This is a genomic window from Haematobacter sp. (assembly GCF_032102465.1).
GTDB lineage: Bacteria > Pseudomonadota > Alphaproteobacteria > Rhodobacterales > Rhodobacteraceae > Haematobacter.
In genome coordinates this window covers 206472-262957 of the sequence record NZ_DAMDHB010000001.1, presented here as the reverse complement: position 1 = coordinate 262957, position 56486 = coordinate 206472, and the positions used below count along the sequence as shown (strand labels likewise).

Below are 56486 nucleotides of genomic sequence, written 5' to 3'. Positions count from 1 at the left end.
TATTCCCCTGAAGCATGGGCATGTGCTGGCCGGTGTGCGGAACGCTGCGGCGGCGGGATACTTCCAGCAGGGAGAGGTCCATATGGCCTATCTCCCGATGGCCTGGGTCGGGGACTTCATCTTTTCCGTGGGCGCGGCCATGGCGCTCCGCTTCACCGTCCACGTGCCCGAGGGGCAGGAAACCGCGCTGCATGACCTGCGGGAGATCGCTCCCACGCTCTATTTCGCCGCGCCGCGTGCCTGGTCGGCCATGCTGACGCGCATTCAGGTCGGCGTGGCGGAGACGGCGGGCGTGAAGCGGCGGCTCTATGAGGCCTTCATGCCCTTCGCGGTGGAACTGGAGCGCAAGCGCCTTTCCGGCCATGTGCCGACGGCAACGGAACGGCTGCGCCGCGCGATGGGAGAGGTGCTGATCTACGGCCCGATCCGCGATCACCTCGGCCTCAGCCGGGTGAAGCGGGCCTATACCGCGGGCGAGGCGATCGGGGAGGACGTGTTTCTCTACTTCCGCGCGCTCGGCCTGAACCTGCGGCAATTCTACGGCCAGACGGAGAACTGCGCGCTGGCGGTCGCCCAGAAGCCGGAGGACATCTCGCTGACCACCGTGGGGCGCCCCTTTCCCGGCGTGGAGATGCGGATCGCCGAGGACGGGGAGATCCTGCTGCGGGGCGACAACATCTTCGACGGCTACTTCCAGAACGACAAATCCACCGCGGAGACGCTCCGCGACGGCTGGCTGCACACCGGTGACGCCGGGCAGGTGGAGGGGGATGGCCAGCTTGTCGTGCTTGGCCGCGTATCGGAGGTCATGCACACCGCCGGCGGCACGCGTTACATCCCCACCTATATCGAGAACCGGCTGAAATTCTCACCCTTCATCAAGGATGCCTGCGTGATCGGCGCAGGGCGGGACTTCCTCTCGGCGATCATCTGCATCGACTTCGCTGCGGTGGGGCAATGGGCGCAGGAAAACCGCGTGGCCTATACGTCCTATGCCGAACTGTCCCAGCGGCCGGAGGTCTATGGGCTGATCGGCGACGTCGTGGCGCAGGTCAATGCCGTCATGCCGGCGAACCTTAACGTCAGCCGGTTCGTCAATCTCCACAAGGAATTCGACCCGGACGACGGGGAGGTCACGCGCACCCGCAAGCTGCGCCGCAACCTGATCGACGACCGTTATGCCACGATCATCGACGCGATCTATGCCGGGCAGGACAGAGTCGATTACCGCGCGCAGATCACCTATGAGAATGGGCAGACCGGGGTGATCGAGCGCCGCCTGTCCATCCGCGACGTCAAGGGCGGGGAGGGGCGCTGATGGCCTATTTCGTTGAACTGGTGATCAATGGCGCGCTCACCGGGCTGATGTACAGCCTCGTCGCTCTCGGCTTCGTGCTGATCTACAAATCCGCGGGCGTGCCGAACCTGGCTCAGGGGGCTTTGGTGATGACGGCGGGTTACGCGGTCTGGCTCCTGCTCTCCTTCGGCCTGCCGATGTGGGTGGCGGTGATCGGCGCGGCGCTGGCCATGTTCGCGCTGGGTCTGGTGGTGGAGCGGCTGCTGCTGCGCCGGATGGTCGGTCAGCCGATCATCATGATCGTGATGCTGACCCTCGGACTGGACATCCTGCTGCGCGGGCTGGTGCCCGGCATTCTCGGCACCACGCCGAAGCCGCTCGACCTCGGCATCGGGTTTGCGCCGGTGATCGTGGGGGATGTGTTCATCAACCGCACCTATCTGATCGGCGGGGCCATCGGCGTGGTCATGGTCATCGCCGCGCTGCTGTTCTTCCGCACCCGGCTCGGCACCAAGCTCCGCGCCGTCTCGGACGACCATATCTCCTCCTGGGCGGTCGGCATCTCGGTGGAACGCGCCATCGGCATCTCCTGGGGTCTGGCGGGGGTGACGGCGGTCGTCGCGGGAACGCTCTGGGGGTCTGCGCAGGGGGTGGACTGGACACTCTCCACGCTGTTGTTCCCCGCGGTGGCGGTGGTCATCCTGGGGGGGCTCGACTCCATCATCGGGGTGCTGGTGGGCGGCATCCTCGTCGGGGTGCTGGGGGCCGTGATCCCCGGCTATCTCGACAGCGTCGTCGGCGGGGGTACGCGGGATGTCGTGACCTCGCTCATCATTCTTCTGACCATCATGATCCGCCCCTACGGCATCTTCGGGCGCGAGGACATCGAGAGGATCTGACATGTATTACCGTCTCTCCGGCGTCCATCACAACCGCTACGAAAGCGCCCGCGCGCTCTGGCCGGTGCCTGCCGACAGGACCATCGTCATCCTGCTGCTGCTGATGGCGCTGGCCGCGCCGCTGTATCTGTCCGACCTCTATCTCGGCTCCTACGTTCTGCCTTGGGTGATCTGGAGCGCGGCGGCGCTGTCGCTCACGCTGCTGATGGGGCTGGCGGGGCAACTGCACTTCGGCTTCGCGGCGGTGATGGCGATCGGGGCCTATGCGGCGATCCACATGGTTCGCGCCGGGGTTCCGTTCGAGATTGCCCTGCTTGCCGCCGGGATTGTCGCCGCCGTGATCGGCACGGTGTTCGGGGCGGCGGCGCTCCGGGTGAAGGGGCTTTACCTCGTCATGGCGACGCTCGCGATGCAGTATCTTGTGGACTGGGTGATCGTGAACGTTCCCGCGATTTCCGGCGGCGCCCATGCCACGCTCCGCACGCCGGAGGTCCGCTTCCTGTTCATGCCGATCGAGAGCCTCGCCTCCCGCTACTGGCTTGCGCTGGGCTGGGTGGTCCTGATGACGCTGTTCTTCCTGAACGTGAAACGGACGAGCTTCGGGCGCGCTCTGGTGGCGATCCGCGACAAGGATTTCGCGGCGGCTGTCATCGGGGTTGATCCCTTCCGCTACAAGCTGATGGCTTTCTTCACCTCTTCCTTCATGGGGGGAGTGACCGGGGCGATCCTGGCTTTCTGCTACTACCGCGCGGTGACGCCGGAGCAGTTCGGCTTCAACGTTTCAATCCAGCTCGTCGCCATGGTGCTTGTCGGAGGGCTCGGCTCCGTCATCGGGTCCTATCTGGGCGCGGGTTTCGTGCTGCTTGCGCCCATCGTGCTGACGAATGCGATCGCCGCTCTGGCAGGGGCGGGGTGGGTTCCGGTCAGCCAGAACTTCATCTCGCATCTGCCGCTCATGATCTATGGCGCCATGATCATCGGATTTCTGCTGTTCGAGCCGCTGGGGCTGGCAAAAATCTACGACAACATCCGCAAGTATTTCCTGGTCTGGCCATTCCGCCACGCCAGAAGCTGACGAGTTGACCGGAAGGAGGAGCCGGGAAAATGGGAGGAAACATGGGACTGAAATGGATGCGTGGCGGCGCGATGACCGCGGTGGTTCTGGCGGGACTGGCCTTTGGCGGCCCCGCGCGCGCCGATGACGTGAAGATCGGCCTGCTGCAGGATTTCACGGCCGTCTATACCTTCGTCACCGGGCAGTACAATCAGGGTCAGCGGGACTACCTGACGCTGGTGAACGCGGAAGGCGGCATCGACGGGACCAAGTTCGAGGCTATCGTGCGCGATCACGGCAACCAGCCGCAGCGTGGCATTGAAGCCTACAACCGCGCCCGCGATGAGGGTGCGATCCTGTTCGACTTCCTGTCGACGCCCGTTTCCGCGGCGATGATCGACAGCGTGAACAAGGACAAGGTAGTGCTCATCACGCCGGTTCACGGGCGCGGTGATGCTTCGGACGGGGAGGTCTTTCCTTATATCTTTCCGATGATGGCGACCTATTGGTCGCAGGCAGCGAACCTTGTCGAATACATGAAGTCGCACGGCGGTCTGGAAGGCAAGAAGATCGCCATCGTGCACATCGACAGCCCCTTCGGCCGCGAGCCGCTGCCGATCCTGAACGATCTGGCCGAAAAGGAGAAGTTCGAGGTCAAGGCATTCCCGTATGCCAGCCCCGGCAACGAACAGTCCGCCGCATGGTCGGAAGTCCGGCGTTACCGGCCGGATTACGTGATGATCTGGGGCGCGGGCGGCGGGCAGGCGGTCTCCGTCCGCACGGCGATCCAGAACGGCATCGATCCGAACAGCATCTATTCCGTCATCTGGCTGGCGGAGACGGATGCCGCGAACGTGGGCGCGGCCCAGATGAAGGGCGTCAAGCGCTTCGAGGCGACGGCTTCCGGCATGGACAGCCCCATCCTCGAGCGCATCCAGTCCAAGGTGATCGACGCCGGTCACGGGGCGGGCGACAAGGCCAATGTCGGCACCAGCTATTACAACCTCGGCGTGGCCACGATGGCTGTCGCGGTGGAGGGGGCGCGGCTCGCGCTGGCCGACGGCGGTGGTCCGCTGACGGGTGAGAAGCTGAAGGCCGGGTTCGAGAAGATCGTCGATTTCGATGCCGAAGGGCTGATGCCGCCGATCACCATCACGGCGACGGATCATCAGGGCGGCGGTGCCGGACGGGTGTCCGAATGGGACGGCTCCGCCTGGGTGCCGGTTTCCGACTGGCACCCGGCCTATCAGGATGTCGTGCGGGCGGAGATCGAGAGTTCGGCTGCGAAATACAAGGCGGGGAACTGACCCATGCCGGGGCTCGTCCTCGAGAATGTCGAGGTGATCTATGACAAGGTGTTCCTCGCCATCAAGGGCGTGTCCCTGGAAGTCGGGGAGGGCGAGGTTGTCGCCCTTCTCGGCTCCAACGGCGCGGGAAAATCGACCACGCTGAAGGCGATCTCCGGCCTGCTCGGGCCGGAGCGCGGGCTTGTCACACGCGGCACGATCCGCTTCGGGGAACATGACCTGCTGAAGATGGGACCGCCCGAACGGGTGGCCGACGGTTTGGTGCATGTGCTGGAAGGACGGCGGATATTCGGCCATCTCACACCGGATGAGAACCTGATCGCTGCCTATCGCGGCGGCAATTCCGCCCGCTACAACGAGCTTCGCGAACAGGTTTACGACTACTTCCCCCGCCTGAAGGAGCGTATCCGCTCCAAGGCCGGATATCTCTCGGGCGGGGAGCAGCAGATGCTCGCCATCGGACGCGCGCTGATGACGGAGCCGAAGCTCGTCATGCTGGACGAGCCCTCGCTCGGCCTGTCACCGATTCTGGTGCAGGAGATCTTCGCGATCATCCGCAAGATCAATGAGGAGCAGGGGCTCTCCGTGCTGCTGGTGGAACAGAACGCGGCCGCGACGCTGGATGTGGTGAGCCGAGCCTATCTCATAGAGAACGGTCAGGTGGTGATGTCGGGTGCGGCGGAGGTTCTGAAAAGCAACCCGGACGTGCAGGACTTCTACCTCGGGGGCGGCGGCAAGGTCGATTATCGCAATGTGAAGCACTACCGCCGGCGCAAACGCTGGCTGGCTTGAAGGAGAACGCCATGGGCGAACCCTACGACCAGGCGGAAACCCTGGATCCTCCCGCACGTGACAAGGTTCTGTTCACACGGCTGAATGCGGCGCTATCCCGCGTGCGCGGTGAGCAGCCCTATTGGGCGGATCGCCTAAAGGATAGTCCTGAGCGGGTGGAGGACTGGAACGGGTTATCGGCGCTGCCGGTGCTTCGGAAGTCCGACCTTTCCGCCCTGCAGAAGGCCGCCCCTCCCTTCGGCGGCCTCACCGCGACCGAGCGGGGGCAGCTTCGGCGGCTTTTCATCTCCCCCGGCCCGATCTTCGACCCGGAGGGCAAGGGGCCGGACTGGTGGGGCGCGGCGCGGGCGCTGCATGCGGCGGGGCTCCGGCAGGGGGACGTCGTGCTCAACACCTTCTCCTACCACCTGACGCCCGCGGCCTTCATGTTCGAAAGCGGCGCGGAGGCGATCGGCTGCGCGGTGATCCCGACAGGCCCCGGCAATACCGCGGATCAACTCATCGCCATCGAGCAATTCCAGCCGAGCGCCTATGTGGGCACGCCGGATTTCCTCAAGATCATTCTGGACAAGGGGGCGGAGCAGGGCGCGGATACCAGCTCGCTTCGGATGGCGCTCGTCTCCGGCGCGGCGCTTCCCGAGTCGCTTCGGCTGGAGCTTGCCGGGCGGGGCGTGCAGGTTCGTCAGTGTTACGGCACCGCGGATCTGGGCATCGTCGCCTATGAGGGCGATGGCCCCGGCATGGTGGTAAACGAAGGTGTGCTGCTGGAAATCGTGCGCCCCGGCACTGGGGAGCCCCTGCCAGACGGAGAGGTGGGCGAAGTCGTGGTCACCCGGCTTTCGGCCGATTACCCGCTCTTCCGATTTGCCACGGGCGATTTGTCCGCGATCCTGAGCGGCCCATCGGAGGATGGCAGGACCAACCGGAGGATCCGCGGTTGGCTGGGCCGCGCAGATCAGGCGACAAAGGTGAAGGGCATGTTCGTCCGGCCCGAGCAGGTAGCCGCCGTCGCCCGCTCCGTGGCGGGAACCGGCAAGGTGCGGCTCGTGGTCAAACGCGAAGGCGAACAGGACCGGATGGAGCTCTGGGCTGAACATGCCGCCGCCGCTGCCGCCGACCGACTGGGTGAGAAGCTCGCCGAAGTTACCAAGCTGAAGGGCGTGGTGCGCATCGTGCCGCCAGGAACGCTGCCGAACGACGGCAAGGTCATCGCGGACGAGCGATAGGTAACCCGAAGATCGCGGTGAGAGCCGGGGCGAAGGCAGCCATCGCCCCTTGCGCAGCGAGGGCAGGGGATGTTACACGATCCGCGCGCGGGTGTAGTTCAGAGGTAGAACGTCAGCTTCCCAAGCTGAATGTCGTGGGTTCGATTCCCATCGCCCGCTCCATTTCCTCAGAAATGTGCAGCAATATAGCGTGTTGTGTCTCGCCGAAAATCCGGGTCGAACTTCCATCGCCGCTACTGCAACCGAGCGACTCGCCGTCGATCGATGCCCTTTTCATGAAGTTCGGAAAGTTCGGCCTGAGTTGAGTATGGCCGCGCACGGTGATGAGCTATAGCCGGGAGCAGGTAGCCCGGTCGCTTTCCGATACCGGAGAAGGGGCGATTTTCCAGACCGCCTTATGGTATCAGCGGCGAAATATGCGGCCAAGCGGAGCCCGTCGAAAATTCTGAACCCCTGTGGTGGTAATTTTCCCCGTCACGACCGCCGCGCGTGCGGGTCTGTAGAACGGAGGCGGCATCGGTTGTCACCTCGGCAGACCATCGGCTTCTACCACCGGCGATCCTCGGCGCGAGTCCCCGCGGATGAACCGTCGGGTTTGTGGCTCGGTCATCATGGCTTGACGGGGGGTTACCGGATCCCCTCTCGCGGACTTCTCGGGGACACGTCCGATGCGAGGTCGGTTAACGATTGCTCCAGCGGCGAATGAAGGGCCTGTCTATCGCTGGCGGAACAGCATCGCAGGATTGCCCACGCCCAGCAGGTCGCCCGTCGCGACGTGCTCTCGGCAGGATACTGGCGCCGACTTCAGGATTTTCCATCTGCCACGACCGTCGCCGGGCTATTTCGCCCGCCGGATCTTCATTGCGGTGGCAATAGGATCCGCGGCAAGATCATCGGGATGCAGCTCTGCCACAGGGATCGGCGGCAGCCCGATCGAGATCCGGAGATGCTGGGGCCAGCTGTCTGCCAGATACGGACGCTGCGCCACGATCCGGATATGCGCCTCCGTTAGCGGGACACCCGGCGCGAGGCAGATATCGTCGCTGTGACTGTCATACTCAATTTTGCCCGTCTCCAACTCTCTCAGCAGGCGCTCATGGTCTTCGTGGGTCATCGGATCATCCTCAATCAATATAACGAAGATCATCGCGCTGCGGGGAAAGCAGGGTGGAGGACAACGCAATCAAATTTTCTTGGGCCCGAGCGTGTATGGAAGCATAAAACCCACTGAAAGTACGAAAAATTTTCCATTGTTATAACTATTTAAGGATAGCTTTCGGGAAGAGGCGGTTCGCCTTACCGTTCGCTTCCGGTATTCGCGGAGCATGGCCATGATGCTGCGGCGACTTCCGACAGTGATCTGGTTGACCCGCCCGTTCTCAACAGGGTCGAATTCAGCGATCAGGAGAGCGAAGCGTCGGCGGGCTGAATGGGCCGTTCAGGGCACGGTTTTCTCCGCAACGCCGGTCCGAGCCGCGCGACGCGGTTTTACCTGATCGCCCGGGTGGAGGCGGGACGCGTTGGACCTTCATGGGGCAAGTCATCCCGAGAAATTATTGAATACAAAGGAGCCACCGCAGCTGACGTCAGACACTTGCACCTTGATTTTCCTTAAAAATTTCTGATCTCGCTATCGCAACGTCCGCAGCGAACGCCCAATCCCGAGACGGGAATTTTTTGCTTTCTGGAAATGGTCGGGAAAGTGAGCGCTCCGCTTCTCCACCCTTTTGCTGAATTGTTTCATGCGCGCCCTCTGCGCAGAATTCCAGCGTGTTCGGTTTGTGGCTGGCCGCCCGCCGAAGCAAGGGAGGGTATTCCATGACTTATGAAAATGTAGAGATTCATCCGGCAGTGGACGGGGGCGTTCATCCGGGGAAAGCGGATTTTGCAGGGGGAACGCTGAAATGCCATTGCGCCAGCAACCCTGTCGAAGTGAAGGTTTCGCACCAGACCGCGCATAACCACGTCTGTGGCTGCACCAAATGCTGGAAGCCGGAAGGCGCGACCTTTGCTCAGATCGCGGTGGTCCCGAGGGATCATGTGCAGGTAACGCAGAATGGCGACAAGCTGAAGATCGTCAACGAACAGGCGGCGATCCAGCGTCACGCCTGCAAGGATTGCGGCGTGCACATGTATGGCCGGATCGAGTCGACCGACCACCCCTTCCATGGTCTGGACTTTGTTCATACCGAGCTGTCCGCCGAGGATGGCTGGGCTGCGCCCGAATTCGCCGCCTTCGTTTCTTCGGTGATCGAGTCCGGTGTCTCCCCTGACCGTATGGAGGGTATCCGGGGCCGGCTGCGCGAGCTGAAGCTGGAGCCCTACGATTGCCTCTCGCCGCCGCTTATGGATGCGATCGCCACCTTCGTGGCCAAGAAGAACGGCGTTCTGGCCGCGGCCTGATCCGCCGGGTCTGGGGTGCCGGTGCGAACGTTTGCGCCGGCGCCACCCGTGCGGGGCCTGAACGCCCGGCATAGCGAGATGGAGATTTCGATGCGCACCCGTGCTGCCGTCGCCCTGGAAGCCGGTAAACCGCTTGAGGTGATGGAAGTGAACCTCGAAGGCCCGAAAGCGGGTGAGGTTCTGGTGGAGATGAAGGCGACCGGCATCTGCCATACCGATGAGTTCACCTTGTCAGGGGCCGATCCCGAAGGCCTCTTTCCGGTCATTCTCGGTCATGAGGGGGCCGGGGTCGTGCTGGAGGTCGGGCCGGGGGTCACGACGCTGAAACCCGGCGATCACGTCATCCCGCTCTATACGCCGGAATGTCGGCAATGCCCCTCCTGTCTTAGCCGCAAGACGAACCTCTGCACGGCGATCCGCTCCACTCAAGGGCAGGGCGTGATGCCGGATGGAACGACCCGGTTCACCATGCTGGATGGCACGCCGATCCTGCACTACATGGGCTGTTCGACCTTCGCCAACCACACGGTCCTGCCGGAGATCGCACTGGCCAAAGTTCGGGATGACGCGCCGTTTGAAAAGATCTGCTACATCGGCTGTGGCGTCACCACGGGAGTGGGAGCGGTAATCAACACGGCGAAAGTGGAGATCGGCTCCAAGGCGGTGGTTTTCGGACTGGGCGGGATCGGCCTGAACGTCATTCAGGGCCTGAAGCTTGCCGGGGCCGACATGATCATCGGCGTGGATCTCAACGATGACAAGAAAAGCTGGGGCGAACGCTTCGGCATGACCCATTTCGTCAACCCGCGGAACATCGAAGGCTCTGTCGTCCAGCATATCGTGGACATGACCAAGACACCTTTCGATCAGATCGGGGGCGCGGACTATTCCTTCGACTGCACCGGCAACGTGAAGGTGATGCGCGACGCGCTGGAGTGCACGCATCGTGGGTGGGGTGTCTCGGTTGTGATCGGCGTGGCCCCAGCCGGGGCGGAGATTCAGACCCGGCCGTTTCAGCTGGTCACCGGCAGAGTGTGGAAAGGCTCCGCCTTCGGAGGCGCGAGGGGGCGCACCGATGTCCCGAGGATCGTGGACTGGTATATGGAAGGCAAGATTCAGATCGATCCGATGATCACCCATTACCTGACCCTCGACGAGATCAACACCGGGTTTGATCTGATGCGCGAAGGCAAGTCGATACGCTCGGTAGTGATCTACTGAGGCCGTTCCACGGGCGGCGGGAGCGAGGGAACCTGCCTGTTGAGAATACAAAAATCGCTCCGTCTGCGGATTGAACCACTCCTATTCCGCTGTCGGCTCGGTTATGGAGAAGCGGATGTGCTCCGGCAGGATTACCAGTCAGAACACAGGCGCGAACTCGCCAAACTCTGGCTAATGGAGGAGAAGCCATGTTTCGTCTGACCAAGTCCGTTCCCGCATCGCTTGCTGCGATCGTTCTGGCGGTGAGCGCACTGCCTGCGCTTGCGGAGGGTGACCCTGCGAAGGGCGAGAAATCCTTCCGCAAATGCGCGATCTGCCATGCGGTTGAGGCGGGAGCGCCGAACAAGGCAGGTCCGAACCTGCACGACGTCGTCGGGCGCAAGACCGCCTCGCTGGAAGGGTTTACCTATTCCGACGCGATGAAGAAGCTGGGTGACGACGGTCACATCTGGACGCCGGAGGAGATCGACCACTTCATCACCGATCCGAAGGCAATGGTGCCGGGAACCAAGATGGCGTTCGCGGGCGTGAAAAAGCCCGAGGAGCGTGCGGATATCATCGCCTATCTGCAGAGCCTCAACGCCGACTGATCCGCTGACCGGCGACCGAGCCTCTTGACGCGCCCCATCCGGCATGGCTTCCCCTTGCGGGAGGGCCGCCGGATGGTGGCGGTACAGGACGGGAGAGGACGCATGAAGGTTTTCATCAGCGCGGACATGGAAGGCACTGCCGGGATCACCGCTTGGGACGAACTGGAACGCGCTCACCCCGATTATGCTCAGTTTCAGGGCTATATGACGGCGGAGGTCGCCGCCGCCTGCGAAGGCGCGCGTGCCGCGGGCGCGACCGAGATCGTGGTGAAGGATGCGCACGAAAGCGCGCGTAACCTGATCCTTGACCGGCTGCCGGAGGGTGTCCGGGTCATCAGGGGCTGGAGCGGCCACCCTGACTCCATGATGTTCGGTATCGACAGCAGTTTCGATGCCGCCATCTACACCGGGTATCATGCAAAGGCGGGAAGCGATACGAACCCGCTGGCGCATACGATGAACGGGCGGATCGGTCGGCTGCTCATCAACGGTGAGGTTGCCTCCGAATTCACGATGAACAGTCTTTGTGCCGCGCGTTACGGTGTGCCATCGGCCTTTCTGGCGGGGGATGCTGGCATCTGCGCCGATGCAGCGGGTCTCGTGCCCGGCATCGCGACGCTGACGACCGGGCAGGGCTATGGCAACGCGACGGTCTCCCTCGCCCCGATCGAGGCCGTGCGCCGCATTCGTGCAGGCGTGGAAAAAGTGCTCCGCGGTGATTTTCGCGCCGCCCTGCCTGCGCTCGCTTCGGACTATGAGATGGTCATCGAATTCTCCACCCCCGGCGACGCCTATCGCGGAAGCTGGTATCCGGGTGTCGAGCAGACGGGGCCGCGCAGTATCCGCTTCATCGCCAGGGACTTCTTCGAGATTCAGCGCGCCTTCCGGTTTGTCGGCAGTGCGTGATTGATCGGGTTTGTCGCAAAACTGTTACAATCCTTGCAACCGCCATGGAATGCTGCAACTCTGAGGTTCTAACACGGACCTCTGCAGGCCCGGTGACCGGGGGGCTTGCGCCATGGTGCCAACGTCTGATCCAACTGTTCAACTCATCGACCTGATCGGTGCGGCCGCACTTTTGCTGCTGGGACTTCGGCTTATCAAGCTCGGTGTGCTCCGTGCTTTCGGGGCGACGTTGCGGCAGTGGATCGCGCGCGGCACCCGCAACCGGGTGGCAGCCGCATTCTGGGGGTTCCTTGCCACGCTGGGCTTGCAGTCCAGCACGGCGACGGCGGCGATGACGGGGTCTTTCGTCGCGCGCGACATTCTGGACCCGCGGATGGCGCAAGCGGTGATGCTGGGGGCGAATCTCGGCACCGCTGTCGTCGCGCTGATTCTCTCTCGCGATATTCACTGGCTGGGGAGCGCTTTGATCGCCGTGGGCGTGGTGCTCTCCACACCTTCGCGCACCGGCAGGGTGCAGGCCATCGGCAGGAGCCTGCTCGGTCTCGGCCTGATGCTGCTGGCGCTCCGGCTGCTGGGCGGGGTGACGGAGCCGCTCCGCCATTCCCCGACGCTCGCCGTGGTGATGGCCTCGCTCGACAATGCCCCGATCTTCGCCGTGCTGCTGGCTGCCGGACTTGCGGTCCTGGGTTCTTCCAGCCTTGCCGTGGTGTTCCTCATCATGGCGCTGGCGGGTGCCGGGACAATTTCACCGGCGCTGGTCGTGTGTCTGGTGGCGGGGGCCAATCTGGGGGGCGCGATCCCTGCCTATCTGGCTGTCGCAGGGGAAGGTGTGGCAGCGCGGCGGTTGGCATTATCCAATCTGCTGGTTCGCGCGGCGGGGGCGGTGGTCGCCACACTTTTCGCGGGTAGCATTGCCGCGGTGCTGGAACCCTATCTGTCGCAGGGTATGTTGGCGGTAGGGCTGCATGTGCTTTTCAACCTTACGTTGCTGATTGTGTTCCTGCCGCTCATCGCCCCGCTGGGGCGGCTGATGGAACGGCTTCTCCCGCAGGGACCGGGGACAGAAGGCGCGCCCAGTTATCTCGACGACAGTCTTCTTGCCACACCGGGGCTGGCGCTTGCCGTTGCCGCGCGCGAGGCGCTCCGGCTCGGCGATCTGGTCGGTCAGATGCTCGACCGTTCCGAGCAATCCCTCCGCTCGGGGGATGAGATGGCGGTGCAGGAGGTCGCGCGTCTGGAGCGGGAGGTGGACCGTCTGCATGAGGCGATCAAGCTCTACGTCTCCCGGCTCGGCCAACAGGAGATGGACGCGGTGGACAGCCATCGGGCGAGCGAGATCATCTCCTATGCCATCAACCTCGAGCATGTGGGCGACATTGTCGAAAGCGGGCTGGCGGAGATCGCCGCAAAGCGCATCCGAAAGCGCCTGACCCTCTCGCCCGAGGGGCTGGATGAACTTTCGCGCTTCTTCGCCCATACGCGAGAAAATCTGCGGCTTGCACAGGCGATCTTCCTGTCACGCGACACCGACCTTGCGCGCCAGCTCATCAATGGCAAGGTGATGGCGCGCAAGATCGAGGCGGGCTCCGCGGAACGCCATCTCGCGCGGCTTCGGGCCGGGCGGGTCGAAACGATCGAAACGAGCACGATCCACCTCGACCTGCTGCGCGATCTGAAGCGGGTGAATGCTCACCTTGCCTCCGTCGCCTATCCGATTCTAGAGGAAATCGGTGCTTTGGGTGAGAGCCGCCTGACGCCGGCCAGCAAGTCGGTCACGCCCGTTAACCAACTATAACTTATATAATTTTATAAGATTGGTGATCCATTATACTGGCTTGGTGTAGAGTCGGTTAAAGGGTTTCATCATGTCGAAGATTTGCGGGTTCACGGCGCTGGCGATGCTGGTGTCGGGCCCTGTCGTGGCGGCGCCGTTGAACTTTCAGGACATCCTGCAACAGTTCAATCTGGTCGTGCTCGGTAACGCGACAAACAGCAGTGAGGTCGAGGGCCGGACTTATGTCGGCGGCAACCTCAGCGGAACATCGAACTACTGGATCGGCGGTTCCCATGACCCGCAGGCCCCGTCAGACTATGCGGCGCTGACCGTAGGCGGAACGCTGACCGGCACCGTGCAGGTGAACAATGGCGGCGCGGTCGTGGTCGGCGGCAATGCCACGGGGATCAATCTGAACGGAGGCGGGACTGCGCGTATCGGAGGTGTGGCGACGCAGGTCCAGGGCGGCGCCGTTACATCGGGTGCCTCGGGAAGTGCCGGCTTCTCCGACCTGTTTCCGGTCTCCATCGAGCAGACGGTGAGCGAAGCCTCCCTGTCTTTCGGAAATCTTGGCGGCGACGCCGTTACCATTACCGGAAACACGGCATATTTCGGCAGCGGGATGGCTGGCCTGACCATCTATGAGATGACGCTGGCTCAGGTTTCCGCGTTGGGACAGGTGGATTTCTCCCGGCTGGGTGTGGGCGAGAGTATCCTGATAAACGTGACCGGCGCTGGAACAGGAAGTTTTCTTGCCAACCCGCTGGGCGGAACCGGGGCGGCGGAGCATGTGCTGTGGAATTTCGCGGGCGCGACGGACCTAACCCTTCAGGGTATCGTGGGATCGGTGCTGGCGCCGCTGACCCATGTCATCGTCACCAACCCGGTGGAGGGAACGCTGATCGCGGGCAGCGCAACGCTCAACAGCGAAGTTCACCTCAGGCCGGCTCGGGGAAGCTATCTCCCCCCGGATCCACCTGCGCCCGTGCCCCTGCCGGCCGCTCTGCCGCTGCTGCTTGCGGGCCTCGGCGCAATGGGTCTGGCGGCGAAGCGGCGTCACTGATGATTGTGAGGGTGGCTGCCTTGCGGCCACCCCGCTCAGGCGGAGCGACGGCCCCGGCGGCTGACCCGCCCGGCGCGGGAGGGCAGTTCGGCCATGATCTCCGCCCGTTCCTCGGCGCTCATGCGTGTCCACATGCCGATCTCCATGGTGGTGCGGAAGCATCCGGTGCAGATCCGCTCCTTCGGGTCGATCTGGCAGACCTTGACGCAGGGCGTTTCGATCCCCCGTTCAATCCGCATCCTTCCGCTCCTCCTTCATGTAGCGCATCCGGTCCAGCGCGCCTTGAAGGATATAGGCAGCCGCGACGTTGTCGATAAGCTCTCCGCGGCGCTTACGTGACGTGTCGGCCTCCAGAAGCGCCCGCTCCGCTGCGACGGTGGAGAGGCGCTCGTCCCAGAAACCGATGGGCAGGTCCGTCAGACGGGAAAGGTTGCGGGCGAAGGCGCGGGTTGACTGGGCGCGCGGGCCTTCGCTGCCGTCCATGTTCTTCGGCAGGCCAAGCAGGAAACCGCCCAGCGAGCGGCCCTTGGCAATGTCGAGAAGCCGTGCCGCGTCCGCGCTGAACTTGGACCGGCGGACGGTTTCCAGCGGCGTGGCGACGCCCATCAGGATGTCGGACACCGCGACCCCCACGGTCTTCTCTCCAAGGTCCAGCCCGGCGATGCCGCGAACGGGGGGGAGGGCAGCGGCAAAATCCGCGATGTCGTCATAGACCATGGCGCCTCACAATCCGGTTACGCCCGCCTTTTCCGCCGCATCGCGGATGGGGGCAAGGGCGGAGTCGCGCCCGGCAAACACTTCCTGCGCTTCGGCCCAGACGGCGGCGGCTTTCTGTCCCTCCCCCAGCACACCGAGCGAGGAGATCAGCCGTGCCCAATCCTCGGGCGGCCCGCCTTCGCGGGAGAGGCGGTCGGAGAGGCGGTCCACCATGCCGCGCACCATGGCGTCGCGATCCTGTGGGGTCATGTCGTCCGCCGCGGATACGTCCGCCGCGGAGGGGCCGGCAATGGGCGGCGCCGCTTCCGGGGGCAGGGTGTAGTCCACCCCGGCGAGCAGCGCGAGGCGCGGCAGGTCCTGCCGGATCGCCGGTATCCAGGGACTGCCGGGAGGGCTGGTTTCCAGCAGATCGCTCCACAGGCGGAAGGCGAGGTCCGGGCGGCCGGTCTGCGCCAGCATCAGGCCGCTGTAGAAACGCGCCGCCGGGTTCTGCGGGTCGCGGCGCAAGGTTTCCGTGAGCGCGGCTTCCGCTTCCGATGACACCCCGCCGCCAGCGGCGAGGATCAGATAATCGGCAAGATCGGCATAGTCGGAGGCCGCCGCGTCACTCCCCTTGAGGGTGACGACCCGCGACTGGGCTGCGGCAGCGGAGGAGAACCGGCCAAGCGCCGCTTCGTTTCTGGCCAGAAGCTGCTGCCCCCGGAGGTCGTCGGGGTTGGCATGAACCGCGGCGCGGAGTTTCTCCATGAGATCAAGGAAGGCCGCGTCCTGCGCCCCGTCGAGCGTGAGGGGCGGGGCGGCGGCCTCCATCTGGGCCTGTGTCGGACGGTTGGCCTTCAGCTCCGCCGCCGCAGCATACCGCGAGGCAAGCGGCATGTCCGGATAATCCGGTGCGCCGAGCTTCAGATAAAGCCCGAAGCCAGCCGCAAGGAGGAGGATCACCGCAAGCCCGGCGACCAGCGGTGCGCCGCGCCCGGCGGGCTGCTCCGTCTCGCGGTCGGCCTCCAGCAGCCGCCGGGAGATCTCCGTGCGCAGGCGCCCCGCTTCCGCTGCGGGCAGGGTGCCGCGTTCGAGATCACGCTCCACCTCCCGCAGCTGGTCGCGATAGACGCGGACATTGGCGTGCTCCGTGTCTTCCTCCCGGCGGGAGCGGAGGGAGAGCAGCAGAACGACCGCTATGGCGAGCGTAAGGGTCGCCGCGGCGATCCAGAAAGGCATGGCTCCTCCGATCTCATGACCTGTTCCATTTAGGACCTCCTGACGGGGGGAGAAAGTCACAATAAGTCGCAGAGCCTGAAAGGCATGTCGTCGCCGAAGGGCTGATGTCGGAAATTTCCCGATTGTGCCGCTTTGCGGCGTGGCCGATAGTCCCGGACGGTGCACAAGCGCCCAAGGGGAAACCCCACCACAGGGAACCGACCGCTCGATGAAACGCTACTCCGTCTTCGCCCTCGCCAGGGAAGCGATGCGACACCAGAAAGGGTGGGAGCGCGCCTGGCGCTCGCCCCAGCCGAAACCGAGATATGACGTGGTGATCGTGGGCGCGGGGGGGCATGGTCTTGCCACCGCCTACTATCTGGGCCGGAATTTCGGCGTGCGGAATGTCGCGGTGATCGAGAAGGGCTGGCTCGGAGGCGGCAACTCCGGGCGGAACACCACGATCATCCGGTCCAACTACCTTCAGGATCCGTCCTCCGCCATCTTCGAGAAGGCGCGCAAGCTCTATGAGACGCTGAGCCAGGACCTGAACTACAACGTGATGTTCTCTCCCCGCGGCGTGATGATGCTGGCGCAGACCCCGCATGAGATGCGGGGTTACCTGCGGACCGTGCAGGCCAACCGTCTGCAGGGCGTGGAGACGGAATGGATCGGGCCGGAGCGGGTGAAATCGCTGGTGCCCATCATGAATATCGACGGGCCGCGCTATCCGGTTCTCGGCGCGCTCTGGCAGCCGCGGGGCGGAACCGCGCGGCATGACGCGGTGAACTGGGGCTATGCGCGCGCCTGCTCCGCCATGGGCATGGACATCATCCAGCAGTGCGAGGTGACGGCCATCCGCTCCGCCAACGGGCAGGTGACGGGGGTAGAGACGACGAAGGGCCGGATCGACTGTGGCAAGCTCGGCATCGTCGTGGCCGGGCATTCCGGTGTGCTGGCGGAGATGGCGGGCTTCCGCCTCCCCATCGAGTCGCTGGCCCTGCAGGCGCTGGTGTCGGAACCGATCAAGCCGGTGCTCGACACGGTCGTGATGGCCAATACGGTGCATGGCTACATCAGCCAGTCAGACAAGGGCGAACTTGTCATCGGCGGCGGCACGGACGGTTTCGTGAACTATGCGCAGCGCGGCTCCTTCCAGCACGTGGAGGAGACGGTCCGCGCGCTGATCGAGACCTTCCCGATCATCTCGCGCCTCAGGATGATGCGGCAATGGGCAGGGATCGTGGACATGACGGGCGACCGCTCGCCGATCCTGTCGGCCACGCCGCTCGGCAACTGCTTCGTCAACTGCGGCTGGGGCACGGGCGGGTTCAAGGCGATCCCCGGCTCAGGCTGGGCGATGGCGGAACTCATTCACAAGGGCGCGCCGGGGCCGCTGGCCGCCGAATTCGGGCTCGGCCGCTTCCGCGAGGGGCGGTTCATCGACGAAAGCGTCGCCGCTGGCGTCGCGCATTGAAAGACCGGCAATGCTGATCCTGACCTGCCCCTACTGCGGTCTCCGCGCGGAGGAGACCGAGCTTCACCCCGGCGGAGAGGCGCATCTGATGCGTCAGGGCCCCGGTTCCGACGATCCTGTCTTTGAGGACTACCTCTTCAACAGGCGGAACCCGAAGGGCGTGCATTTCGAGCGCTGGCGCCATGCCTACGGCTGCGGCAAGTGGTTCAACGCCGCGAGGGACACCGTGACGATGGAGGTGTTCGGCACCTATCCGGCGCAGGTGCCGACCCCTCCCGCCGATCTCATCGCGCATATCAGGGAGCGCCGCCCGGACTGGACTTCCCCCTTTGCGGAGGTGGAGGCATGAGCGCGCGTCTTGCTGCCGGCGGGCGGTTGATCGACCGGACGCGGCCCATGACCTTCACCTTCAACGGACGCGCGCTTACGGGGTATGCGGGCGATACGCTGGCCTCTGCGCTGCTTGCGAACGGGCAGGTGCTGGTGGGGCGGAGCTTCAAGTACCACCGGCCCCGCGGCTTTGTCGCCTCAGGCCCGGAGGAGCCGAACGGGCTGTTCGGCATCGGGCGCGGCGCGCGGTTCGAGCCGAACCAGCGCGGCACCACGGCGGAGCTTTTCGACGGGATGACCGCCGTCAGCCAGAACCACTGGCCAAGCCTCGCCTTCGACATCGGGGCGATCAACGGACGGCTGTCGAAGTTCTTTCCGGCGGGCTTCTACTACAAGACCTTCATGCATCCCCGCCGCGCGTGGGAGAAGCTGTTCGAGCCGGTGATCCGTCACAGCGCGGGCCTTGGCAAACCGCCCGCGGAGCCGGATGCGGATCGCTACGAACACGTTCACCGTCACGTGGATGTGGTGATCGCGGGCGGCGGCATCGCCGGGCTTCAGGCCGCGCTGGTCGCGGGGGAGGCGGGCGCGGACGTGCTTCTGCTGGAGCAGAGCGCCACCTGGGGCGGTCGCGCTCCGGTGGACGGAGAGGAGATCGAGGGCCGCCCCGCAGCCGAGTGGATCGCTGCGACGCTGGCCCGGCTCTCCGCCCTGCCGAATGTGAGCCTGCGCCTTCGCACGATGGCGGCGGGGCTTTACGATCACGGCTACCTGGTCGCGATGGAGCGGCTGGCGGAGCATACGCCGGGCGACGGTCGGCCGCGGCAGCGGCTCTGGCGCATCCGGGCGGGTCAGGTCGTCATGGCGACAGGGGCGATCGAACGGCCCGTTGCCTTTGCCGGGAACGACCTGCCGGGGGTGATGCTCGCCTCTGCCGGGCGGGATTTCCTGGTGAACTGGGGCGTGGCGGTGGGCCAGCGGGTGATCCTCGCGACGGCGAATGACGACGCCTATCGGAGTGCCATCGCACTTGCCGAAGCGGGGGTGACGGTGGTGGCGGTGGTCGATGCCCGCCCCGCCGCCATCGGACCGCTGCCGGACAGGGCGCGGGCGCTCGGCATTCCGGTGGAGACGGGTCGTGGCATCGTGCGCGCCCTGGGCGGCAAGCGAGTGACGGCTGTGACGCTGGGGGTGATCGACGGCACCGGGGTGGAAGGGGAGCACATTCCCTGCGATGCCGTGCTGATGTCTGGCGGTTGGTCGCCAGTCGTGCATCTGTGGAGCCAGGCGGGCGGCAAGCTCTTCTGGGATGGCCAGCTTGCCATGTTCCGTCCCGATGCCCTGCGTGCGCCCACGGGCGACCGGGGCCAGATCGTCGCCGTTGCCGCGGGCGCCGCGAACGGCGCGCTCTCGGCTCAGACGACGCTGGCCGACGCGACGGCGGCCGGGCGGCGTGCCGCCATCGCCATGGGCCGCGAGGTGGGGGAGCCAGATCTGCCGGTCGCCACATCGCCGGAGGAGAAGCCGCTCCGCCCGCTCTGGCATATGCCGGAGGCGGCAGGCCCGGCCTTGCGGGAGAAGATGTTCCTCGACTTCCAGCATGACGTGAAGGTCTCCGACGTGGAGCTTGCCGCGCGCGAAGGCTATGAAAGCGTGGAGCACACCAAGCGCTATACGACGCTCGGCATGGCGACGGATCAGGGAAAGCTGTCGAACATCAACGGCCTTGCCATTCTGGCGGAGGCGCTGGCCGCGCCCATTCCTGCCGTCGGAACCACGACCTTCCGCCCGCCCTATACGCCGATCTCCTTCGGGGCCATCGCGGGGGAGGCGCGGGGCGAGCTGTTTCAGCCGCTGCGGCGGACCCCCATGGATGACTGGCATGCGGAGCACGGCGCGCATTGGGAGCCGGTTGGCCAATGGAGGCGGCCCTATACCTATCCGCGCAAGGGAGAGGATCACGCCGCCTCCGTCGCGCGGGAAATCCGGTCCACGCGGGAGCGGGTCGGGGTGCTCGATGCCTCCACCCTCGGCAAGATCGTGGTGAGCGGGCCTGACGCCGGGCGCTTCCTCGACATGATCTATACCGGGCTGATGTCGTCGCTTGCGGTCGGCAAATGCCGTTACGGGCTGATCTGCAATGAAAACGGCTTTCTGATCGACGACGGCGTGGTGGCGCGGCTGTCGGAGGACAGCTTCCTCGTCCACACCACGACAGGCGGGGCCGATCGCATCCACGCGCATATGGAGGAATGGCTCCAGACCGAATGGTGGGACTGGCAGGTGTTCACCGCCAACGTGACCGAGCAATACGGCCAGATCGCCGTGGTCGGGCCGAAGGCGCGAGCGGTGCTGGAAGCCCTCGGCGGTATCGACGTCTCGCGAGAGGCGCTGCCCTTCATGGGCTGGGTGGAGGGGGAGCTGGCGGGCCATCCGGTGCGGATCTACCGCATCTCCTTCTCGGGTGAACTCTCCTTTGAAATCGCCGTGCCTGCCAGCCGGGCGCGGGCGCTGTGGGATGCGGTTCTGGCGGCGGGCGCGGAGCACGGGATCACCCCCTATGGCACCGAGGCGCTGCATGTGATGCGGGCGGAAAAGGGCTTCATCATGATCGGCGATGAGACGGACGGCACGGTCATCCCGCAGGATCTGGGGCTCGGCTGGGCGATCTCGCGCAAGAAAGCCGATTACATCGGCAAGCGGGCGCAGCAGCGGAGCTTCATGGACAACCCGGACCGGTGGCAGCTTGTCGGTCTGGAAACGGTCGATGGTTCGGTGCTGCCGGATGGCGCGCTGGCCCCGCTCGGGGCGGAGAATGCGAACCGGCAGCGCCGGGTGCAGGGCAGGGTAACGTCCACCTATTTCTCGCCGACGCTGGACCGTGGAATCGCGCTCGGCCTGGTTCATCGTGGCGTGGACAGGATGGGTGAATTCATCGCGTTTCAGGGGCCGACAGAGGACGCGCCCCTCGTGCGGGTGCGCATCGTGAACCCGGTATTCCTCGACGTCGAAGGAGCGCGGCAGAATGTCTGATCTGGGGATCCTGGCCTCCGAAGGTTATGTGAGCGTCGTGGAAGCGCCGACGCCCGGCATGGTGACCCTCCGTTGCCGGGACGGTGCCGCACTGACGGCGGCGCTGAAAGGGGTGGGCCTGACCTTTCCCGATCACCGCGGACGAAGCGTGACGGAGCGGGGCGAAGTGCTCTGGATGTCACCCGACGAGCTTCTGTTGCTCCTGCCGCCGGAAGACGTCGCGCGCATGATCGCAACGCTGGGGGAGACGCTCGACGGAGTGCCGGCTCTCATCGTGGATGTCTCGGACGCCCGTGTCATGTTCCGGCTGACCGGTGCGGGGGCCGGGGAGGTTCTGTCCAAGATCAGCCCCGCCCTCCTGCCGGCGCGGGGAGAGGTGAGGCGCAGCCGTATCGGACAGATCGCCGCGGCCTTCTGGCGCTCCGGCGACGCGGAGATGACGGTGATCTGTTTCCGGTCCGTCGCCGGATATGCGCGCGACCTGCTCTCCCATGCCGCGCGACGAGAAAGTCAGATCGACCCTGTCTGACACATATCGGGGGAGCATCTCCCCCGCAGCCCCTGTCCGGCGTGCAATTCCACCCCCGGTTGCCGCCAGCCCATCGCCCGAAGGAAAAGACCATGCCGCCCCGCAAGATCATCATCGATACCGACCCCGGGCAGGACGATGCCGTCGCCATCCTGCTCGCCCTCGCCAGCCCCGAGGATATGGAGGTTCTTGGGATTACCGTCGTAGCGGGGAACGTGCCTTTGCCGCTGACCCAGCGGAATGCCCGTATCATCTGCGAACTTGCCGGACGGCGCGACATGAAGGTCTTTGCGGGTGAGGCGGCGCCGCTGTCCCGGCCTCTTGTCACCGCCGAGCATGTTCACGGCAAGACCGGGCTGGATGGCCCGCAACTGCCCGAACCCACCATGTCCCTGGCGGGGGAGGATGCGGTGGGCTTCATCATCGACACGCTCCGCTCCGAACCTGCGGGAACGGTGACGCTCTGCCCGCTGGGCCCGCTCACCAATATCGCCACCGCTTTTCGCCGTGCGCCGGATATCGTGGGGCGGGTGCAGGAAATCGTTCTGATGGGAGGGGCGTATTTCGAGGTCGGCAACATCACCCCGGCGGCTGAATTCAACATCTACGTTGACCCGGAGGCGGCGGACGAAGTGTTCAGGTCCGGTGCGGAGATCGTCGTGCTTCCGCTTGATGTCACTCATAAAGCCATGACGAACAAGCGTCGCGTCGATGCATTCCGGGCGCTGGGGACGGAAGTGGGCCGCATGGTCGCGGCATGGACGGATTTCTTCGAGCGGTTCGACAAGGAGAAATACGGCGGAGAAGGCGCACCGTTGCACGACCCCTGCGTCATCGCCTGGCTGATCCGGCCCGAGCTGTTCTCAGGCCGTTTCATCAACGTGATGATCGAGACGAAGGGCGAGTTCACCACCGGCATGACCGTCGCCGACTGGTGGGGGGTCAGCGGGCGGGAACCCAATGCCCTGTTCCTCGGCGATGTGGACGCCGAGGGATTCTTTGGACTGCTGACGGAGCGGCTTGCCCGCTACTGAGGGCTCAGGCCGTGGCGGGTTTCAGCCCGCCGCGCGCGGCCTTTACCCCGCGACGCCCATAACGCGAAATGCCAAGGTCGGAGGCATCGATTTCCGTGGGGCGGCGGGAGACGATATCGGACAGCACCTTGGCCGAGCCCATGGACATGGTCCAGCCGAGCGTGCCGTGCCCGGTGTTCAGGAACAGGTTCTGCACCGGCGTCCGGCCTATCACGGGCGTGCCGTCGGGCGTCATCGGTCGCAGGCCCGCCCAGAAGGTTGCGGCAGCCATGTCGCCCGCGCCTCCGAACAGCTCTCCCACCGATTTCTCGAGCGTCGCGCGGCGGCGGTCGTTCAGCGAGGTGTCAAAACCCGCGATTTCTGCCAGCCCGCCCACACGGATGCGATCCCCCAGCCGGGTGATCGCGACCTTGTATGTCTCGTCCATCACGGTCGATTCCGGCGCTTTGGCCGCATCCATGATCGGGATGGTGAGCGAATATCCCTTCAGCGGATAGACCGGCAGCTTCATCCCGAGCGATTTCACCAGCGCCGGGGAGAAGCTGCCCATCGCCACGACATAGGCATCCGCCACCATGGGCCCTTCGGAGGTCTGGATCGCGACGATCCGATCGCCTTCCTTATCCAGCCCCTTGATGGTCACACCCTGTCTGAAGGTCACGCCGAGCGCCTTGGCCATCTCTGCCAGCCGGTTGGTGAACTTGAAACAGTCGCCCGTTTCATCCCCCGGCAGGCGCAGACCGCCCGCGATCAGATGCCTGGAGCCGGCGAGCCCGGGTTCGTGCGACAGGCACTCCTCCGCGCTCAGCAGTTCGAACGGAACCCCGTCCTCCCGCAGCACCTCGATATCCTTCTGAAGCCCGTCGAGTTGCTTCTGGCTCCGCAGGAGCTGCAAGGTGCCCTGCGTCCGTTCGTCATAGGAGATGCCGGTTTCCTGCCGCAATGCCGCAAGCCTGTCGCGGCTGTATTCGGCGACGCGAACCATGCGGCCCTTGTTGAGGGCATAGGCTTCGGAGGTGCAGTTGGAGAGCATCTGGCCAAGCCAGCCCGCCGCCTTCAGCGAGGCGAGCGGGTTCAACACCAGGGGCGCATGCCGCTGGAAGGCCCATTTCAGTGCCTTGAGTGGAATTCCCGGCGCAGCCCAGGGGGTCGAATAGCCCGGAGAAACCTCACCGGCATTCGCAAAGCTCGTCTCCAGCGCGGGGCCGGCGGCCCTGTCGATCACCGTCACCTCATGCCCGGCGCGGGCGAGTTCCCAGGCCGATGTCACGCCAATCACGCCTGATCCGAGAACAATGACTTTCATGGTTGCGAACCCCTGTTGTGCTTGAAAGACAATATGGGGCATCAGCCATGAAATTTCCCGGCAAAGACTCCCGTTTATGGTAGCATTTGTCGAAGTAAACACGATGAAATTCTCATATAATCGAACAATATTCGATCATCATGATTTATTGCGCAACTATTCCCCATCCCGTTTCCACCGGCCCGCCTTGCGGCTTGCGCTTGACCCGGTCCGCTGTTCGACTAAACCCGCTGGCATGGTGCCCTTTGATAAGCTCGACCGGATCGACCGCCGTTTCCAGTTTCTGGAGGCGAAGCTGAACGGTGGCGCCAGCCCGGCGGAGATTGCATCCCTCGCTCGCGAATATGCGGAGCTGAAGCCCGTCGTCGCCCGGATCGCCGATTATCGCCAGCTTTTGCGCGATCTGGAGGAGGCGGAGACCCTGCTGGCGGACCCGGAAATGCGGGCGCTTGCAGAGGATGAGATTCCCGCTCTCCGCGCCGCACGGCCCGCGCTGGAGGAAGCGTTGCGCATCGCGCTACTCCCAAAGGACGCTGCCGATGCGCGTCCCGCAATGCTGGAGATACGTCCCGGAACGGGCGGGGAGGAGGCTGCGTTGTTCGCGGGTGATCTCCTGCGCATGTATCAACGCCATGCCGATCGGCAGGGCTGGCGGTTCGAGGTGCTCGATCTGCAGGAAACCGAGCTTGGCGGGGTAAAGGAAGTCGTGGCCTCCGTGCAGGGAGAAGGCGTATTCGCCCGGCTGAAATATGAAAGCGGTGTCCATCGGGTGCAGCGGGTGCCCGAGACCGAGTCCGGTGGCCGTATCCACACCTCCGCTGCCACGGTCGCGGTGCTGCCGGAAGCGGAGGAAGTGGATATCGATATTCCCGCGGCCGACATCCGCATAGATACGATGCGGGCATCCGGCGCCGGTGGGCAGCATGTGAACACAACCGATTCGGCTGTGCGGATCACCCACTTGCCGACGGGGATCGTGGTGACCTCCTCCGAGAAATCGCAGCATCAGAACCGGGCGATTGCGATGCAGGTGCTCCGCGCTCGGCTCTACGACCTTGAACGGCACCGCGCGGAGGAAGCCCGCGCCGCCGACCGCAAGGCCCAGGTCGGCTCCGGCGACCGGAGTGAGCGGATCCGCACCTACAACTTCCCCCAGGGGCGCATGACGGATCACCGCATCAACCTCACCCTCTATCGTCTGGATCAGATCATGGATGGCGATCTGACGGAGATCATCGACGCGCTGGTTGCCGCGGACCAGGCAGCCAAACTTGCCGAGATGGAAGGGTGAGAGCGGCGGACCTGTTGCCGGCGGCGGCGCGCCGCCTTGCCGACGCCGGTGTGGCCGATCCGGCACGTGAAGCGCGGCGGCTGCTGACCTTTGCGTTGGGCGTGGCGCCGGATAGGCTCATGCTTCACCTTCACGATCCCGTAGAAGATGCTGTTATTACTAAGTTCAACGCGGCGATAAATGAGCGTTGCAGACGTCGCCCGCTCTCCCAGATCGTCGGAGAGCGACTGTTCTGGGGGCGGAGTTTTCACGTAAACCGTGACGTGCTGGACCCGCGACCCGAAACGGAAACGCTGGTGGAGCTTGCGTTGGCCGAGCCGTTCGGTGCGGTGCTGGACCTTGGAACCGGATCGGGGGCGATCCTGCTGACCCTGCTGGCGGAGCGGCCGGAGGCGAGGGGGCTGGGCGTGGACGTGAGTCCTGCGGCGCTCGCGGTGGCGCGGGACAACGCCTCGCGGCTGGGTGTTCTTGCAGATTTCATAGTGTCCGACTGGTTTTCCGATGTCAGCGATCAGTTTGATCTCATCGTGTCCAACCCGCCCTATATCGCGGCAGCCGAAATGGCGTTACTTGACCCTGAGGTGCGTGACTGGGAGCCGCATCTGGCGCTTACGCCCGGAGGAGACGGGCTTGACGCCTATCGCCTGATCGCCCGTGAGGCGTCTGCGCATCTGAAGCCGGGGGCGCGCGTCATGGTTGAAATCGGCCCGACGCAGGGTAAGGATGTGGCCAAGCTTTTTCGTGATGAGGGGTTTCAATCGGTAAATATCGCCCCAGATATGGACGGAAGGGACCGTGTCGTGACGGCGCGGTGACCCGGTAAGGTGCAAATGCGCCAATTCTCGGGTAGCAGGCAGCAGAAAGTTGCACTGAAGCCCAGAATTCACTTGTTTTGTCGAAGTCCCCGTGTTTATTCGGCCCTGCGCAGAGGAAACCCGTTTCGAGGTTGACCGGCGCGAATTAGCCAAGAGCACGGACCGGGATCTTGCGGCGCGGCGCTGCCGCGGTTCTGACGGACCCCAGATCAACGCTGGAAACACAGTACACATGAGATCATCCAAGTCACGTTCGCGTTCGAAGTCGAACCGCCCGCGCACGATGGGAAATATCGTGAACCGGGTCTTCGACAGCTCCGGGCCTGAGGGAAAGGTGCGGGGCACGCCCCAGCAGATTATCGAGAAATACCTTATCCTTGCGCGCGATGCCCAACTGTCGAACGACAGGGTTGCAGCGGAAGCCTTTCTCCAGCATGCCGAGCACTACACCCGCATGTTGGGAGAAGCGCAGCGCGAGCTTCAGCGGGAAGCCGATGCCCGCCGCGAATATCAGGAAAGCAACGGCCACCATAACCAGCAGGGCAACAGCCAGCAGGGCAATGGTGGCAACCGCGACGGTCAGCGTGACTACCGCGATCAGGGGCAGCAGCCCCGCCGTCACCGCGAGGATGAGGGTCGCTCACAGGAGCAGCCCGCTTTCTACACCCCCTCGCAACGGCCTGCGACGGATTCCTCCGCCGACGTGATCGAACTGGATGGCGAAGGGGACAGCGGTCTCGTCGTGACGCCGGAGATGCAGGCACCCGCTGCCCCGCGGCCGGAGCCGACCGCCGAGCAGGAGGCGCCCGCAGCGACGGCACCGCGCGCCGACGTCAACCCGGCGGAAGCTGCGCAGGAGGCGCCCGCAGCGGAGCCTGCGCCTGAGGCTGTCGAAGCACGTCCGCGCCGCACACGCACGCCCAAGGCCGTGCAGCCGTCGGAAGACGGGGGGGAGGCCAAGCCGCGCCCGCGCCGCCGCTCTCCCACGCGTAAGAAGTCGGAAAACAGCGAGGCGCCTGCAGCCGAATGACGGCGCAGGTTCTTTGTGGATCAAACAAAAAGCCGGGCAGTGACGCCCGGCTTTTTGCTTGAAGCCTCAGCCGAAAGTCCGGGAAAGGGCGCAGAACTGCTCCAGAGAGAGCTGCTCCGCCCGTTCGGTGGGTTTGATGCCCACGGAGAGTAGACGATCCTCGATATCCGGTGCGAGGCCCTTGAGGCTGGAGCGCAGCATCTTTCGCCGCTGGTTGAAGGCGGCAGCGACAACGCGTGACAAGATGGCGGGATCAGCCGGGTAGGCGGGTTCGGCCCGCGCGACGAGATGCACGACCGAGGAATGCACCTTGGGCGGGGGGGTGAAGGCGTCGGGCGGCAAGGTCATGACGATCCGTGCCTCCGTCCGCCATTGGGCGAGCAGGGCCAGGCGCCCGTAGGCAGGACTGCCGGGCTTGGCCACGATCCGCTCGGCCACCTCTTTCTGGAACATCAGCGTCAGGCTCTGCCAGAACGGCGGCCATTGCGGCGGCGTGAGCCAGCGGACCAGCAGCTCCGTGCCCACGTTATAGGGCAGGTTGGCGACGATGCGGATGGGCGGGGTCAGGCGTCCCGTCAGGTCCACCGTGAGCGCATCCCCCTCCACGAGGTCCAGCCGGCCGGGGTAGTGCGCCGCGATTTCCTCCAGCGCGGGAATACAGCGGGGATCCTTTTCGATGGCGAGCACGTGCCGCGCCCCTTCCGCCAGCAAACCGCGCGTCAGCCCGCCGGGGCCGGGGCCGACTTCCAGCACATCCGCTCCGGTCAGATCGCCAGCAGAGCGCGCGATTTTCGCCGTCAGATTGAGGTCGAGCAGGAAGTTCTGGCCGAGCTGCTTGCGCGCCGACAGGCCGTATTCCGCGATCACCTCGCGGAGCGGCGGCAGGCCGTCGATCGCGCTCACGTCCGGCGGGTCCGGGAAAGTTCCGCGGCCATTTCCAGCGCCGCGATGAGGCTGGCGGGGTCAGCCACCCCCTTGCCCGCGATGTCGAAGGCGGTGCCGTGGTCGGGCGAGGTGCGGATGAACGGCAGGCCCAGCGTCACATTCACGCCATGGGCGAAGTCGATCGTCTTGATCGGGATCAGCGCTTGATCGTGATACATGCAGATCGCGGCGTCATATTTCGCCCGCGCCGCGGGGTGGAACATCGTATCCCCGGCAAGCGGTCCGGCGAGCGAGTAGCCCTCGCTGCGGAAGCTCTCGATCACCGGCAGGATCGTCTCGATCTCCTCCCGCCCCATGGCGCCACCCTCACCGGCATGGGGGTTCAGCCCGGCGATGGCGATGCGGGGGGCGCCGATGCCGAAGTCCTGGCGGAGTGCGTTGTGCGTGATCTGGATCGTCTCCGTCAGCAGGCGCCGCGTGAGTTGCTGCGGAACCTCGGCCAGAGGGATGTGGATCGTCGCGGGCACCACGCGCAGATCGGGGCAGGCGAGCATCATCACCACACGGCTCACGCCCGCAAGATGCGCGAGATATTCGGTATGTCCCGGAAAGGCGAAACCCGCCCCGTCCTGCAATGCCTTCTTGCTGATCGGCGCAGTGCAGACCGCCCCCGCCTCACCCGCCTGAACGAGCTGCACGGCGCGGGAAATGACGTCGATCACACTGCGGGCGTTGCGCGGGTCGGGATTGCCGGGAATGGCCGGGCCGTCGAACGGGTGCGGCAGGACGGGAAGCCCATGCATCGCGGCGCGCTCGGCCTCCCGCGGGTGGCCGATCTCGCGCACGGGCGTCCCCTTCGGCAGATGCGAGGGGTCGCCGATCAGGAAGAAGGGCAGGCGGCTGCCGATCTCCTCCCAGGCGCGGGCGGCGATTTCCGGGCCGATGCCCGCAGGCTCGCCGCAGGTCAGAGCGATGGGGAGGATGTCAAAGCTGCTCATTGGCCACGGATGATCGCATTGGCGCGAAGTTCCGCAAGGTAGTTGTCCGCGAGCTTGCCGGCCCGCTGGTTCAGCAGTTGCGTGCGGACCTGATCGCGGTTGGGCGGCTCCGCCTGTGTCAGCGTGCGGCTGCACAGCATCAGCACCCGCAGCGAGTCGCCCTGGACGAGGCTGGTGGAGGTCTCGTTCTGGTCGAGGCGCGCGAGTTCCATCGCGACGTCGGCTGGCAGCTGGCCGGGGCTGGCGCTGTGGCGCTGCACGGCGGCCGGAGCGCCCCTGAGTGCTGCGTAAAGATCGTCGCAGCTATCGACGCGGGCGCGGAGCTTTGCCGCCTCCTCCACTGTTTCCGGCGCATGACCATTCGCCAGAAGTACTTCCGCATAGTCGAGCGTGGTGGCGGCAGGCGCTGGACGGGGGGTGTCCCGTCGTTCCCTCAGGAAGAAGATGGCGATGGCGTTCGGCACCTGCACTTCGCGCGACATCTGCCCGGGCCGCATGCCGTCCAGGACTTCACGGATCTGCGGGGGCATGTTCGCCTCCCGGATCCACTCGAGCCGGCCGCCCTGCTCGCGCGATTGCGAGGCGGAGAAGCGGCTCGCCGCTTCAGCGAAATCGTTGCTGTTATGCACGTTCTCGCGGATCAGGTCCGCGATCTGGCGGCTTTGTTCCGCATAGGGCGCAACGGTGGGAAGGATGATCTCCGACAGAAGGATTTCCCGCTCCGGCCGGATGGATTCGACCTGCAGGGCGCGATCGATATCGGCCTCGGTGACGGTGACACGCCCCCCGAACCGCGTCCGCACCACTTCCCGCCAGATCAGTCCGGCGCGCACGAACTCCCGGAAGGTTTCCTCCGACACCCCCACGCCCGCGAGGCGCTGGGTGAGTTGCTCGACGGTCAGTTGCCCGCGTTCGGCAAATTCCCGCATGCCCGTTCGAAGCTGATCGTCGGTGACGCTGACTTTCTGGATCCTGCCCGCGATGAGGTAGAGCCGATCATCGATCAGCGCCTCCATCGCCTGCCTCTCCGTCAGACCACCCGCGCCGAGCTGCTGCATGAACAGCATCCGTTGCCGGAGTTCGAATTCGGTGATTGCGGCGCCATTCACATAGGCACGCGCGGTGAACAGCCCCTGCGCCACGGCGGGAGCGGGGGACATGGCACCGAAGGTCAGGGCCAAAGCGGTAGCAAGCGGGATGAGGCGCATCGGTCGTCCGTTCTGCTCTTCCTCGCCGCGCGGGCGCGGCCGGTTCTCGCGCCGTTCAGCCGGCGCAGGTTCTTGTCACGGGCGGGCGTCGTCCGCCATTGCCGAAGCCCAGAAGCTCCACCGACAGATCGACCCGGGTGCTGGTCTCATCGCCGAGCGAACTTGTCAGGCGGTGGGAGACTTCCAGATCCACCTGAACGCATTCGTTGCGATAAACCACTCCGAGCGCTGCGCGTGCCGCCCTGTGCTCCGAGAAGTCATAACGCCATTCCGAGGTCCCGGTCCAGCGGTCGTTGAAATCATACTCCGCGTCCCATGCCCAGACGGAGCGCGAAGTTTCGCGCATCTCCCGCTGATCCGCATCCAGCCAGACAAAGCTCGTCGCCAGATTCATCGGCCCCCGGTCATAGCCCAGACGGAACTCATTCTTGGAAAAGTCCAGCAATCCTTCGAACAGAGACCGGTTGACGAGGCTGATCCCGTTGCCCCAGTCGAGCCGGACGGAGGTCAGCCAATCCGATCCTTGCCCGTCGAGGCCGCTCGCCGGGCTGAATTGTTCCTCATCCCCGCTCCAGCGGAACACACGACCCGCGGTGATGCCGAGCGTCCAGCCCGCCGGATCGATACGGGTCCATGTCGCGCCCAGATTTGCCCGCCAGCCTTCCTCATAGGCGTCCTCTCCGGGGAATCGGTCGAGGGAGAACAGGTTGGCTTCGTCGAACTCGACGAGCAGGCTGTCCTCGTTCAGCGGGCTGCGACGGCCTTCGGGGCTCCAGACGACCTGAGCCATGGGTGTCAGCACCTCACTGCCGCCGCCGGCGGTGCTGCGAACGAAGGGCCAGCTCAGCTTGGTGCCGAAGGTGGGTACGACGCGGGTGAACTCCGGGTCGCTTTCGGGTGTGTTGCTGAACCAGAAGGCATCGGCCCGCAGATCGCCCGTCGCCGTGACAACGAGACCGGGAGCCGTGACCCAGTCGCGCTGCCAGTTGCCGTAAAGGCTGAAACGCCGCATGTCGCGACCATCCGCCACCCCGTCGCCGTTCAGATCATAAAGCGAATCCGAGCGATTGTGATAGGTCATCACCTGTGCCCCGAATGTCGCGATGCCGCCCGCCTCCGGCACGGGCATCCGCCGCTCCCATGTTCCGTCGAGCATGAGATTGGGCAGAACGGAGTTATCCTCGGCCTCGCTGAGAGACCGGTAATGCAGGGCCTCAAGGCTGATGAGTTCATCCCGCCGTGCGCGGTAAACCTGAACGGTGGATTCGAGCCGGTCCTTGTCATCCAACTCGTAATCATTGAGGAAATTGGGGTCACTGATCGAATAGACGTCGAATTTCATCGTGAACTGGGCGGGAAACGCGAGCTGGCCTTCTCCCCGCAGGTAGTGGCGGAGCGAGGGGCCGTTATCGAGATCGTCGGTGGCGATTGCACCCGTCCATTCCATCCAGCCGCCATTCAACGCCTGACGATAGGTGTTTTCGACCATGACAGCCCCGCCCGTCGTCACCAGCGGGGCGATTCTCAGGTCGGCATGGTCACCCAGCGGCAGGAAGTAGGGCACCTGCATGCCATAACCAAGATCGCTCTGATGAAAGAACTTCAGCGGCAACAGGCCGGGCGCGCGGTCAACGCTCGGGTCCGGCATCCGCAGGCTTGGCAGATACATCACCGGAACGCCCATGACGCGGAAGGTGGCATCCTTGAAATACATCAGCCGGGTTTCCTGATCGTGCAGCACTTCCGCCGACCGGATCTCCCACAGCGGCACCTGCCGCCCGCCCGGACAGACCTGGCAGGAGGAGGCCACGACGCGCGTCATCTTGGTATAGCGCCCGCCGGTTCGCGCGATCTCGTTGGCGGCGATCTGCATCTGCTGATCGAGCACGATCCGCGCGCTTTTCAGCACACCGCGGGTGAGGTCGGAGGACAACTCCGCGCTGGAGGCGAGGGCGATCTGGTCGGGCCCCTCAACCAGCGTCATCGGGCCTTCGATCGTCACCTCGTCCTGGTTGCGGTCGTAGAGGATACGCCGGGCTTTCAGCGTGACCCCCTGCCAGAGCACCTCCACATTGCCCTGCGCCAGCAGCCTGTCATCGGACAGGATGCGGACATCGTCGGCAACGAGCGTCGCAAGTCCGTCTTCCGCGCTTGCGGGAGAAGCAAGCGCCGTGGTCAGAGCAAGCGCCAGAAGGCGGGTGAGGGCGGGACGCGACTTCATCCGTCCTCCATGTGAAGCAGAAGCCCTGCCGAAAAGAGCAGCCCTGCGACGGGCGGGCCCCAGGCCGCGAGCAGGACGGGAATCTGGCCGTTGTTGCCGAGTATCTGCGCGAAATTCCGCAGGAAGAACAGAGCGAAACCTATCAGAACGGCGATCAGCACCTTTACGCCCGTCCTGCCGGCGCGGGCGGGCTGCATCGTGAAACCGGCCGCGATCTGGATCATCGCGACGATGAGGAACGGTGTCGCCAGCTCCATATGGAAAAGCACCTGGTGACTGCGAGAGGAGAAGCCCGCCCGCTCCAGCCTTCGGATCTGTTCCGGCAGTTGCCAGAAGGAGATCATGCCGGGGGCTTCGAAGCTGTTGCGGATTTCCTGCTGGGTCAGGTTGGTGTTGAGAGTCAGCGTCTCATGCCGCTCCGCATCCCGTTCGGGATTGGGGGCCTCCATCGGCCAGTCCTTCACCCCGGTAAGCTCCCAGGCCCCGCGGCCCAGCACCGCATGCGCGGCCTCCACGCGCCGGACGGGGGTGCCTTCGGTATCCAGACCGATGAAGATGGCGTTGAACAGCTCCGTCCCGTCCGGGGTGGCGCGGTCGGCCCGGATCACCCACTGCCCCGCCCGATCCCCCTGACGGAGCCAGATCGCCTCTCCGCTGACGGAGACGATGTTCTCGTCCCCGCCTTCAGGGGAGGCATCGGCCTTGCGGCTGGTGGCCGAAGCAATGGGGTTGAGCACCGCCACCGCCAGCATCCCGACGATAAGCCCGCCGATCAGCGCAGGCGACAGTGCCTCGAAAACCCAGACCCCAACGGCGCGGATCACCACGAGCTCGCTCGTCCTTGCAAGCGAAAGGAACAGCGCGATCGAGGCCAGCAACACCACCAGCGGGAGAATTTCATAAACGCCCTGTGGGCTGTGCAGGAACGCGATCCAGGCGGCGTCCGCCAGCCCGCCACTGGCCCCGCGCCGGACCTGCTCCACCAGATCAATGAGGAACATGATGCCGAAGAACACCAGAAATGTCCCCGCAACGGTCAGCAGGAATTTCCGCCCAAAATAGAGCCAGAGCGTCATGCCGCCGCCTCGCTGCGTTTGGGGTGAGGCCTGACACGCCGGGAGCGTCCCGCCCAGGCCAGCATCGCCACCGAAATCAGCGCGCCGATGACAGGGGCGGCATAATAGGCGGGCCAGTAGGACGCCTTCCTGAGCGCGAGATTGGTAAAGGCGTTATCCAGAAACTGCACCAGCACCAGCATGAGAATCGCGCCGAGCACCTGCCGCCACAGGCCAAACCTGCTGAAGGCGCCGAGAAGCAGCGTGGCGAAGCCGATCATCGCCGCCACAGGTGCCAGAAACGGCGCGGAGAGACGGCTCTGGAGTTCGCGGAACGGCGCTGCGGGATCGGGGTTGCGCAGATTGGCGATGACCTCGTCCGGGGGATTGATGAGCATCGACGTCGGCAGGCTGCGGACATCGGTATAGATGCGCCTGTCGTCCCGCATCAGCGCGCCGATGTCATAGGTGAAGTCGTCGAATCGCATCACGGAGAGCCGTTGGGTGCGACCCTCGCGCGACTGCGCCATACCGTCGAGCATGATGAGCAGCGGCCCCTGCGGTCCGCGGGCGAACAGGGCGCGCTTGGCAGTGTAGAACGTCAGCTCGTCAGGTTGCCTGTTGTCCGACAGGAATACATCCCGCAGCTCTCCGGTGGAGGAGATGTCGCGGATGTAGAAGGTGATCCCGTCGGAAGGATGCAGGAACTGCCCCTCCGTCAGGAACCGGGCCGAGACGCTCTCCGAGATCTCGGTGCTGCGCTCGGAGAAGCGCTCCCGGCTCGCGGGCACGAGGTAATGCGCGAGGACCGACAGGATCGCCGCAACGATCAGTCCGAAGATCAGCACCGGCCGCGCAAGGCGAAAGGGAGAAAAACCCGTCGCCTGCATGACGACCAGCTCGCTCTCCGAGGCGAGGCGGTTGGTCACGAAGACCGTGGCCGCAAAGGCGGAGAGCGGCAGGACGATTCGAATGACGTTCGGAAGGCTCAGCGCGGAGAGTTCGAAGAACACCAGTGCCGTCTGACCCGATCCTATGATCTGATCGAACAGCGAAACCGCCCGGTTCACCCAATAGACGGCGACGAGAATGAGAGAGAAGAAGCCGAACACCGCCAGAAGCTGCGACAGCATGTATCTGTCGAATCTGGGCACGCCGGGAGGATCCTTCTCTGCTCGCCGCTCTGCTCGGCGGGTGTGGGGCGACGCTAGCTGAAAACGGGGGGACGGAAAACTGCTATCTGGCCATTCCGGGGCGCGGGCACTAGCCTCGCGCGGACCGTTGCCGTCCTGCGTCGCTTTTTGCGCGCCGGAGCGGCCAGTTTCAGACCGGAGACCGCCATGACCTCACCCGTTGCCATCCATTTTCGCGAGATGTCCTCCGAGGGGCTCGCCGCTTTTGAGGGACGCATCGCCGTTCTGATCGATCCCTCGGGCAAGCCGGATGCCACGGTCAGGCCGCTGAACCGGCTTGTGAAGGGAGCGATCGAGCGTTTCGCCTCCTCCGAGGCGTTCGAGAAGATGAAACCGGGCGACGCCGTTGATCTGGCCTGGCCCGCGGGCATCGGGGCGGAGGCGGTTCAGGTGGTGAAGCTGCCGCGGAAGCCGGAAGCGGCCATCGCCCGGAAGGCCGGCGCGGCCATCGGGCGGGCTGTCGGGCCGAAAGGGGCGATCGTGCTTGTCGGCGGCAATGGCGGCGCGGCGGAGCTTTCCTTCGGGCTCGCGCTCCGCGCCTATGATTTCGGCCTCTACAAGTCCGAACCGCCCGCGGAGCGGGGCACCGTCACGCTGATGGTCGCCGACCCGGAGAAGGTCGCCGCCGCCGCGCAGCCCATGGCCGCGTTGGCGGAGGGGGTGTTTTTCACCCGCGATCTCGTCAATGAACCCGCCAACGTCCTGACCACCACCGATTTCGCCGCGCGTCTGGCTGCGATGCAGGAACTCGGGCTGGATGTGGAGATACTGGAGGAGGCCGATCTTGCCGATCTGGGCATGCGCGCGCTGCTGGGCGTGGGGCAGGGGTCGGAAAGCCCCTCGAAGGTCGTCGTCATGCACTGGCGGGGCGGAGAGGTGGGCACGCCGCCGCTCGCGCTTGTCGGCAAGGGGGTGGTCTTCGACACGGGTGGTATCTCCCTGAAGCCGGGCGCCGGCATGGAGGAGATGACCATGGACATGGGGGGCGCGGGCGTCGTGGCGGGCGTCATGCGGACACTCGCGCTGAGGAAGGCGCGGGCGAATGTCGTGGGTGTCGTAGGCCTGGTGGAGAACATGCCCGACGGCAAGGCACAGCGCCCCGGCGATGTGGTAAAGTCCAAGCGCGGCGTGACGATCGAGGTGAACAACACGGATGCCGAGGGTCGCCTCGTGCTGGCCGACGTGCTCTGGTATGCGCAGGAGCGGTTCCAGCCCTCCGGCATCGTCGATCTCGCCACCCTGACGGGCGCGGTGATCGTGGCCCTCGGGCATGAGATGACCGGCGTCTTTTCCAACGACGATGCCTTCTGCGATGCCTTCCTCGCGGCGGCGAAGGCGGAGGGCGAGGGTGCGTGGCGGCTGCCTCTGGGCGATGGTTACGACCGGCTCATCCGGTCCAACATCGCCGACATCAAGAACTCTGCCGGACGGGAGGCGGGATCGGTCACCGCAGCACAGTTTCTCCAGCGGTTCATCGCCGACGGCACACCGTGGATCCATCTGGACATCGCGGGCACGGCGCATGTGAAGCGCGACACCACCGTCGGACCGAAGGGCGCGACCGGCTGGGGGGTGATGAGCCTCGACCGGCTGATCCGCGACCGCTACGAGTCGTAGGACGGGTGGCTGCGCTTTTCTATCACCTGACACGCTCCCCGGCAGAAGCGCTTCTGCCGGTTCTCATCGACCGGTCGCTGAAGGCAGGCTGGCGCGTCGCCGTGCGGGGAACGCGGCCGGACAGGCTCGCGTGGCTTGATGAGAGGTTGTGGCTGGAGCCGGAGGACGGCTTCCTGCCGCATGGTCTCCTCGGGGGGGAATGGGACGCGGCGCAACCGGTTCTGCTCACGCCCGGGCCGGTGACGAACGGTGCGCGCTGCCTGATGTGCATCGACGGCGCAGAGGCGGAACTCGAGGAGGCAGCGACGCTCGACCGGGTGTGCATCCTCTTCGACGGAACCGATCCCGGAGCGGTGGAGGGCGCGCGCGGCCAATGGCGCCGTCTGACCGGCGCGGGCGTCAGCGCGCAATACTGGAGCGAGGAAAGCGGCCGCTGGGAGAAGAAGGCGGAAAGCTGACCCTCCTCGGGCAGGGCGCCGCTCCGGCCGCACTGCTCTCCGCGACGGACTTCGCTTTCGTTCCGGCCTACGTAAGGCAGAGTTTTCGCCGCCCTGCAGGTTTACTGCGGGCGGCGAAACCGGGCGCGATCACGCGCCCGCGACGATCCGTTGCGACTCGCGGCGGGTGGAAAGTTCCGCTGACACGAGGAAGGCGAGTTCCAGGGCCTGATTGGCGTTCAGGCGCGGATCGCAGGCCGTGTGGTAGCGGGAGGACAGGTCCTCGTCCGTCACGGCCCGCACCCCGCCGGTGCATTCAGTGACGTCCGCGCCGGTCATCTCGAAATGGACGCCACCCGGGATCGTGCCTTCGGCGTTGTGGACGTCGAAGAATTCCCGCACCTCGCGGAGCACCGATTCGAAGGGGCGCGTCTTGTAGCCGGAAGCCGATTTGATCGTGTTGCCGTGCATGGGATCGCAGGTCCAGACCACCTGCGCGCCCTCTTCCTGCACCGCGCGGATGAGCCGGGGCAGATTGTCGCCCACGGTGCCTGCGCCGAACCGGGCAATCAGCGTCAGCCGACCGGCCTCGTTCGTGGGGTTGAGCTTGGCCAGCAGGCGTTTCAGGTCATCGCTGGAGAGCGACGGCCCGCATTTCAGCCCTATTGGGTTCTGCACACCGCGGCAGAATTCCACATGCGCGCCATCGACCTGCCGGGTACGGTCGCCGATCCAGATCATGTGACCCGATCCGGCGACCGGCAGGCCGGTGGTCGAGTCGATCCGGCAGAGCGCCTCCTCATATTCCAACAGGAGCGCTTCATGGCTGGTGTAGAAATCCACCTTTGCCAGCTCATGCGCGGTGTCGGCGTTCACGCCCGCCGCATTCATGAAGTCGAGCGCGTCGGAAATGCGGTTGGAGATCTCCCGGTACCGCTCCGCCGCGTCATGATCGGTGAAGCGGGAGGTGAAGGCATGAACACGGTGGATATCCGCGTAACCGCCGGTGGAGAAGGCACGCAGCAGGTTCAGCGACGCGGCAGCCTGGGTATAGGCTTGCAGCATCCGCCGGGGATCGGGCGTCCGCGCCTCCGGGGTGAAGTCGAAACCGTTGATGATGTCGCCCTTGTAGGACGGCAGTTCGACGCCGTTCACGATCTCGTTCGGGGCGGAGCGGGGCTTCGCGAACTGTCCGGCCATGCGCCCGACCTTGATGACCGGCACCTTGGCCCCCCAGGTCAGCACGACGGCCATCTGGAGCAGCACCTTGAACGTGTCGCGGATCGCATCGGCGGAGAAGCCGGAGAAGCTCTCCGCGCAGTCGCCGCCCTGAAGCAGAAAGGCCTTGCCCTGCGCCACTTCTCCCAGCGCGCGTTTGAGCTTGCGGGCCTCCCCGGCAAATACGAGCGGCGGATAGTTCCCAAGCTGCGACTCCACCTCCGCGAGAATCGCGGGTTCGGGATAGTCGGGCATCTGCACCCGGGGGCGCGCACGCCAGTCCGACTTGCTCCAGCCTTTGCTCATGATGGCCTCCGCACAAAGTGGCTTGCCGTTATATGGGCGTTGGTCTCATCATGCAAACCCCAATCCCATCCGATCGTTCTTAAGACGTGACCTCTTGCGTGGGCAGGAGAGACCTGCTTTTCTTGTCGCGAAAACGCCATGAAGGGTCGCAATCCATGCGCGACGTGAGACCCGACGGGCCCATCGTCTCTGGCCGCTCCCCCGAAGGCCGCCCCCATGAAGACCGCCCAACCCGTGAAGTTGGCAGAAGTGTCGTGAATGGCCGCGCGGGAGAGGTCCAGCCGCGTCGGTTCGTCTTCCTTCTGCTTGATCGCTTCACGCTCATCGCGTTTGCAAGCGCCGTGGAGCCGTTGCGCATCGCCAACATGATGTCGGGGCAGACGCTCTATTCATGGCAGCTTGCGGGGGAGAACGGCGTGCAGGCGGTCTGTTCCAACGGCTGCGCCTTCCGGGTGGACATGGGGCTCGACGTGCTCGACCGGGAGGAGACGCTGATCATCTGCGGCGGGCTGGAGATAGAGGCGGCCTCCTCCAAGCGGGTACTGGCCTGGCTCCGGCGGGAGGCGCGGCGCGGCGGGCGGATGGCGGGGATCTGCACCGGTGCCTGGACATTGGCGCGGGCGGGCTTGCTGGACGGGCGGCGCGCGACGATCCATTGGGAAAATCAGGACAGCTTCATCGAGGAGTTCGAGAACGTCCGGCTGTCGAAGGCCGTCTTCGTCACCGACGGCAACCGGCTGACGAGCGCGGGCGGCACCTCCGCCATCGACATGATGCTGAAGATCATCGCCGACGATCATGGAGAGGATCTGGCCAACGCGGTCGCGGACCAGATGGTCTATTCCTCCATCCGCACGGGGCAGGACACGCAGCGCCTCTCCATCCCCACCCGGATCGGCGTCCGCCACCCGAAGCTCAGCCAGGTCATCCAGATGATGGAACGCAATATCGAGGAGCCGATCAGTCCAACCCGGCTGGCTGAAGATGTCGCGATGTCCACCCGTCAGCTCGAACGGCTGTTCCGGCGCTATCTCAACCGCAGTCCCAAGCGCTACTACATGGAGCTTCGGCTGCAGAAAGCGCGGAACCTGCTGATGCAGACCGACATGAGCGTGATCAACGTGGCCCTGGCCTGCGGCTTTGCCAGCCCGTCGCATTTCTCCAAATGCTACCGGGCCCATTACGCGACCACCCCCTACCGGGAGCGGGGCAGTCACGCGATGCGGTTGTCGTTCTGACGGTGCAGGCGCCTCAGGCCGCGTCCTCTTCCAGCGCCTGCCGGATCCAGAGCGCGGCGTAGCGGCCCTTCTGCGACAGCAGCTCTGCATGCGTGCCCGCTTCCTGCACGGTGCCGTTATCCAGCACGAGTATCAGGTTCGCATCCACGATGGTGGAAAGGCGGTGCGCCACGGTAATCACCGTCCGCCCCCGGCCAAGTTCAGCCAGCGAATCGCGGATCCCCGCCTCAGTCTGCGTGTCGAGTGCGGAAGTGGCTTCGTCCAGCAGCAGGATCGGCGGGTTCTTCAGCAACGTCCGCGCGATGCCGACGCGCTGCTTCTCCCCGCCGGAGAGTTTCAGCCCGCGTTCGCCCACCTGCGTGTCATACCCTTCGGGCAGGCTCTCGATGAAATCGTGGATGCGGGCGGCCCGCGCGGCGCCGATCACATCCTCTTGCGTCGCGCCCTCGCGCCCATAGGCGATGTTGTAGAAGATCGAGTCGTTGAACAGGACCGTGTCCTGCGGCACCACCCCGATGGCGGCATGCAGACTCGACTGCGTGACATCGCGGAGATCCTGTCCGTCGATGCGGATTGCACCGCTTTGCACATCGTAGAAGCGGAAGAGCAGTCGACCGACGGTTGACTTCCCGGCACCGGACGGGCCGACGATGGCCACCGTCTCTCCCGGAGCGGCGCGGAAGGTCAGGCCCTTCAGGATCGGGCGGGCGGGGTCGTAGCCGAAGTGCACATCGTCGAAAACCACCTCGCCGCCGCTGATGCGAAGCGGGTAGGCATCGGGCGCATCCACGACTTCGGTCGGTTGCTCCAGCAGGTCGAACATCGCCGCCATGTCCACCAGCGCCTGACGTATCTCCCGATAGACGGTCCCGAGAAAGCCCAGCGGCAGGGTGATCTGGAGCATGTAGGCGTTGACCATCACGAAATCGCCCACGGTCAGCGTCCCCGCCTGCACACCGCGCGCGGCCATGACCATGACGATCACCAGACCGGAGGTGATGATGAGCGTCTGACCGGCATTCAGGAACGCCAGCGAATAGGAGGTCTTCAGCGCGGCACGCTGATAGCCCGTCATGGCCACGTCATAGCGCGCGGCCTCACGCCCTTCGGCATTGAAATACTTGACGGTTTCGTAGTTCAGCAGGCTGTCCAGCGCCTTCTGGTTCGCCTCCTGATCCCGGTCGTTCATCTCCTTGCGCATACGGACGCGCCATTCGGTGACGATCGTTGTGAACAGGATGTAGAGGGCGATGACCACCCCCACGACCAGAGTATAGGTCGGGTCGAACACCAGGGCGAGAATGATGCCCACCAGCACCAGTTCAAGGATCAGCGGCCCGATGGAGAACAGCATGAAGCGCAGCAGGAAGTCGATGCTCTTCACCCCCCGCTCCATCACGCGGGACAGTGCACCGGTGCGCCGGGTGATGTGGTAGCGCATGGACAGCCGGTGGATATGTTCGAACGTCTCCATGGCGAGGCCGTGCAGCGCGCGCATCCCGACCTTGGCGAAGATCGCGTCGCGCAACTCCTCGAAACCGTCCGACATGAGCCGCGCGACACCATAGGCGACCGTCAGGCCCACTGCGCCCAGCCCAAGCATGCCGAGCGGTCCCGTCACCTCGTGCGACAGGCTGTCCACTGCCGCCTTGTAGAAGAACGGCACCACGACCGAGATGAGCTTGGCCAGCACGAGGATGGCCATCGCGATGACGACGCGCCGCCAGACCCACGGCGTATTCTCCGGCCACAGATAGGGCGCCACACGCCGGATCGTGCGCCACGCGCTGCGGCTTTCGCTCATCGTTTCTGGTGTATGGGACATGGGGGGTTTCCGTCTGGAAGGGTGGCGACACTAGCGGACCGGGCGCCGGAAGGCCAGAGGCACCGGGCCTGCCACACGTGGGGTCACCCCTGCTCCTCTGGGATAGCGCCACTTTCCCCAAGGTTCGCGCCCATGGGCCGGAGGCCGAGGCTCGCCCCGGCGACCCAACTGGCTCTGCACGGGATCTGGCGCGCATGACCTGCCAAAGCCCCCGGCCTTGCGAGCCGCGAGGCGACACCCTAGGAACAGCGGCGAAAAGCCACCTTCACGGAGCGATGTCATGGCCCGGCCCGAAAAATCCGTCTGCGTCTTCTGCGGCGCCCGTCCCGGAACGCGCGCGCCTTATGCGACGACCGCGGCCGAGATGGGCCGCATGCTGGCCGAGCAGAACTGGCGGCTCGTCTATGGCGCGGGCGACGTTGGCCTGATGGGGGAAGTGGCGCGCGCGGCGCAGATGGCGGGGGCGGAAACCTTCGGCGTGATCCCGGAGCATCTGGTGAAGTGGGAGGTCGGCAAGCGCGACCTGTCCACCTATATCGTCACGTCGAACATGCATGAGCGCAAGACGGTGATGTACCAGAACTCGGATGCCGTCGTCGTCCTGCCGGGCGGTATCGGCACGCTTGACGAGTTCTTTGAGGTGCTGACATGGCGCTACCTCAAGCTTCACGACAAGCCGATCTTCATCCTCAATGTCGAGGGTTTCTGGGATCCGCTGGCCCGGCTCATCGACCAGTTGATCGGCGAGGGTTTTGCGGGCGCGGAAATCCGCGACTTCTACACGGTAGTGCCGGATGTGCCGAGGCTCGCCGCCAGTTTGCGCGCCGCGCTCGCCTGACGGCGGAGGGCGACGATATAGATCAGTACGGCCAGCCAGATCATCGGGAAGGCCAATGCGTGCGCGTGGGTAAACGGCTCCCCGAACGCCAGTGTCGCGATGAAGAACTGGATGGTCGGGTTGATATACTGCACGACGCCCAGCGTTGACATCGGGATGCGCCGGGAGGCGTAGGTGAACAGCATCAGCGGAATCGCGGTAAGCGGCCCTGTCCCGATCAGCAGAAGCGTCGTGCGCCAATCCGAGCCGAAATGCTCCGCTCCCGGAACCTCCGTATGCGGCAGGATCAGCCAGACCAGCGCCAGCGGGGCCAGAAACATCACCTCCGCCGTCACGGAGACCGTTGCATCGGCGGTGATCTTCTTCTTGGCGAGACCGTAAAGCCCGAAGCTCACCGCGATCGCGAGAGAGAACCACGGCGCCACCCCAAGGCCGATGGTCAGCGTCAGAACCCCCGTCGCCGCCAGTGCGACGGCGATCCATTGAAGCCATGACAGGCGTTCATGGAACACCACCAGCCCGATCAGGACTGCGACCATCGGAAAGATGTAGTAGCCAAGGCTCGATTCGAGCGCGTGGCCGATCTGGATCGACAGGATATAGACGAACCAGTTCACGCCCATCATCAGGGCGCCGAAAAGGATGAGCCCACCTTCCCGCGAGGTCATCGCGCGCCGAAGGGCGGGGAGCCGACCCTGCACCGCAAGGATTGCGCCGAAGAACACGACCGACCAGAGCGTCCGGTGAGAGAGGATCTCCAGCGCCGGGACATGGGACAGCAGCTTGTAGTAAAGCCCGAGCACCCCCCAGATCACGCTGCTGGAAATGACGGCGATAAGGCCGCGCTGACTGTCCGGCATGGCTCCGGTTCCTCACAGTGGAAAGCCCCCGCGCCTTGGAGCGCGGGGGCCGGGTTGCTTGTCCGACGTCCCGATACGTTCCAACGCTACCGGCTGAAAGTCGGGTCGATGTCGGGATCGATGCTGACCTCAGAGACGGGAGGCCACGTTTTCCCAGTTCACCAGCTTGTCGAGGAAGTTGGTGAGGTAGGCAGGCCGCTTGTTGCGGAAGTCGATGTAGTAGGAATGTTCCCACACGTCGCAGCCCAGCAGAGCCGTCTGGCCGAAGCAGAGCGGGTTCACCCCGTTCTCGGTCTTGGTGATCTTCAGGCCGCCATCGGCATCCTTGACCAGCCAGGACCAGCCGGAACCGAACTGTCCGGCCCCCGCGGCGGCGAATTCTTCCTTGAACTTGGCGACGGAGCCGAAGGCTTCCGTCAGCGCCTTTTCAAGCTCGCCCGGAATCTTCTTGTCCTCGCCCGGACCCATGACTTCCCAGAACAGGATGTGGTTCCAGTGCTGCGAGGCATTGTTGAAGATCCCCGACTGCGCGACGGCACCGGCCTGATAGGTGCCCTTCACGATGTCTTCGAGCGGTTTGGACTCCCACTCGGTCCCCGCAATCAGCTTGTTGCCGTTATCGACATAGGCCTTGTGGTGGATGTCGTGGTGGAACTCGAGCGTCTCCTTGGACATGCCGAGGGATGCGAGCGCATCATGGGCATAGGGAAGATCGGGAAGTGTGAAAGCCATCGAAGACTCCTCTCGCGCTTTGGTGATCGGCAGCAGGAATAAGGCGCGTGCCGCCGGCAAGGTCAAGGAAGAACAGCTTTCCTCCCGCCCGGGTTCCGCATGGCCTCACGAGCGGCGGGTGTAAAGGCCGTCCGCCCCATCAGGGCGTGCGCAGGGAATCGGCCGCCCGAATGTCACGCGTATGACCTTGCTTTCCTCCGCCGGGACAAGGCGCATGGTGCCGAGGCTCAGGAGCGGAGTGCCATTCGCCGCAGGTTTCCGGTTCCCGGCGACGCTCTGAATTGCGCCGAGGATGAGCGGGCGACCGGCGGCGTCCGGGGCAAGCGGGAGGAGCACCATGCGCCGCTCGCACCCGCCTTCGGTGAGGGAGAGTTCGGCGCGTGCCCGGTCGCTCGTCACGGCTTCGAGGCAGGCGGCGATATGCCCGCGCGTGCCCGGTTCAAAGATCGCGCCGAAAGGGAGGCGTTCGGGCTCCTCTCCGGTGAGGGCGGACAGGCTCCTTCCCGCGTAGCGGAAACGCCAGCCCCAGGCGGCATCGCGGGTCAGCAGGAAACAGGCGTGGAGCGCGCCGGCAATGGCCGTCCCCGCAAGGGCGGACCGGGGCGGCAATCCATGAACAGGAAGTTCCCGGCAAGCCTTTTCCCAAGCCATGCGGATAAGATGGACGGGATCGCTCTCGACCCCGTCCATGCGGATGTTACTCATGACACTCGTACTCCAAACCACGGCGCGTTGACGGGTTGGTTGTTGCCAAGCGCAGTCAGCGTCCTTACCGAAACTTTAATACCGCTGTTTGCCGCAGGGCGGCAGCGAAAAGTGAACAAAAGGTTAACCCATGCCGCCTGAGATACCGACGCAAGTTCCGCTCTCCGATGATCCGGGAGGGCGCAGCATCGCGCGTCGCGGCATCCTGCTCATCCTGTCCTCGCCCTCCGGCGCGGGCAAATCGACCCTGTCGAAGCGATTGACAACCTGGGATCCGACCATCGGATTTTCCGTCTCCGCAACTACGCGCCCCCCGCGACCGGGAGAGGTCGAGGGGCGGGAATACTTCTTCCGCACGCGGGATGAATTCGAAGCGATGGTGGCCGCGGGCGAGATGCTTGAGCATGCGGAAGTCTTCGGGAACCTCTATGGTTCCCCCCGAGGGCCGGTGGAGGCCGCGCTTTCGCAAGGCAGGGACATGCTGTTCGACGTTGACTGGCAGGGAGGACAGCAGATTCGCAACTCCGGCTTGGGAGAGGATGTCGTCTCCGTCTTCATCCTTCCGCCGTCCATCAAGGAGCTTGAGCAGCGGCTCCGCGGGCGCGGTCAGGATCCTGACGAGGTCATCGCCGGGCGCATGGCACGCAGTCTGGATGAGATCAGCCGCTGGTCGGAATATGACTATGTGCTCATCAACCGTGACATCGACGCGGCTGAGGAGGAACTGCGCGCCATCGTCACGGCGGAGCGGCTGGAACGGAAGCGGCGGAGGGGTCTGGTGGGATTCGTGCGCGGTCTGAATGAGGAATTCACCCACCGCAACAAGGGCTGAAGAGGGAGAGGGACATGATCTATGCGCTGGATGGCGTGGCGCCGCAGGTGCCGCCAAGCGGAGACTACTGGATCGCGCCGACGGCGGTGCTCATCGGCGATGTGCTGATCGAGGACGGGGGCTCCGTCTGGTTCGGTGCTGTCCTGCGGGGCGACAACGAGCGCATCACGGTGGGCGAAGGCTCCAATGTGCAGGAGAACGTGGTTTGCCATACCGACATCGGCTTTCCACTGAGCATCGGGCGAAACTGCACCATCGGTCACAAGGCCATGCTGCACGGCTGCACCATTGGCGATTCCACGCTCATCGGCATGGGTGCGACAATCCTGAACGGGGCGCGCATCGGGCGGCACTGCCTTATCGGCGCAGGTGCCCTCATCCCGGAGGGCAAGGAGATCCCGGACGGCAGTCTTGTGATGGGGGCTCCTGGGCGCATCATCCGCCCGTTGGACGAGGAAGCCCGCGCCCGGCTGGACAGGAGCGCGGAAAGCTATCAGGCAAACATGCGCCGCTTTCGCGCGGGCCTGTCGCCGGTCTGACAAGACGGGTTGTCCTGCTTCGGCAGAGCGGATCGGCGGGCAGGGGTTCTGACAGTGTTGGTTGGCCGGCCTTCGACCGTGGCTGCAGGCGAAACCCGCGTCCTGCTCAGCGGCAGGTGGCCATGCCTGGGAGCGCTCCGGTCAGGGAGAGGCAAACCTTACTCGCTGATCCCCCGCCGTTCGGCCACCGCCGCCGTTATCGCCGTTGCGACGGCTATGCTGCCTGAGAGCAGCCGCAACCCCTCATGCTCCGCTTCCGTCAGCATGAGGGATACACGGGCGAGCGCGGCAACGGGGCTGTCCGGCCCGTCCGTCAGCGCAATGATGGGCAGACCGCGTTCCCGGAGGCTGCGCGTCTGGTGTACCGCATCGCGCGAATAGGGCCAGAAGCTCACCACCAGCGCCGCGTCTCCGGGCCGTGCAAGGTCCAGCATCTCATCCTCGATCCCCTGTGCGGTCCCGATGAGCTGCGAGCGGATTTTCATCCGGCCGAAGGTGTAGGCCATGCTGCTGGCGATGGGGAAGGCGCGGCGGCGGGCGATCAGAAAGATGGTCTCCGCCCGGGCCAGCAGGTCCACCGCCGTCTCGAACCGCTCCTCGGTGATGGACTGGCGGGCCGATTCCACAGAGCGGGCCGCCGCATCGAGGAAACCGCCCAGCGTACCCGTGGCGACGGGCGCCTGCGGCTTCTGCAGATAGGGGCGGCGGAAGACGGCCTGCATGTCGCTGAACCCCTCATAACCAAGTGTCTGGGCAAATCGCACCAGAGTGGAGGGCTGCACCCCCGCCGCCCGCGCGATCTCTGCCGTCGTGCCCAGCGCCATTTCCTCCGGCTTTGTAAGGGCAAAGGCTGCCACCTCTCCGAGACGACGAGGGAGGCGTGATTCTCTCGCGCGAAGATGTTCCCGGAGCGTGTCGATATCGCCGGGGGGAGCAAAGGCTGAGGCGGGCTGGGTATCTGTCTTCTTGGGCATGAACTTTAAATGTGAGCGGTATCAGGATGGATTTTGGAATATATATTCCATTTCAGGGTGCCTCACCAGCGCCGATTTCCCGATTTTTAATGCATTGTAGTCCATATATGCACAAATATCGGGCATATATACGCTCCGCCGCTTTCTCTATTGACAGGTTTGGAACGAATTGTCATGTTTACTGCAGAACAAACGTTCCACGCACCAGCCAGGGGAGGGATGGTTCGGGGCGTTGTTCGCCGGCTACGCGCGGTTGGGGAGGTCGCCGTGGCCGGTCTGCTTCCCCGGCACCGTTTGAGGTGTGGGCCAATGGCCCCCTCCGGTGCCGGGGTTCACTCCCTTGCGGGTGTCCCCCTCGCGCAGATGACTGATGGATACGCCCGGCATAGCAGAGCCGTGGCGCTTTCTGGTGTCATCGAACCATCCCCTCCTGACAGATGCCGCTTGCCGGACGGGTTTTCACAAACCTGCCATGTCTTTTCCGTAAGCCCGCGTGTACCGAATCCCAGGAGGTCCTCCGAATGACACTGAAGGCAATTCTCGCAGCGACGATCGCCCTCGTCCCGTTGAGCGTCGAGGCCAAGACCCAGATCAGCTGGTGGCATGCGATGACGGGCGCGAACTCGGAAGTGGTCAACAAGATCGCCAGCGATTTCAATGCCTCACAGTCCGATTACGAACTCCAGCCGGTATTCAAGGGCACCTATCCCGAGACGCTGAACGCCGGCATTGCCGCCTTCCGGGCTGGTCAGTCCCCTGACATCATTCAGGTGTTCGACGTCGGAACGGGCGTCATGATGGCCGCAGAAGGCGCGATCAAGCCGGTGGCGGATGTTCTGACGGATGCGGGCGCGGCATTCGACAAATCGCAATACCTGCCGGGGATCGTGGCCTATTATTCCAAGCCCGACGGGACGATGCTGTCCTTCCCCTACAACTCCTCCTCACCCATCCTCTACTACAACAAGGACGTGTTTGAGAAAGCCGGGCTGGATCCGAACGCGCCGCCGAAGACATGGAACGAAGTCTGGGACGCTGCGCGCAAGATCAAGGCTTCCGGGGCCGCGCCCTGTGGTTATACCTCCACCTGGCTCACCTGGATTCATACCGAGAATTTTGCGGCCTGGAACAACGTCTCCTTCGGCACCAATGAAAACGGGCTTGCCGGTTCGGACGTGGAACTCAAGATCAACGCGCCGATCTACGTGAACCACTTCCAGGCGATCGCCGATCTCGCCAAGGAAGGGGCGTTCCGCTACGGTGGGCGGACATCGGAGGCCAAGCAGATCTTCCTGTCCGGCGAATGCGGGATCCTGACCGAATCTTCGGGCGGGCTCGGAGATATCGTCAAATCGGGCATGAACTACGGCATCGGTCAGCTGCCCTATGACAGCGACGCCCCCGGAGCACCGCAGAACACGACACCCGGCGGGGCGAGCCTGTGGGTGATGGGCGGCAAGTCTGATGAAATCTACAAGGGCGTCGCGGCCTTCTTCCAGTACCTGTCGCAGACGGAGGTGCAGGAATACCTGCATCAGACTTCGGGCTACCTGCCGGTGACGCTGAAAGCCTATGAGGCGACGAAGGCCAGCGGCTTCTATGACAAGAATCCCGGCCGGGAGACGCCGATCCTGCAGATGATGGGCAAGGCTCCGACGGAGAATTCCAAGGGCGTTCGTCTGGTCAACCTGCCGCAGGTGCGCGACATCGAGAACGAGGAGTTCGAGAAGATGCTCGCCGGTCAGCAGACGGCGCAACAGGCGCTCGATAATGCCGTCGAGCGGGGCAATGCCGCGATCCGTCAGGCGCTGGGCAACTGAGCGCGTAAATGAAGCGGGTCCGTCCGGCGGCGGGCGGACCTTACCGGAGTCCTGAATGAACAGGGTCGTCTTTCCCCACCGGCTGCTGCCCCTCTTGCTGGTCCTTCCGCAACTCGTCATAACCGCGATCTTCTTCTACTGGCCGGCCGGACAGGCGCTCTGGCAGTCCATGCTGCGCGAGGATCCCTTCGGGCTGAAAACCACCTTCGTGGGCTTTGCGAACTTCCGCAGGGTGCTGTCCGATCCCGCCTACCTGAACAGCCTGAAGGTGACCGCGGTGTTTTCCGTGGCAACGGCATTCCTGTCGATGGGCATCGCGCTGCTCCTTGCCGTGCAGGCGGAGAAGGTCGTGCGGGGCCGGGGCTTCTATCGCACCATGATGATCTGGCCCTATGCGGTCGCCCCGGCAATTGCCGGGATGCTGTGGCTTTTCATGTTCAACCCCTCCTTCGGCACGCTCGCCTGGCCGCTCCGGCAGATGGGCCTGCACTGGGATCCGCTGCTGAACGGCGGACAGGCGATGACGCTTGTCGTCGCGGCGGCGAGCTGGAAGCAGGTCAGCTACAATTTCCTGTTCTTCGTGGCAGGGCTCCAGGCGATTCCCCGCTCGCTGCTGGAGGCCGCAGCCATCGACGGCGCGCGTCCCATACGGCGGTTCTGGACGATCGTCTTTCCGCTTCTGGCGCCCACGACCTTCTTTCTGCTGGTGGTCAACACCGTCTATGCGCTGTTCGATACCTTCGGCATCATCCATGCCGTAACGGGCGGCGGGCCAGGCAAGGCGACGGAGACGCTGGTTTACAAGGTTTACAACGACGGCTTCGTCAACCTTCAGCTCGGCTCTTCGGCTGCGCAATCGGTGATCCTCATGGTGATCGTCATCGCGCTGACCGCCTTCCAGTTCCGCTACATCGAACGGAGGGTTCACTATGGTTGAGGAACCGGTAGGCTCCACCCCCCGATCCCGCGCCTGGGCGCATCTGTGGATGATCCTGGCCGTCGCGGTCGTGGCGTTCCCGATCTATTACGTCTGGGTCGCCTCCACGCATTCTCTAATGACGATCCTTCGCCCGCCGCTGCCTCTTGTTCCGGGGCCGGAAGCGGTGGAGAACTACCGTGACGCGCTGTCGGGCGGGGTTTCGCGCATCGGTGGGGTCAGCGTGGGGTGGCTGCTGTTCAACACCACCGTGGTGGCTCTGGGTATCGCGATTGGCAAGATCGTGATCTCGCTCGCCTCCGCCTATGCCATCGTGTTCTTCCGCTTCCCGCTGCGCATGGTGTGCTTCTGGGTGATTTTCATTACCTTGATGCTTCCGGTGGAGGTGCGGATCCTGCCTACCTACAAGGTGATGGTGGACCTCAACCTGATTGACACCTATGCCGGGCTGATCCTGCCGCTCATCGCTTCCGCCACGGCGACGCTGCTGTTCCGGCAATTCTTCATGACCATCCCGAACGAATTGCTGGAGGCCGCTCGGGTGGATGGCGCCGGGCCGTGGCGCTTCTTCAAGGATATCCTGCTGCCGCTTTCCTATACCAATATCGCCGCGTTGTTCGTCATCCTGTTCATCTACGGCTGGACCCAGTATCTCTGGCCGCTGCTGGTGACGAATTCCAACGATATGAACACCATCGTCATCGCGCTGAGGAAGATGATCTCCTTCGCCGATGCGGATACCCCCTGGCACCTTGTGATGGTGACCGCGGTCCTGGCCATGCTGCCGCCGATCCTCGTGGTCGTGCTGATGCAGCGGTGGTTCGTGAAGGGCCTCGTCGAGACGGAGAAATAATGGCCCGCATCACCCTATCCGACCTGCGCAAATCCTACGGGCCGCAGGAGGTCATCCATGGTGTCTCAATCGACATCGGGGATGGCGAGTTCATCGTGATCGTCGGCCCTTCCGGCTGCGGCAAGTCCACGCTGCTGCGCATGGTCGCTGGTCTGGAGAGGATCACGGGCGGCACCGTTTCCATCGACGGCCGTGTCGTCAACGATCTGGAACCGCGGGAGCGGGACATCGCCATGGTGTTCCAGAACTACGCGCTCTATCCGCATATGAGCGTGCGGGACAACATGGCCTATGGGCTGAAGATCGCTGGGCTGTCGAAGGCGGAGATCGCGGAGCGTGTGAGCCGTGCCGCGAAGATGCTGGAACTGGAGCCGTATCTTGACCGCAAGCCGCGCCAGTTGTCGGGCGGTCAACGGCAGCGTGTCGCGATGGGGCGGGCGCTGGTGCGCGATCCGGCGGCCTTCCTGCTGGATGAGCCGCTTTCCAACCTCGATGCAAAGCTGCGCGTTCAGATGCGCCTGCAGATCAAGGAGTTGCAGCGCACCGTCAACACGACCACGCTGTACGTCACCCACGATCAGGTGGAGGCGATGACGCTGGCCGACCGGCTGATCGTGATGAATGCCGGTGTGGCGGAGCAGATCGACACCCCCATGGCGATCTATGACAGGCCCGCCACGGCTTTCGTCGCGGGTTTCATCGGCTCGCCCGCGATGAACCTCCTGCCCGGGACGGCTGCCGCGGGCGGCGTGCAGCTTCCCGGCGGTGGCCTTCTGCCGCTGGCCGACACCGTGCCTGCCGGTCCGCTGACCTTCGGTCTCCGGCCGGAACATGTGCGGCTGGTGGGGGAGGATGCGCCCGGTCTCGATGTCACCGCCTTTGCCGTGGAGACGCTGGGGGCGGATGCCTATGTCCACGCGCGCCTGCCGGGTGCGGGGCCGGAGGTGCCGGGCTTCGTCGTGCGGCTTCCCGGGCATACGCGCGTGGCGGAAGGGGACAGGCTCCGTATTGCCGCCGCGCCGGGCGAGGCGCATTTCTTCGACAGCGAGACCGGCCGCCGCCGCGAACCCTGACCCCTTTCAGAGGCCGCCACCCGACAGGTGAGGCTTCGGGCCTTCTACTGCGGCCGGCTCCGCCAGCCGGGGCGGATCGCGATAGTCGTGCCGCCCGCCCTTCGGGTCCGTCACGACATGGCGTCCCGGTTCCGCGCCTTCCGCGACATAGCCCGGTCCGATCGGCACCTTGCCGTAGCCGCCGGGAATGTCGAGCACGTAGGTCGGCAGACAGTGACCGGAGAGCCGCCCGCGCAGCTCCGCCATCAGCTTCTGCCCCTCGCCTATGGTCGTGCGGAAGTGCCCCGTGCCGCGTGCAAGGTCGCAATGGTGGAGGTAGTAGGGCTGCACCCGGTTGCGGACCAGCCCGCGGAACAGGGCCTCCAGCGTGTCGGCATCGTCGTTCACGCCGCGGAGCAGGACGCTCTGCGACCGCAGGACGATCCCCGCGCCCGCAAGGCGGGAGAGCGCACCCGCCGCCTCCGCGGTCATCTCGGCCGGGTGGTTGGTATGCAGGACGACCATGACCTGAGGCCGGATCTTCAACGCGCCGAGCAGGGCGTCGTCGATCCGTTCCGGTGCCACCACGGGAACGCGGGTGTGGAAGCGGATGATCTCCACATGCGGGATAGCGGCGATGCGGGAGAGGATCTGCCCGATGCGCCGGGCGGACAGGACCATCGGGTCGCCCCCCGTCAGGATCACTTCCCAGATCGCCGGATGCTGGGCCACATAGGCCAGCGCCGCCTCCACCTCCGCCTCGGTCAAGGTGCCGGCGCCGCCCACCGCCTCCCGTCGGAAGCAGAAACGGCAATAGACCTCGCAGGTCTGGGTGATGTGGAGGATGACCCGGTCGGGGTAGCGGTGCGTGAGCCCCTTTACCGGGCTGTGGGCCGCATCGCCTATGGGGTCGGCCAGTTCCTCCGGCCGGATGGTCAGCTCTGCCGTCGTGGGCACATACTGCAGCGCCACCCCTGGCGCCGCCGTCTCGCCCAGCGATTGTTGCACGGCGGGGGTAAGACGGATGCGGAACGCCTCCGCCACCGGAGCCAGGGGCGCCTCCAAAGCTTCGGGGATCAGCCCTTCGCGGCTAAGATCGGCCAGGGTGGTGAGCGCGCGGGCAGGGCGGGAGGACATCGGTGCGGACCTGTCTGGAAAGGGCAGAGCTTATCCTCCCGTCGGCTACCAAAGGCAAGTATCCGGCCCCGCCCGGATAAAGCTGTGACAGCGCACGCTCCGCTATGGGATCTTTCACCCTCCCCAGTCTAGGATGCCGCCGACTCGCTGTCAGGTTTGGCGGCGACAAGGGGAGAAGGAGCAGGGAATGGACAGGCCAGAGATGAAGGATGCCGCGCAGCGCCTTTCGGCAGAGGGTAAACCAGGCAGCACGGGGGCGGACAGTCTCTGCGACACGCTTCTGGCGGCCGGGGTCGATACCTGCTTTGCCAACCCCGGCACATCGGAAATGCATTTCGTGGCCGCGCTTGACCGCAAACCGGCGATGCGCTGCGTGCTCGGCCTGTTCGAAGGCGTGGTGACGGGCGCCGCGGACGGATATGCCCGTATGGCCGGCAAACCGGCCGCGACATTGCTTCATACCGGGCCGGGGCTCGCGAACGGGCTGGCCAACCTGCACAACGCGCGTCGGGCGCGCACGCCGATGATCAACGTCGTGGGGGATCACGCGGGCTATCACCTCGCCCTTGATGCGCCGCTCACCAGCGATATCGACAGCCTCGCGCGGCCCATGTCGAACTGGGTGCGCCGGGTCAGCCACGGCACCGTTTCCCGCGATACAGCCGATGCGATCGTTGCCGCGCGGGGAGAGCCGGGCGGTATCGCCACGCTGATCCTGCCGGCGGACGTGGCCTGGGGGCCGTCTGACGCGGCCCTTGTGACACCTGCCGCGCCGCGCCGCCCGCGCGTTCCCTCCGCCGCGGTAGAAGCCGCTGGCCGTGCCCTTCGCAGCGGCAAGAAGGTGCTTTTGCTCCTTGGTGACAGCGCGCTGCTGGCCGATCCGCTGGAGGCCGCCGGACGTATCGCCGAGGCGACGGGTGCGCGGCTGATGGCCGAACAGTCGAACCGCCGCATCGCGCGCGGGGCGGGGCGGGTGGATATCCCATGCAGGCCCTATCCGGTCGATCTCGCTCTGAAGGCAGTAGAAGGGGTGGAGGTGATGATCCTCGTCGGCGCACGTGCGCCGGTCGCCTTCTTCGCCTATCCTGGCAAGCCGGGGAGCCTCGTGCCGCCGGGCTGCGAGGTGCTCACCCTCGCCGAACCCGGTCAGGACATGCTGGAGGCGCTGGAGGGCGTTGCGAGCGCCCTCTCGCTCCCGGCGTCCGCGCGGGCGAAGCTCTCTCCGTTCTCTCCGCCTGCTCTGCCGGAGGATGACGGTGCGCTGACCCCGCGCGCGATTGCACAGGCGGTCGGCGCGCTGCTGCCCGAAGGCGCCGTCATCATCAACGAGGCGATCACCTCCGGGGCGGAGATCGCTCCGCTGACGGCCTCCGCCGCGCCGCATGACCTGCTTGCGCTGACCGGCGGTGCCATCGGCGAGGGTCTTCCGATGGCGACCGGGGCCGCCATCGGTGCGCCGGGGCGGAAGGTGATCGCCATGCAGGCGGATGGCAGCGGCATGTACACCGTTCAGGCCTTGTGGACGCAGGCGCGGGAGCGGCTGAACATCGTCAACATCATCTATGCCAATCGCGAATATGCCATTCTGCGGGGGGAACTTGCGAATGTCGGCGCCGGCGCGCCGGGCGTGAATGCCACGCGGATGCTCGATCTGGGCAATCCCGATATCGACTGGGTGACGCTGGCGGCGGGCTTGGGTTTGGAGGGCGCACGGGTGGAGACGCCGAAAGCCTTCAGTGCCGCGCTCCGCGCCGCCCTGTCGCGCGAAGGTCCGTTCCTGATCGAGGCGGTGATCTGATCGGGATGGTGATCTGATCGATACCGGCAGACCGGCCCGATGATCCCGGCAACGCGGTCCGGTTTGCAGCCTGATCGCGCGCCGTTCGTGGGCCGCCTTCTCTTGGCGCGCATTGTCCTGTCAGTCGTCGTCCGCTTCGGCCGGGGGGGGATCCCCGGCTGTCCGGGCGAGCGGATGGCGGGTCAGGACCAGTTCCTTCAGCCGCTCCTCCACCACATGCGTATAGATCTCCGTGGTGGCGAGGTCGGCATGGCCGAGCAGGGTCTGGATCACCCGCAGGTCAGCCCCGCGCTCCAGCAGATGGGTGGCGAAGGCGTGGCGAAGCGTGTGAGGCGTGACCTGAGCGGGATCGACGCCCGCCGCCACGGCGAACCGCTTGATGAGCGTGTGGAAATGGATCCGTGTCAGGTGTCCTTCGCGCCCGAAGGAGGGGAACAGGTAGCGGGAGGGCGCACGGCCCGCCAGCCTCTCGCTTTCCTCCCCTGCGTCGCGGTGGGCGAGCCAGGTGATCAGCGCCTCCCGTGCGGGGGTGGAGAGCGGCACCATCCGCTCCCGCCCGCCCTTGCCGCGGACCAGCAGCATCCGCGGATCGCCACGGGCACCGGAAACGGGCAGACTCACCAGCTCCGAGACGCGCATCCCCGTCGCATAGAGCACTTCCATGAGGCAGGCGTTGCGGAGCCGCTCCCCCTCCGTCTTGCCGAAACCGCGTGCGGCGTCGAGCAGCCGCTCCACCTCAGCCACGCTGAGGGTGCCGGGCAGACGCTGATCCCGGCCGGGGCCTGTGATGCGGATGGCAGGGTGATCCTCGCGCAGACCGTCATCGACGGCGAAACGGTAAAGCTGACGGATCGCGGCCAGCCGCCGCGCGCGGGTGGCGCGGGACAAGCCCTGCGCCTCGCAGAAGACGAGATAGTCCTCCACATCGGTGCGGCCCGCGGTCAGAAAGTCCAGCTCTCGCCGCGCGAGCCAGCCCGCAAAATCCTTCAGATCCCGTCCGTAGGCGAGACGCGTGTTCCGGGCCGCGTCGCGCTCTGCCGCCTCGGCCTCCAGAAAGGCGGAGATCCAGCGCTCCATCAAGGTGAGTCGGCCGGGCTTGCCGTTCATCCCCGGCGATCCAGCAGAATGAGCTGCAGCCCGATCCGCCGCGCGTCGTCCTCCAACCCCACGGCGCGGAGCGTGGCCAACCCTTCCGTTACCGCCCGAAGATCGCCGCTCGCCCCCGCGCGGACCCGCAGGAGGGCATTCAGCACCGCCTCGCCGCGCCTTTGCCAATCGAGCATCCCCTTCAGGTCGGCGGGAACCGCGTCGGCGCGCAGCCCGTCGCGGACCGCGCCCGCCATACGGTCCGGCGGGACGACACCACGCAGGCTGCCCGCGGCCACGCCTTTCAGGAAAGCCTCCATTGCGCCGTCCGGCGCGCGGACCCGGGCGTTCTTGGCATAGGCATCGGTGAGCAGGCCCATGCGGTAAGCCGTCGCCGCAGCCTCGCCCTCCAGTGTCAGGGCAACCACGCGGTCGCCGAACATGGCGGACAGCGGCACCTCCAGCTCGCTCTGCGCAAGCAGATCCCACCCCTGCGGAAGAATGAGCGAGAGCGGGCCGGTATCGCCTGCCTCGGCTTCCGTGAGGGCGGTGTCGAGCTGCTGCACGATCCGCACCCGGTCCCAGACCCCGCCGGAGGCCGCGGCGCGCTGCTCCGTGTAAAGGCCATGGAGGGCGTTCGGGTCGAGCGCACCCGTCCGGGCGAGACGCTCGCCGGCCTCGATACGCGCCTTCCATCCGGTGTTGTTGCGCAGATCGGCGGTGGCGAAGGCCAGCGGCAGCGAGCCGGAGGGGATGGCCTCGCCCACCGCCTCGAACAGCCGCCATTGCAGCGGCGTCGGGCGGGAGGGCGGCGCGAGCGGGGCGCTTTCC

51 protein-coding genes and 1 tRNA gene (2 of these 52 cut by a window edge) are annotated in these 56486 nt (G+C 65.2%); 32 read left to right on the top strand and 20 right to left on the bottom strand.

Going from position 1 to position 56486, the window contains the following annotated elements:
- From RT513_RS01255 to RT513_RS01225, 7 genes are all read left to right on the top strand, one after another.
- On the top strand, positions 1-1318 hold the 3' portion of the coding sequence (locus RT513_RS01255; protein WP_290689621.1) for a long-chain fatty acid--CoA ligase. It extends 653 nt beyond the left edge of the window; only the last 1318 of its 1971 coding nucleotides appear in the window; its start codon lies off the left edge, out of view; its stop codon occupies positions 1316-1318.
- Positions 1318-2196, top strand: a complete 879-nt coding sequence (locus tag RT513_RS01250; protein ID WP_290689620.1) for a branched-chain amino acid ABC transporter permease — start codon at positions 1318-1320, stop codon at positions 2194-2196. Before RT513_RS01255 ends, RT513_RS01250 begins: the two co-directional genes overlap by 1 nt.
- Before the next feature lies 1 nt (position 2197).
- The gene (locus RT513_RS01245; RefSeq protein WP_290689619.1) at positions 2198-3271 is read left to right on the top strand and encodes a branched-chain amino acid ABC transporter permease; all 1074 of its coding nucleotides are present in this window, start codon (positions 2198-2200) and stop codon (positions 3269-3271) included.
- Between the two features lie 41 nt (positions 3272-3312).
- Complete coding sequence (locus tag RT513_RS01240) at positions 3313-4557, top strand: ABC transporter substrate-binding protein (RefSeq protein WP_290689618.1); 1245 nt, start codon at positions 3313-3315, stop codon at positions 4555-4557.
- 3 nt (positions 4558-4560) lie between these two features.
- Positions 4561-5349 (top strand): ABC transporter ATP-binding protein, encoded by a 789-nt coding sequence (locus RT513_RS01235; protein WP_088216113.1) that lies wholly within the window; start codon positions 4561-4563, stop codon positions 5347-5349.
- An 11-nt stretch (positions 5350-5360) separates the two neighbouring features.
- Entirely contained in the window at positions 5361-6575 is a 1215-nt protein-coding gene (locus RT513_RS01230) for a phenylacetate--CoA ligase family protein (protein WP_290689616.1), read from the top strand.
- A gap of 87 nt (positions 6576-6662) precedes the next feature.
- Positions 6663-6737: transfer RNA gene (locus RT513_RS01225), tRNA-Gly, on the top strand.
- A gap of 676 nt (positions 6738-7413) precedes the next feature.
- Here RT513_RS01225 and RT513_RS01220 read toward each other — a convergent pair.
- Positions 7414-7689 carry a hypothetical protein gene (locus RT513_RS01220; protein ID WP_290689614.1) on the bottom strand — a complete coding sequence of 92 codons (276 nt, stop codon included), beginning with the start codon at positions 7687-7689 and terminating at the stop codon, positions 7414-7416.
- A 704-nt stretch (positions 7690-8393) separates the two neighbouring features.
- On the opposite strand from RT513_RS01220, the gene gfa reads away from it, so the two are divergent.
- From gfa to RT513_RS01190, 6 genes are all read left to right on the top strand, one after another.
- Positions 8394-8978, top strand: a complete 585-nt coding sequence (gene gfa / locus RT513_RS01215; protein WP_088213922.1) for an S-(hydroxymethyl)glutathione synthase — start codon at positions 8394-8396, stop codon at positions 8976-8978.
- A gap of 90 nt (positions 8979-9068) precedes the next feature.
- A complete protein-coding gene (locus tag RT513_RS01210; RefSeq protein WP_290689613.1) occupies positions 9069-10199 on the top strand; it encodes an S-(hydroxymethyl)glutathione dehydrogenase/class III alcohol dehydrogenase in 1131 nt (376 codons plus the stop codon).
- 188 nt (positions 10200-10387) lie between these two features.
- Positions 10388-10789, top strand: coding sequence for a cytochrome c family protein (locus RT513_RS01205; protein WP_290689611.1), 402 nt, complete (start codon positions 10388-10390; stop codon positions 10787-10789).
- Positions 10790-10891: 102 nt separating this feature from the next.
- On the top strand, positions 10892-11695 hold the full coding sequence (locus RT513_RS01200; protein WP_290689610.1) for a M55 family metallopeptidase: 804 nt from the start codon (positions 10892-10894) through the stop codon (positions 11693-11695).
- Between the two features lie 112 nt (positions 11696-11807).
- A complete protein-coding gene (locus RT513_RS01195) occupies positions 11808-13490 on the top strand; it encodes a Na/Pi cotransporter family protein (protein WP_290689609.1) in 1683 nt (560 codons plus the stop codon).
- A gap of 70 nt (positions 13491-13560) precedes the next feature.
- Positions 13561-14532, top strand: a complete 972-nt coding sequence (locus RT513_RS01190; protein ID WP_290689607.1) for a collagen-binding domain-containing protein — start codon at positions 13561-13563, stop codon at positions 14530-14532.
- 35 nt (positions 14533-14567) lie between these two features.
- On the opposite strand, the gene RT513_RS01185 is transcribed toward RT513_RS01190, so the two are convergent.
- From RT513_RS01185 to ccmI, 3 genes are read right to left on the bottom strand one after another with little or no spacing between them, the layout of a single operon-like run.
- On the bottom strand, positions 14568-14771 hold the full coding sequence (locus tag RT513_RS01185; protein ID WP_035740877.1) for a DUF1289 domain-containing protein: 204 nt from the start codon (positions 14769-14771) through the stop codon (positions 14568-14570).
- On the bottom strand, positions 14761-15249 hold the full coding sequence (gene ruvX, locus RT513_RS01180; protein WP_088213916.1) for a Holliday junction resolvase RuvX: 489 nt from the start codon (positions 15247-15249) through the stop codon (positions 14761-14763). Before ruvX ends, RT513_RS01185 begins: the two co-directional genes overlap by 11 nt.
- Before the next feature lie 6 nt (positions 15250-15255).
- Complete coding sequence (gene ccmI, locus RT513_RS01175) at positions 15256-16467, bottom strand: c-type cytochrome biogenesis protein CcmI (RefSeq protein WP_290689605.1); 1212 nt, start codon at positions 16465-16467, stop codon at positions 15256-15258.
- Between the two features lie 208 nt (positions 16468-16675).
- Between ccmI and RT513_RS01170 the strand changes: the two genes are divergently transcribed.
- The 5 genes from RT513_RS01170 to RT513_RS01150 all read left to right on the top strand — a co-directional run bounded on the left by RT513_RS01170 (position 16676) and on the right by RT513_RS01150 (position 22849).
- Entirely contained in the window at positions 16676-17923 is a 1248-nt protein-coding gene (locus tag RT513_RS01170) for a sarcosine oxidase subunit beta family protein (protein WP_088213914.1), read from the top strand.
- A gap of 10 nt (positions 17924-17933) precedes the next feature.
- Positions 17934-18272, top strand: coding sequence for a sarcosine oxidase subunit delta (locus RT513_RS01165; protein WP_088213913.1), 339 nt, complete (start codon positions 17934-17936; stop codon positions 18270-18272).
- A complete protein-coding gene (locus tag RT513_RS01160) occupies positions 18269-21286 on the top strand; it encodes a sarcosine oxidase subunit alpha family protein (RefSeq protein ID WP_290689602.1) in 3018 nt (1005 codons plus the stop codon). Before RT513_RS01165 ends, RT513_RS01160 begins: the two co-directional genes overlap by 4 nt.
- On the top strand, positions 21279-21815 hold the full coding sequence (locus RT513_RS01155) for a sarcosine oxidase subunit gamma (RefSeq protein ID WP_290689600.1): 537 nt from the start codon (positions 21279-21281) through the stop codon (positions 21813-21815). Before RT513_RS01160 ends, RT513_RS01155 begins: the two co-directional genes overlap by 8 nt.
- Before the next feature lie 92 nt (positions 21816-21907).
- Positions 21908-22849, top strand: a complete 942-nt coding sequence (locus RT513_RS01150) for a nucleoside hydrolase (RefSeq protein WP_290689598.1) — start codon at positions 21908-21910, stop codon at positions 22847-22849.
- A 4-nt stretch (positions 22850-22853) separates the two neighbouring features.
- On the opposite strand, the gene RT513_RS01145 is transcribed toward RT513_RS01150, so the two are convergent.
- Positions 22854-24155, bottom strand: coding sequence for a D-amino acid dehydrogenase (locus tag RT513_RS01145; protein ID WP_290689596.1), 1302 nt, complete (start codon positions 24153-24155; stop codon positions 22854-22856).
- 235 nt (positions 24156-24390) lie between these two features.
- On the opposite strand from RT513_RS01145, the gene prfA reads away from it, so the two are divergent.
- From prfA to RT513_RS01130, 3 genes are all read left to right on the top strand, one after another.
- Positions 24391-25446 (top strand): peptide chain release factor 1, encoded by a 1056-nt coding sequence (prfA, locus tag RT513_RS01140; RefSeq protein WP_290689593.1) that lies wholly within the window; start codon positions 24391-24393, stop codon positions 25444-25446.
- On the top strand, positions 25443-26261 hold the full coding sequence (gene prmC, locus RT513_RS01135; RefSeq protein WP_290689591.1) for a peptide chain release factor N(5)-glutamine methyltransferase: 819 nt from the start codon (positions 25443-25445) through the stop codon (positions 26259-26261). Before prfA ends, prmC begins: the two co-directional genes overlap by 4 nt.
- A gap of 232 nt (positions 26262-26493) precedes the next feature.
- Positions 26494-27291 (top strand): DUF4167 domain-containing protein, encoded by a 798-nt coding sequence (locus RT513_RS01130; RefSeq protein ID WP_290689589.1) that lies wholly within the window; start codon positions 26494-26496, stop codon positions 27289-27291.
- 66 nt (positions 27292-27357) lie between these two features.
- On the opposite strand, the gene rsmA is transcribed toward RT513_RS01130, so the two are convergent.
- From rsmA to lptF, 6 genes are read right to left on the bottom strand one after another with little or no spacing between them, the layout of a single operon-like run.
- On the bottom strand, positions 27358-28194 hold the full coding sequence (gene rsmA, locus RT513_RS01125; protein WP_290689588.1) for a 16S rRNA (adenine(1518)-N(6)/adenine(1519)-N(6))-dimethyltransferase RsmA: 837 nt from the start codon (positions 28192-28194) through the stop codon (positions 27358-27360).
- Positions 28191-29174, bottom strand: a complete 984-nt coding sequence (gene pdxA, locus RT513_RS01120; RefSeq protein WP_290689587.1) for a 4-hydroxythreonine-4-phosphate dehydrogenase PdxA — start codon at positions 29172-29174, stop codon at positions 28191-28193. The genes rsmA and pdxA overlap by 4 nt, the downstream gene beginning before the upstream one ends.
- Complete coding sequence (locus tag RT513_RS01115; protein WP_088213904.1) at positions 29171-30382, bottom strand: peptidylprolyl isomerase; 1212 nt, start codon at positions 30380-30382, stop codon at positions 29171-29173. The genes pdxA and RT513_RS01115 overlap by 4 nt, the downstream gene beginning before the upstream one ends.
- A gap of 55 nt (positions 30383-30437) precedes the next feature.
- Positions 30438-32603, bottom strand: a complete 2166-nt coding sequence (locus RT513_RS01110; RefSeq protein ID WP_290689584.1) for an LPS-assembly protein LptD — start codon at positions 32601-32603, stop codon at positions 30438-30440.
- Complete coding sequence (gene lptG / locus RT513_RS01105) at positions 32600-33679, bottom strand: LPS export ABC transporter permease LptG (protein WP_290689582.1); 1080 nt, start codon at positions 33677-33679, stop codon at positions 32600-32602. Before lptG ends, RT513_RS01110 begins: the two co-directional genes overlap by 4 nt.
- On the bottom strand, positions 33676-34812 hold the full coding sequence (gene lptF / locus RT513_RS01100; protein WP_290689580.1) for an LPS export ABC transporter permease LptF: 1137 nt from the start codon (positions 34810-34812) through the stop codon (positions 33676-33678). The genes lptG and lptF overlap by 4 nt, the downstream gene beginning before the upstream one ends.
- A 186-nt stretch (positions 34813-34998) precedes the next feature.
- Between lptF and RT513_RS01095 the strand changes: the two genes are divergently transcribed.
- Positions 34999-36468 carry a leucyl aminopeptidase gene (locus RT513_RS01095; protein WP_290689578.1) on the top strand — a complete coding sequence of 490 codons (1470 nt, stop codon included), beginning with the start codon at positions 34999-35001 and terminating at the stop codon, positions 36466-36468.
- 5 nt (positions 36469-36473) lie between these two features.
- Positions 36474-36926, top strand: a complete 453-nt coding sequence (locus tag RT513_RS01090; RefSeq protein ID WP_290689576.1) for a DNA polymerase III subunit chi — start codon at positions 36474-36476, stop codon at positions 36924-36926.
- Positions 36927-37055: 129 nt separating this feature from the next.
- On the opposite strand, the gene RT513_RS01085 is transcribed toward RT513_RS01090, so the two are convergent.
- Positions 37056-38429, bottom strand: coding sequence for a class II 3-deoxy-7-phosphoheptulonate synthase (locus RT513_RS01085; protein WP_088213898.1), 1374 nt, complete (start codon positions 38427-38429; stop codon positions 37056-37058).
- Between the two features lie 155 nt (positions 38430-38584).
- Between RT513_RS01085 and RT513_RS01080 the strand changes: the two genes are divergently transcribed.
- Entirely contained in the window at positions 38585-39667 is a 1083-nt protein-coding gene (locus RT513_RS01080; RefSeq protein ID WP_290689573.1) for a GlxA family transcriptional regulator, read from the top strand.
- A gap of 13 nt (positions 39668-39680) precedes the next feature.
- Here the strand turns inward: RT513_RS01080 and RT513_RS01075 are convergent, their stop codons facing one another.
- Positions 39681-41492: an ABC transporter ATP-binding protein/permease gene (locus RT513_RS01075; protein WP_290689571.1), complete on the bottom strand. Its 1812-nt coding sequence runs from the start codon at positions 41490-41492 to the stop codon at positions 39681-39683.
- A gap of 280 nt (positions 41493-41772) precedes the next feature.
- On the opposite strand from RT513_RS01075, the gene RT513_RS01070 reads away from it, so the two are divergent.
- Positions 41773-42330, top strand: a complete 558-nt coding sequence (locus tag RT513_RS01070; RefSeq protein WP_290689570.1) for a TIGR00730 family Rossman fold protein — start codon at positions 41773-41775, stop codon at positions 42328-42330.
- On the opposite strand, the gene rarD is transcribed toward RT513_RS01070, so the two are convergent.
- From rarD to RT513_RS01055, 3 genes are all read right to left on the bottom strand, one after another.
- Positions 42270-43190, bottom strand: a complete 921-nt coding sequence (rarD, locus tag RT513_RS01065; protein WP_088213894.1) for an EamA family transporter RarD — start codon at positions 43188-43190, stop codon at positions 42270-42272. The two genes, RT513_RS01070 and rarD, sit on opposite strands and share 61 nt — an antisense overlap.
- A 129-nt stretch (positions 43191-43319) precedes the next feature.
- Positions 43320-43922 (bottom strand): superoxide dismutase, encoded by a 603-nt coding sequence (locus RT513_RS01060; protein WP_035740913.1) that lies wholly within the window; start codon positions 43920-43922, stop codon positions 43320-43322.
- Positions 43923-44027: 105 nt separating this feature from the next.
- Positions 44028-44627 (bottom strand): PAS domain-containing protein, encoded by a 600-nt coding sequence (locus tag RT513_RS01055; RefSeq protein WP_290689569.1) that lies wholly within the window; start codon positions 44625-44627, stop codon positions 44028-44030.
- 187 nt (positions 44628-44814) lie between these two features.
- On the opposite strand from RT513_RS01055, the gene gmk reads away from it, so the two are divergent.
- Together gmk and RT513_RS01045 are read left to right on the top strand one after the other, a co-directional pair.
- Entirely contained in the window at positions 44815-45459 is a 645-nt protein-coding gene (gene gmk / locus RT513_RS01050) for a guanylate kinase (RefSeq protein WP_290689807.1), read from the top strand.
- A gap of 14 nt (positions 45460-45473) precedes the next feature.
- Positions 45474-45998: a gamma carbonic anhydrase family protein gene (locus tag RT513_RS01045; protein ID WP_088213892.1), complete on the top strand. Its 525-nt coding sequence runs from the start codon at positions 45474-45476 to the stop codon at positions 45996-45998.
- Positions 45999-46156: 158 nt separating this feature from the next.
- Here the strand turns inward: RT513_RS01045 and RT513_RS01040 are convergent, their stop codons facing one another.
- A complete protein-coding gene (locus tag RT513_RS01040; RefSeq protein WP_088213891.1) occupies positions 46157-46972 on the bottom strand; it encodes a MurR/RpiR family transcriptional regulator in 816 nt (271 codons plus the stop codon).
- Positions 46973-47493: 521 nt separating this feature from the next.
- Between RT513_RS01040 and ugpB the strand changes: the two genes are divergently transcribed.
- The 4 genes from ugpB to RT513_RS01020 are packed head-to-tail and all read left to right on the top strand — an operon-like array spanning position 47494 to position 51655.
- Positions 47494-48792: a sn-glycerol-3-phosphate ABC transporter substrate-binding protein UgpB gene (gene ugpB / locus RT513_RS01035; protein WP_088213890.1), complete on the top strand. Its 1299-nt coding sequence runs from the start codon at positions 47494-47496 to the stop codon at positions 48790-48792.
- 55 nt (positions 48793-48847) lie between these two features.
- Positions 48848-49729, top strand: a complete 882-nt coding sequence (ugpA, locus tag RT513_RS01030; protein ID WP_088213889.1) for a sn-glycerol-3-phosphate ABC transporter permease UgpA — start codon at positions 48848-48850, stop codon at positions 49727-49729.
- Positions 49722-50582, top strand: a complete 861-nt coding sequence (ugpE, locus tag RT513_RS01025) for a sn-glycerol-3-phosphate ABC transporter permease UgpE (RefSeq protein WP_088213888.1) — start codon at positions 49722-49724, stop codon at positions 50580-50582. Before ugpA ends, ugpE begins: the two co-directional genes overlap by 8 nt.
- Complete coding sequence (locus RT513_RS01020; RefSeq protein WP_290689567.1) at positions 50582-51655, top strand: sn-glycerol-3-phosphate import ATP-binding protein UgpC; 1074 nt, start codon at positions 50582-50584, stop codon at positions 51653-51655. The genes ugpE and RT513_RS01020 overlap by 1 nt, the downstream gene beginning before the upstream one ends.
- A gap of 6 nt (positions 51656-51661) precedes the next feature.
- Here the strand turns inward: RT513_RS01020 and RT513_RS01015 are convergent, their stop codons facing one another.
- A complete protein-coding gene (locus RT513_RS01015; RefSeq protein WP_290689566.1) occupies positions 51662-52771 on the bottom strand; it encodes a lysine-2,3-aminomutase-like protein in 1110 nt (369 codons plus the stop codon).
- 202 nt (positions 52772-52973) lie between these two features.
- Between RT513_RS01015 and RT513_RS01010 the strand changes: the two genes are divergently transcribed.
- Entirely contained in the window at positions 52974-54569 is a 1596-nt protein-coding gene (locus tag RT513_RS01010; protein WP_409518390.1) for an acetolactate synthase large subunit, read from the top strand.
- A 120-nt stretch (positions 54570-54689) separates the two neighbouring features.
- Here the strand turns inward: RT513_RS01010 and RT513_RS01005 are convergent, their stop codons facing one another.
- Positions 54690-55646, bottom strand: a complete 957-nt coding sequence (locus tag RT513_RS01005) for a tyrosine recombinase (protein WP_088213941.1) — start codon at positions 55644-55646, stop codon at positions 54690-54692.
- A gap of 26 nt (positions 55647-55672) precedes the next feature.
- Positions 55673-56486 carry the 3' portion of a hypothetical protein gene (locus tag RT513_RS01000; protein WP_290689562.1) on the bottom strand. The gene runs 725 nt beyond the window's last position, so the window shows 814 of its 1539 coding nt (coding positions 726-1539); the start codon falls outside the window, past its right edge; it ends in the stop codon at positions 55673-55675.

Excerpts from the sequence above, each read along its gene's own strand:
- RT513_RS01145 (WP_290689596.1), bottom strand. The coding sequence starts at position 24,155 with ATGAAAGTCATTGTTCTCGGATCAGGCGTGATTGGCGTGACATCGGCC.
- RT513_RS01045 (WP_088213892.1), top strand. The coding sequence starts at position 45,474 with ATGATCTATGCGCTGGATGGCGTGGCGCCGCAGGTGCCGCCAAGCGGA.
- RT513_RS01250 (WP_290689620.1), top strand. The coding sequence starts at position 1,318 with ATGGCCTATTTCGTTGAACTGGTGATCAATGGCGCGCTCACCGGGCTG.
- RT513_RS01110 (WP_290689584.1), bottom strand. The coding sequence starts at position 32,603 with ATGAAGTCGCGTCCCGCCCTCACCCGCCTTCTGGCGCTTGCTCTGACC.
- RT513_RS01010 (WP_409518390.1), top strand. The coding sequence starts at position 52,974 with ATGAAGGATGCCGCGCAGCGCCTTTCGGCAGAGGGTAAACCAGGCAGC.
- RT513_RS01230 (WP_290689616.1), top strand. The coding sequence starts at position 5,361 with ATGGGCGAACCCTACGACCAGGCGGAAACCCTGGATCCTCCCGCACGT.
- RT513_RS01245 (WP_290689619.1), top strand. The coding sequence starts at position 2,198 with ATGTATTACCGTCTCTCCGGCGTCCATCACAACCGCTACGAAAGCGCC.
- ugpB (WP_088213890.1), top strand. The coding sequence starts at position 47,494 with ATGACACTGAAGGCAATTCTCGCAGCGACGATCGCCCTCGTCCCGTTG.
- RT513_RS01220 (WP_290689614.1), bottom strand. The coding sequence starts at position 7,689 with ATGACCCACGAAGACCATGAGCGCCTGCTGAGAGAGTTGGAGACGGGC.
- RT513_RS01055 (WP_290689569.1), bottom strand. The coding sequence starts at position 44,627 with ATGAGTAACATCCGCATGGACGGGGTCGAGAGCGATCCCGTCCATCTT.
- RT513_RS01080 (WP_290689573.1), top strand. The coding sequence starts at position 38,585 with ATGCGCGACGTGAGACCCGACGGGCCCATCGTCTCTGGCCGCTCCCCC.
- RT513_RS01195 (WP_290689609.1), top strand. The coding sequence starts at position 11,808 with ATGGTGCCAACGTCTGATCCAACTGTTCAACTCATCGACCTGATCGGT.
- RT513_RS01070 (WP_290689570.1), top strand. The coding sequence starts at position 41,773 with ATGGCCCGGCCCGAAAAATCCGTCTGCGTCTTCTGCGGCGCCCGTCCC.
- RT513_RS01040 (WP_088213891.1), bottom strand. The coding sequence starts at position 46,972 with ATGCCCAAGAAGACAGATACCCAGCCCGCCTCAGCCTTTGCTCCCCCC.
- RT513_RS01150 (WP_290689598.1), top strand. The coding sequence starts at position 21,908 with ATGCCGCCCCGCAAGATCATCATCGATACCGACCCCGGGCAGGACGAT.
- RT513_RS01075 (WP_290689571.1), bottom strand. The coding sequence starts at position 41,492 with ATGTCCCATACACCAGAAACGATGAGCGAAAGCCGCAGCGCGTGGCGC.
- ugpE (WP_088213888.1), top strand. The coding sequence starts at position 49,722 with ATGGTTGAGGAACCGGTAGGCTCCACCCCCCGATCCCGCGCCTGGGCG.
- RT513_RS01020 (WP_290689567.1), top strand. The coding sequence starts at position 50,582 with ATGGCCCGCATCACCCTATCCGACCTGCGCAAATCCTACGGGCCGCAG.
- ccmI (WP_290689605.1), bottom strand. The coding sequence starts at position 16,467 with ATGCCTTTCTGGATCGCCGCGGCGACCCTTACGCTCGCCATAGCGGTC.
- RT513_RS01015 (WP_290689566.1), bottom strand. The coding sequence starts at position 52,771 with ATGTCCTCCCGCCCTGCCCGCGCGCTCACCACCCTGGCCGATCTTAGC.
- lptG (WP_290689582.1), bottom strand. The coding sequence starts at position 33,679 with ATGACGCTCTGGCTCTATTTTGGGCGGAAATTCCTGCTGACCGTTGCG.
- RT513_RS01205 (WP_290689611.1), top strand. The coding sequence starts at position 10,388 with ATGTTTCGTCTGACCAAGTCCGTTCCCGCATCGCTTGCTGCGATCGTT.
- RT513_RS01170 (WP_088213914.1), top strand. The coding sequence starts at position 16,676 with ATGAAACGCTACTCCGTCTTCGCCCTCGCCAGGGAAGCGATGCGACAC.
- gfa (WP_088213922.1), top strand. The coding sequence starts at position 8,394 with ATGACTTATGAAAATGTAGAGATTCATCCGGCAGTGGACGGGGGCGTT.
- prfA (WP_290689593.1), top strand. The coding sequence starts at position 24,391 with ATGGTGCCCTTTGATAAGCTCGACCGGATCGACCGCCGTTTCCAGTTT.
- RT513_RS01085 (WP_088213898.1), bottom strand. The coding sequence starts at position 38,429 with ATGAGCAAAGGCTGGAGCAAGTCGGACTGGCGTGCGCGCCCCCGGGTG.
- RT513_RS01115 (WP_088213904.1), bottom strand. The coding sequence starts at position 30,382 with ATGCGCCTCATCCCGCTTGCTACCGCTTTGGCCCTGACCTTCGGTGCC.
- RT513_RS01185 (WP_035740877.1), bottom strand. The coding sequence starts at position 14,771 with ATGCGGATTGAACGGGGGATCGAAACGCCCTGCGTCAAGGTCTGCCAG.
- rarD (WP_088213894.1), bottom strand. The coding sequence starts at position 43,190 with ATGCCGGACAGTCAGCGCGGCCTTATCGCCGTCATTTCCAGCAGCGTG.
- RT513_RS01130 (WP_290689589.1), top strand. The coding sequence starts at position 26,494 with ATGAGATCATCCAAGTCACGTTCGCGTTCGAAGTCGAACCGCCCGCGC.
- RT513_RS01200 (WP_290689610.1), top strand. The coding sequence starts at position 10,892 with ATGAAGGTTTTCATCAGCGCGGACATGGAAGGCACTGCCGGGATCACC.
- ugpA (WP_088213889.1), top strand. The coding sequence starts at position 48,848 with ATGAACAGGGTCGTCTTTCCCCACCGGCTGCTGCCCCTCTTGCTGGTC.
- RT513_RS01155 (WP_290689600.1), top strand. The coding sequence starts at position 21,279 with ATGTCTGATCTGGGGATCCTGGCCTCCGAAGGTTATGTGAGCGTCGTG.
- RT513_RS01165 (WP_088213913.1), top strand. The coding sequence starts at position 17,934 with ATGCTGATCCTGACCTGCCCCTACTGCGGTCTCCGCGCGGAGGAGACC.
- RT513_RS01240 (WP_290689618.1), top strand. The coding sequence starts at position 3,313 with ATGGGACTGAAATGGATGCGTGGCGGCGCGATGACCGCGGTGGTTCTG.
- pdxA (WP_290689587.1), bottom strand. The coding sequence starts at position 29,174 with ATGAGCAGCTTTGACATCCTCCCCATCGCTCTGACCTGCGGCGAGCCT.
- ruvX (WP_088213916.1), bottom strand. The coding sequence starts at position 15,249 with ATGGTCTATGACGACATCGCGGATTTTGCCGCTGCCCTCCCCCCCGTT.
- RT513_RS01210 (WP_290689613.1), top strand. The coding sequence starts at position 9,069 with ATGCGCACCCGTGCTGCCGTCGCCCTGGAAGCCGGTAAACCGCTTGAG.
- RT513_RS01005 (WP_088213941.1), bottom strand. The coding sequence starts at position 55,646 with ATGGAGCGCTGGATCTCCGCCTTTCTGGAGGCCGAGGCGGCAGAGCGC.
- RT513_RS01095 (WP_290689578.1), top strand. The coding sequence starts at position 34,999 with ATGACCTCACCCGTTGCCATCCATTTTCGCGAGATGTCCTCCGAGGGG.
- RT513_RS01235 (WP_088216113.1), top strand. The coding sequence starts at position 4,561 with ATGCCGGGGCTCGTCCTCGAGAATGTCGAGGTGATCTATGACAAGGTG.
- RT513_RS01060 (WP_035740913.1), bottom strand. The coding sequence starts at position 43,922 with ATGGCTTTCACACTTCCCGATCTTCCCTATGCCCATGATGCGCTCGCA.
- RT513_RS01190 (WP_290689607.1), top strand. The coding sequence starts at position 13,561 with ATGTCGAAGATTTGCGGGTTCACGGCGCTGGCGATGCTGGTGTCGGGC.
- RT513_RS01160 (WP_290689602.1), top strand. The coding sequence starts at position 18,269 with ATGAGCGCGCGTCTTGCTGCCGGCGGGCGGTTGATCGACCGGACGCGG.